Origin of the sequence: Nostoc sp., from assembly GCF_036917195.1 — a bacterium.
In the GTDB taxonomy this organism is placed as follows: domain Bacteria; phylum Cyanobacteriota; class Cyanobacteriia; order Cyanobacteriales; family Nostocaceae; genus Nostoc.
In genome coordinates this window covers 1-57,671 of sequence record NZ_JBALDG010000095.1, presented here as the reverse complement: position 1 = coordinate 57,671, position 57,671 = coordinate 1, and the positions used below count along the sequence as shown (strand labels likewise).

Here is a 57,671-nt window from a genome sequence, read left to right as displayed (position 1 = left end):
TAGTTGTTCAGTTATGTAACGAGCGCGATTGCCTGCTTGTTTCGCCTCTAAGACCTGGCCTGTTTCCCAAAGAGTAGCTACTTGCCGCAGCCAGAGATGCATAGTATCTATATTAATTGCTGCCTTAGCAATTCGATGTTGTACGTAGGGGTCGTGTCCTTTTTGCTGTTTGTTGATATATGCTAAAGCATAATCATAAGCTCCTTCAGCAGCTCCAAGAAAAGCAGCGCCATACAGAGGCGTAAACCGCGTTTGCCACTCCTGTTGGATGTACTGTCCTGGATAGCCAATCAAGTTTTCTTTAGGGATGAAAGTACTTTCAAAGCGAACTAAGTAACTGACTGTACCTCTCATCCCAATTGGCTGCCACCAACTATTATCAAAGCTAATACTGGGGTCGGATAAGTTGCAGGCTAGTAACAACACTGATGTCGGTGAGCCATTACCATGACGCGCTCCCCCAGGCCCTGCTGTGTTGACCAAGAGAATTGCCCACTGTGCTTCTGGGGCACTGGTAGCGAATACCTTTGTGCCATCAATGATATATCCCTCATCTACCACTTGAACACTTGTGCCAAGGCTGGCTTCTTGACCTGGAATCTGAGACTGGGGTTCTCCACTCCAAGCCGCCCATTTCTCGCCATGCTGGACAATACCCTCAAACCAGCGCTTTTTTTGAGACTCATTAGCCATAGCCGCTAGTAAAACTTGGGCATTTGCGTGTCCTTCCCAGCAACGGGCTAAGGATAAATCCACTTTTGCCAGTTCCTTAGTCATCATCCATAGGGTAAAGATATCGCTATCATGTCCTAACCCTAAACCACCGTATTCAGTCGGCACAACAGGCGCATTCAGACCTGCTTGAAAAAGGTCTTCAAAATCTTCTCTTGGGAAGCTACCATTGTAGTCATAACCAGCGGCGCGAGAGGCGAACTTATCGCGTGCAAGTTGGCTAATGCGCTCAATCAGAGTTTGCTTGTTGAGAGTTAGATTGAATATCATTTAATAGGTTTCATCGACTTGTTTTTGGTTACTAATCTTACATTTTGCACCAGTTGGTTTATGGCAATTTGTCTAAGTAGGTTATTTGAATGCGGTATGAATAATAATATTGACAAATAAAAACAGCATGAGTAATATGCATGAATAAGAACATATTAGATACTGTTTGCCTTTTATCGTGTGGGCTTGAGACTGATAAGTCGAAAATTAACCACCAATAAAAATGATGTTAGACTTTTGCACGCTTTATTCATTTATTCCTAGTTTCTTCCAGTGGGTGCAAGATATAATTAGATAAATCATCAATAACTCGATTAGCTGATATGTAGCTACCTGTAAGCCAATAATAATCATCAACTACATAAACTTTACCCTGCTTAACAACATTAAGCTTTGACCACAGAGGTTCTGCCATGAGTTTCTTGACAGCTATCTTTGACTGTGGAGGGTCTTTGAAGCCGTAGCGCACTAGAAATAGAATATCACCATCTATCTGGGTGAGGACTTCTGGAGAGATGTTGTAGCCAACAGGGTTGCCTGCTTTTTTTTGAGTTGCTTTAGCATCCAAATTTTGCGAAAGAGGACGGATTAAACCAGCATCCTCTAAAATTACTCCAGAGAATGCACCCTTGGTTAAGGGGTTAATCGTCTCTGGGATCAGGCGCACAACGGAAACTAAAGTTTTTTTGAGTCGGGAACTTATCTTTTGTTTCAACTCGGTTAAGCGTGCGTTATAGTTATCCATTAAACGTTTTGCTGTTTCGGTTTTCCCCAGAGCTTTTGCTGCTGGCATAAACGGTTGTTTCCAGTCTCCATTGCTTTGCACTTTCAGCAGAACGGTGGGTGCAATGTGAGACCATAAACTGTAAGTATCCCGGTTCCGCGTCGTACCTAAGATCAAGTCCGGCTTGAGAGTTATAACCTTCTCCATGTTCGGTGGTGTCAGAACCGCACCAATGTTTTCAACGCCTGGGTGCTTATCGTCTAAACCTAGCCCTTGGAGAGTTTTAGTTGGATCTGGAGCACCTATCAGATTGGCTCCCAGAGCTAGAGGTATTTCCACAAGCCACGGATCTATGACTACAACTCGTTGAGGATGAACGGGAACTAAAGTCTGACCCATTGCGTGTTTGATTACGTGGACGGGGACAGGTGATATTTGATTTGAGGGAACAACGGCTATATCGCGGGTTGATAATTGACGACCAAAGGAACTGCAAGCAGAAATCACCAATAGCGTAAGCAGCACAACAAAGCAGAACTTAGGCATATACAGTCAAGAAGATACAGGTGATGTTAGAGCGATCACGTATTGGCTGTGCAAGAGATTATGTTGCAAAAACTTACAAAAAACAAAAGGTCTGTAGAAAAATGTCTGTTTTTTTCAACTCCTGCACGCATCAATATATTGTGTATGCTCTATCTCAAGACCCTGTGCCATCATTTCTTTTTTAAAGGTAAACACAAAGGTGTTCCTACTACTGGGTCTGGTACAATTCGACAAGCTAATCCAAACACCTCCTGCACCATTTCTTCTGTCATAACGTCTGCTGGAGTTCCATAAGCCATAACAGCGCCATCACGTAAAGCTACTAGCTGATGAGCATAACGACACGCCTGATTCAGGTCATGCAACACCATGACAATTGTCCGCCCCTCAAGTTGATTCAAATCCCACAGTAACTCTAGCACCTCCACTTGATGAGCTAAATCTAAAAAAGTTGTCGGTTCATCCAACAAGAGAATCTGCGTATCTTGCGCTAAAGTCATGGCTATCCAAGCACGTTGTTTCTGTCCACCCGAAAGGGTATCTACGGCTCTATGGGCTAATTCGTTGAGGTCTGTAGTTGTTAGTGCTTTGCGGACTTGACGTTCGTCTTCAGTTGTCCAAGATTGCAGCCAACTTTTTTGATATGGATAACGACCTTGTGCTACCAAGTCTCTCACAGTCAAACCTTCTGGTGCAACTGGTCCTTGAGGAAGAATACCGAGTTGCTGTGCAACTTTGGTCGTTGACTGTCGAAAAATATCAGCACCATTGAGATATACAGTACCAGTATGGGGTTTGAGTAATCTGGCTAAACCTCGCAGTAGAGTAGATTTCCCACAACCATTGGGGCCAACTAGAGCAGTAATTTGTCCTGTGGGAATCAATAAGTTAAGACCGGATATGATGGGTTTGCCATCATAAGCCAGACCCAGATGTTGGGTTTCAAGGACTGTGTTGTCCATAAGACTTTCTGATTGCAAGGATAATTGATCTAAAGTACATAGCCGCAAAGTAGCTGCTGGCAGATCGCATTACCGCATAGCGCGTTGTTGCGTTCGCCCTACAGCCCTTCCCTAACGGGACGCCTTACGGCGAACGGGCATCCTACGGCAGGCGTTGGCAAAGCTATCGCTTTTGAATCCAACTTAATGATTCTTGGCAGGGGAATGACCAAAATCTAATCGATCAAGCTAGTCAAAATGCTGGAGCAAAGCATCTTGTAAAAATCTGGTTATCAGAAACCAAATATTCCCCTAAAGTTAACGATCGCCTTTGAGGATAGATATTTAGATCATATTAGATCATATTAGATCATATTACCAATAATATTGGGTACTTAGTCCTCCGCTTGGTAAAGATACTCTGACATTAGATTCTCCTTTGCTACTCATCTTTGCCGTCTTTGATACAGTAAATAGATAAAAAAAGGCGCTCCTAAGGCAGCAGTTAGCAAACCACATGGCAATTCTGTCGGAGAAAATAAAGTCCTACCCAAAAAATCTGCTGCTGCTACCAGTAATCCTCCGATTAAAGCAGCAACTGGCAATAAATTTTGATGTATTGACCCAACAAGTTTACGTGCTAAATGGGGAGCCATTAATCCAATAAAGCCAATTGTGCCGGCGATCGCCACACTTGACCCAGCCAGTGCTACACTTACTAACAATAATTTGCTCCTTTGCCATGTGATCCGGCTACCGAGTCCTTTGGCTACAGCATCACCCAGTTGCAGAGTATCCAGTTGCCGTGCCAGCAGTAAAGCCAAGGGAACGAAGATAACTATCCAAGGTAGCAATTGCCAGACTTGCTCCCAACTTTTACCAGCGACACTACCCGCCAACCAAACCAATGCTCTAGTAACATCATTGATTTGACCAAAAGTTAGCATCAAAGTTGTAAAAGCTCCCATAATTGCTGCTAATGCTACTCCCACTAAAACCAATCGCAGAGGTGATTTTTCTCCTGTCCCAGCTAGCAAGTAGATCAAACACGCTACAACAAAAGCACCACTAAAGGCAGCAAAGGGTAAATACATAGTCGGTACAGCCGGGAATAATACGATTAAGGTAACAGCTGCTAAAGCTGCACCTGCATTTACCCCAACAATGCTAGGGTCAGCTAAAGGATTACGTGTCAATCCTTGTAAAATTGCACCCGCAACTGCCAAGCCCACTCCTACCAACCAGGAGATTAACACTCTCGGTAAACGCAAAGTGACAACAACAAAGGGAGATTCTGCGTCTTGAGTTGGTAAACCAACAACAGCTTTCACTATGTCTACTGGCGGCACAGGATAATCTCCTAAACTAAGACTCATTCCCAAGACTGCGAGCGTAAGTAATAGCAGTAGTAACAATGCTCTAATTACAGGCTGGTTACTAACTATTGAATTTTGAATTTTAAATTTTGAATTTTGAATTGTTATCATTCTCTTTTCACCCGCCAACGCACTAAATACAACAAAAAGGGCGCTCCTAACAGTGCTGTCATTACGCCAACAGGCAATTCTTGGGGTCTAATTAACCAACGGGCTGCTAAGTCTGCCCATATTAGTAAACCTGCACCAAACACGGCTGTACAAGGCAATACCCAACGATAATCAACACCCATTACTCCCCGCGCCAGATGGGGAACTACCAGACCCACAAAGCCGATAGGCCCTGCTAGTGCTACAGCACTACCTGCTAATATGACAACGCTTGATGCTGTTGCCAACTTGATCCAACCTGTTTGCTGACCTAAGCTTGTAGCCACCGATTCTCCTAAACTGAGGACGTTGATTTGTCTACTCAAGGCAAAAGCTGTTAATAGCCCTACTATCATCCAGGGGAGTACAGTCAGGAATAGATTGAAGTCTCGTCCTGCTAGAGAACCTGCTAACCAGAAGCGGACTTCTTCAAGAGTGCGTGAGCTTAAAATTAGTCCACCTGTAGTAATTGAAGATAGCAAGGCAGTTATAACTGCACCAGCAATAGTGAGATTCAATGGTGTTGAGCCTCCATGTCCAAGTGAACCGAGGGAATAAACTGCGATCGCTGCTATTAAGGCTCCGATAAATGCTACAAGGGTAATTAGAGGTGCTGAAGATGTACCCAAACCAAAAACCACTGTCACCACTGCTAAGGCTGCACCTGCATTGATCCCTAAGATTCCTGGTGCGGCTAGGGGATTTTGGGTTAGTCCTTGCATCAATGCTCCGGCTATAGCCAAACTAGCACCAACCATACTTGCAATCAGTGTACGTGGTAGGCGCATTGAGCGGATAATTATGTGTTCAGTGGAGTCATCATAATTAGTAAATGCAGTCAGTATTTTGGCAATGGGAATGTCAGCAGCACCATAAGAAATGCTGGCAAAAATACCCAACAATACTACTAAGATACCTATGCATAAGCTCAATATGCGAATATAGTATTTTTGCGGACGAGAAATATTTGTGTTCATGGATTCGTGACAAGAGTTAGCTTCGTTTCGCTGCTTTTTCTAAACCTTAAGTATAATTACTAGTTGACAAAAGTAAGGTTATCTTAATCTCTCATCGATGACCAAAGATTTGTGCAATCAAGCCAAAAGAAATGAGGTTACGCTTTTGCACGCTTTATTTGTTTACTCCTGGTTTCTTCCAGTGGGTGTAAAAAAGAAGATACAGGTGATGTTAGATAAGGTAAACGCGTCTCAAATACTATTGACAAGCGGATTTAGAGACCTCCAGAAATGTTGAGATAAACAACCAGCAAGAATAGTAAGCATATAATTATTATCCATTGTGGCTCGATTTGATTTTTGGCGATTACTGCGTTTAAAAGATTTCTCTCGATTCAAACACCCTCTAAGGGCAATCCGTCGTAAAAGAGCAAGATTCTGTGGTGCATATCCAGTACGAATACGGTAACCATCTTTATCGAAGGTGACGTCCATTGTCCAGTGTAAACCATTCTCAATACCCCAATGGAGACGAATAGCCTATTTTCAGCTTACTACCTGCTCCTTTCCTTATCCCGAACTCAGGTTAAGTTATGTTAGAGCGATCGCTCGCGTCTTGATTGTGCAAGAGGAATCCGGGGTATATATAGCAGTCCTAAATCATTCGTGAAAAGTTAGATCCTCGACAACTTTTACGAAGTCAGGGATCTGGACAACGTTAATTTTCACAAATCAGATAGGATTCCTATATACGTCTCTAAAGAATACTTGTTAATTTGTCAAATTTTGAGAAATTAGTTGAGATTTCAGCATTGATTGTAGATGATATGGTCGCCAGAAGCTCAACATTTGTTCGCAAACTTGTTGAGGATAAAAGTAGTGAAAAAAATGATAACCTTTGGGACATTCCCACAGATTATCTTCAGATTTAAGCTCTTTTAACCAGCCTTTTAAGGCAGGTAAATTAACAATAGGATCATCTTTACTACCACATACCATTATAGGCATATTAACCCCACCTTCAGGTAACTCAATTAACTTAAAAAGAGAGTGTAAAAGAGGGGATTGTTCTAAATCTTTAGATAATATAGCCATTAACTTTTTAGTAGTATTATGAGGTTGCTCACCAAATAGATGACGAACACAGCTTGCTAAAACTTGCTCACGACTCATAGTAAAGAATTTTCTTTGCAGATAATAGTGGATATGCCAAGTATTAGCAGGTTGAGAAGCTACAGCCAATAAGACCAACGATCGCACTTTTTGAGGATAGCGACGAGCAAAAGTTAAAGCGATCGCACCACCCGCACCATGACCTGCTAAATGTATAGGATGAGAATAGTGTGCTAAGAATTCATACATCAAATCTACAGCTTCATCTATGGAACTACCTTCATCTTTATGGTGATGATATTCCCACTGATCCACATTCATATACTGCGATATGTATTGTAGTAATGGTTGATCAAAACGCTGCAATACATGACTAGAACTGATCCAAACAACATCGATATCATCAGACATAAATACTCTAAAACATCAAGATTTGGGAATAATCAATTTTTCAAGCGTGCCATTCGACTATTGTCCTGTCAAAACTCCCAACTTACCGTTCCCTCCACAATAAATGAATCTTCAGGATAAACAAGGTTGATATTTCGGGCGGTGAAGTACTGAACATCGGACAGATTCTTGAGGTTAAGCGCGAAGCGAAGGCGATCTAGTCGATAGTAGACAGCAGCATCAAGGCGTAAATAACTGGGTACACTAAACGAGTTGCTCAGATCCCCCTGCCGATCGCCGACATAGAATAAACCTAGTCCAAACCCTAACCCTTGTAAATTCCCCTTAGCAAAGGTGTAAGTTGTCCACAAACTCGCGCTATTCTCAGGAACGTTCACTAGTTGATTGCCAATAGTAGATAGGTTGCTGTCCTTTGTCACCTGTCCATCTGTATAAGCATAGGAAGCAATCACATTCCAGCCTGGTAATATCTTTCCTGTGACATTGAGTTCAATACCTCGGCTGCGTTGTTCCCCTGTTGCGATAGAGTAGTTTAGATGATTAGGGTCAGTCGTCAAAATATTGGATTGAGTCAGTTGATACAAAGCCAGGGTTGAAGACAGCTTCCCACTGAAGAAATCAGCTTTAACTCCTACTTCATATTGAGTACCACGACTAGGTTCAAATAAATTACCCTCGAACGTAGTTCCAATATTCTGGAAGAATGATTCACTGTAACTGGCATAGAGTGAAACGGGTGGGATAGGCTTATAAACAAAACCTACACGAGGACTAAATGCAAAGTCTGATTGACTTTGATTGCCATTTGCCCTTAAAAAATTGGTAACTTTATTATCGACAAAATCTCCGCGTCCACCCAGAACCAAGTTCAGGTTATTAGTAAGTGAGACTATATCTTGAACATAAAAGCCAAGCTGATCGTTTTTAGTTTTCTGATTAATTCTAGAAACAATACCACTAGGAGGTTGACCGTAGACAGGGTTGAACAAATCTAGAGGAGCAAGAAACCGCATCGTTTGATCAAATTGAACAATATCTCTGTACAAGTCAAAGTCAGCAACTAATTCATGTCCAAGGCTACCAGTTTTAAATTTACCTACCACATGATTGTCTAGAGCATACTCATCATCGGCAGCAGGCGCTCCTATATAGTCTTGCCGTGTGCGGTTTACGCTCCGTTGATCGGCTCGTAGAGAGCTAGGATTGGCAGTATCTGTTCTATATCTTAGAGACCTAATATTAAAAGCATTTACCAAAGACCAATTATCACTAAAGCGATGTTCAAAGTTATAGCCCAATAGCATGGAACGACGATTGTTTGTAGCACCTTCATCTAATGTGTTTACATTGAGTGGAATCTTTCCATTTCGATTAGGCAAGACAGTTCCGACAGCAGGTAGACCCGTTCTATGGGCCTGCTGCTGATCTCGGAACTCACCTTCAAAAGTTAGCTTCGTATTTTTACTTATTTGCCAACTGAAAACAGGTGCAATTAGATAACGCTGATTGTAAAAAAAGTCAACAAAACTTTCTGTGCTGATGTAGGAAGCATTTAAACGATAAAGCAGCGTTTTGTCATAATTAAGAGGGCCAGAGATATCTAAAGTTGGTTGATAGAAACTATAACTGCCAAAAGTCATACTAGTGGCGAAGTAAGGCTCACTCAGTGGCTGCTTGGTGACAAAGTTAATCGTGCCACCCGGATTACCTTGACCGTAAAGCACAGAAGCTGGCCCCCTTAGAACCTCTAACCTTTCAATGTTAGCGAGTTGAGATTGTCCTGATACTGCTCCTGCTGTATAGTCCTTGAGACCGTTGCGAAGGATATTGCTCGTCTGAAAACCTCTAATTGTAAAGACATCACCATTAGTTGGCGAATTAGAGGCTTGGACAACACCAACGCTTCTTAAGGCATCAATAGTATTAACAGCTCCTTGATCTTGCCAACTTTGCCGGGGAACCACCTGAATCGATTGAGGAATGTCGCGTACTGGCGTTGGTGTTTTTGTGGCTGTAGTCGCATCAGGAACGTTATAGCTTCCTTCAGGCGCTGCAATCACCTCTAACTCAATAGGTGGTTGTTCCTCTGGTGTCGGTGTTGGCTGCTGTGCCGTAGATGCAGTACTTGTCACCCCAAACACTAAGCCTTCAGTCTGACTATCAAATAACTCCACTACAGGCGCACCTGTTTCCCCAACTACTGTCACCCGCAGCGTGTTAGGATTCGCATTAGCAACTGTAACTAGTGCAATTCCTGCTACTGGCTTTGATTGTTGAAAACTCTCCCCACTCGCTAATTGCAACTGAGCATTGGGTATATTCACAATGTAGGAATTACCTTCAATTTTCGGTGAAACTGATAACTGCTGAGAATTGGTCGTAACTAAAATTATCTCTATCCCTTTATCTGTAGTGTTCACCTTCACATCTGTGACTGATACGACATTGGTTGTGGCTTGACTGATTTGAGAAACAGAGTTTTGATTTCTGGGTGTCCTTAATAAATATGCGGCACTGCTCTTGGCAAATTGTAACTCGCTGAGACTACGAATCTTTGTAATCGTTTCAATTGCTCTAGTTAAAGTTTTTTGCGATGATAACTGCTGTTCACTAGCATTATTATTTAGGATCTCTTGACCCAAAACTGGTATAGCGTAGACAGATATCGGCTTGGTGATAGACATCGCTAAACAAGAAATAGATAGTAAAACACTGTGCCAAAAAAAGCTAAATTGTTTTTGTAAATACACTCTTCAAACCCTCACACCTAATGGGAGCAATTGTTTGCTCCCCTGCTTCATCCACTTGTATTTCCGCTTTTCAAGCGTGCCATTCATTCATGACTCTAAATATTTACTATTACTTCCTCAATCTTGCTGATGTCATAACCACCAAGAATTTATAATTGCGATCGCACTAGTTGATGTTTTAAGATTAGGACTTACGCACAAGCAACGGAAAATCGAACCACAAAGGACGCAGAGGACACGGAGGAATAAGAGTTTGAGAGGTTTTTTGCGTAAGTCCTAAAGATATTGATAAACTACTGTACTGGTGTTTCTTCCAAGTATTCTTTGAGAATCATCAAGTCGTATCGCGCACTATAAAGTGAATAAATCCCAAACTAAAGGTAGCAGTTATAGATGCCGTACTGATACCCGCACCAGCAATTCCTAATGCTAAAGATAAGGCAACATCTTGATAGTTATAAACGATATGGTCATTGCAAATATTCATATCCTGCTTCATGAGGCTGTATCTCTCCATTACAAAAAGCTGTAGCAGACACATTTAACTATCTAAGTAATAGCAAGGTCTTCTAATCTGCGCCTTTTATACTGGAAGTCCTATTAATGCTTTTGCAATTTTGCCTACATATTGTCAATATACTTGCCAGATTTATGTTTTTGTGGGCGGGAACTCAAGTAATTTCAGACTTTTTGTTCATTTGTTACTGTTTTTTATTCCCCTTTTAGCAAGAATACCATACATAAAGTAAAAATAATTGCCAAAAAATAAAAAGTTTTTCCTGGTATTTTCTTCAGAATTTTGTATTTATAAATACATAAATTTTCCTAATTTTATAAATTAACGATTTAAAACCAAAATATTTTCGTGCAACGTATCCGTGCCTGGATGTTAATCATCAGATTTTTATTCGCGATCGCATCTGAAAATTGGTTACACAGGCAAGAGCATCATTGCAACCGCAGAATCAGACAGTTCTACCACAGGGTTTGAAGCAGTAGTTAGGCATTATAAAGGCAATTTACTCTTGAGTCGCCATTACATAGATTAGCAATAAAAATCGAAACACAACAAGTAGCACAGTTGGTAGAAAGGCCGAAATAGTAGAATATCAAAGATACACGTGTATTTGCAGTGAGTATAGGGAAACACAAACAGCAGACTGGTCACCAGAGATAGTACCAGGACAAGATATAGGAATTCCTGTGTAGTCAAAGGGATAAAAAAATGGTTACAGATTTTTGCCAATACGGACTTCGCTTTATTTCATGCGGCTGATACTCGTTCTCGCGCCGAATTGGAATCAATCCTGGGTTCAAGCTACGAAGGTGTACTTAGTTCTGATGACTATAGCGCCTATAATAGACTCATCCGCAAAAGGTAAATGCTTGCTGTAACTGGATTTGACGGATTTAGTTGAAAATAGCGATATTGATTTGGTATTGAATATCTGCTTCATCAATAGTAATAATTAAAATCCGCTGATCAGGTTGTTCAGTCACAAGTTGCGATCGCAACTTTGGCTTTTTGACCTGCGATTAAGTTTAATTGAGCAATTTTATGACGTTCCGATTGGTCGGTGACAAGCTCAATCCCCTGATTCAAATGATCCACGGTCTCAAATAACCGCTCTGGTGCAGGGTTTTCGAGGATATTTCGCCCGATTTGTAAGTGAACCACTTGTTTGTGGGACTCATCAATTAAAGCATAGGCAGCTTGCTGGACGCGATCATGCAGGAATTTATAATCCTGCACCAAGAGTTGTTCATCTAAGTCAGAGATCGGCACAATTAAACCCCGCTGAACGGCTGTCACTAGCTCCAGGAAAACTTCGTTGTGAATGACATTAGTGGCATGGATTCTGCCCAGAATGTCTGTGAGGTTGATCGCAAGCCGCAGAAAAGTAGGTACAAGCATGGGGCAGAAAAATTCTGGTCGCTGCTGCATCCATCGCTTTAGTGATTTGCCGCCAAAGTCTTCTAAGATAATGACGAGAGTGCGTTGATAGTCCTGCTGGCTGTATGCTTTGACAACTCCCTCCTCTTTGAGCAAACTGGTAATTTCATATTTGTGTCTGTAGCGGGTTAGTTCTTAAAGTGAGGGATAATTTTGCTTGAGAATTTTTACGACGACCGCTAGTCCATCGTCTCTGATGCCCCGATACACTAGAGAATTAGAACTTTCGTAGATATTATCTTGGATAGCAATACCAGGTAGAGCAATCATAGAGCTTTTTGGGAGAATATAATCTGGCATACCTCAAACTATATAGTACTTCTTATTATCAGTTAAAGCTGGAGTAGTAGTTGCAGTCATAGTCAAACCAGATATTCCTCTAGGTCGATTTTCACGCAACTCTTTGACAAAATTCTCTGCAATTACAGCATAATCATATTGTGGTGTGAGATTTGCTCTTAAGCTTGGCTAATTCATTAAATTTACTGTTGGCGTGTATTTGTTCAATGCTGCCAGAATCCATTTAGACATCATCTTATAAACCTATGATTGATTATAAATACCAAGTCGGTGGAAGTTTAACAGTTAATGCACCTAGTTATGTGTTAAGACAAGCAGATTACCTGCTTTATGAAGCTCTTAAGCAGGGAGAGTTTTGCTATATATTGAACTCTCGACAAATGGGTAAATCCTCTCTGCTTGCAAGTACAAAACATCGCTTGGAACAAGAAGGATTTAAATGCAGTACCATTGATATGTCGATTATTGGTACTTCCCATATCACCCCACTCCAGTGGTATAAGAGTGTAGTTGGTGATTTATGGTTAGGTTTTAATTTATTAAATAAAATCAATTTAAAAAGTTGGTGGCGTGAACAAGAAGATATATCTTTACTAGAAAGATTAAGGTGGTTTATTGAGGAATTATTACAGCTTCATTTTCCTGAAAAACGATTATTTATCTTTATTGATGAAATTGATAGTATTTTAAGTTTAGATTTCTCAATTGATGATTTTTTTGCATTGATTCGGTTTTGCTATAATCAACGAGCTATCAATCATGAATATAAACGTATTACCTTTGCTATTTTCGGAGTTGCAACTCCATTGGATTTGATTCAAGATAAAACACGTACACCATTTAATATTGGTAAATCAATAGAAATTCAGGGTTTTAAGCTACAAGAAACTATTCCTTTAACAAAAGGATTGGAAGGAAAAGTAGTTAATCCAAAACTTATTTTAAAAGAGATATTACTTTGGACTGGTGGACAACCATTTCTTACTCAAAAGCTATGTCAAATTGTGGTAAATGAACAATGTAAGAATAGAGATAAATCACTAATAAATAATTCTCAACTATTTATTAGTGATTTAGTTAGGTCACATATTATAAATAATTGGGAGTTTCAAGATGAACCGGAACACTTAAGAACTATAAGTTCGCATCTTCTAGATAACGAGCAAACGGCAGGAAGATTATTAGGAGTCTATCAGCAAATTTTAATGGGTGAAGAAGTCACAATTGATGATATTAGAGAAAAGAATGAGTTAATTTTATCGGGATTGGTTATCATATTTCAAGGAAAAACTCGAATAAAAAATAAAATATATCAAGCTATATTTAATTTAGATTGGGTTGCTAAAAAACTAGAAAATTTACGCCCATATTCTCAAAATCTTAAAAATTGGGTTGATAGTAATCAGCAAGATAGTACTCAACTATTAAGAGATATAAGATTAAAAGAAGCAGTAGCTTGGTCAGAAAATAAAAAGCTTTCTAATATAGACTATCGGTTTCTTGCTACTAGTCAACAGTTGGATAAACAAGAAATTGAAATAAATTTAAACGCTGAAAAAATTGAATTAGAAAAAGCACAGTTTACTCTGGCAGCTGCGAAGGAAGCGAATCGGATTCTGAACCAAGCCCGAAAAGCTGCTAAATTAAATGCTGTATTACACTTTGATAAACTATGTATTGTCAGCTTTGCAATTGGTATTACTAGTTTTATTATCCTGCTACGCTTCATTGGTTTATTACAGGGAATGGAATGGAATATGTTTGATAGCTTTTTGCAACAACGACCCCAAGCAGGAATTGATTCTCGTGTTGTTGTAATTACAATTGATGAACCAGATTTACAAAAAATAGGACAATACCCCATACCTGATAATATTTTGGTTAAAGCGCTGGACAAATTGAAAACTTATCAATCTAAATTAATTGGATTGGATTTATATCGAGATTTGCCAGTAGAACCGGGGTATCAAGAATTAGTAGAATTGTTCAAAACTACTCCCAATCTTATTGGTATTGATAAAGTCGTAGGCACTAAGGTTGCACCAGCAAGAGTATTAGCCCAATTAAACCAGGTGGGTTTTAGTGACCAAGTATTGGATGGAGATGGTAAGGTACGTCGTGCCTTATTGACAGTGCGATCGCCCTTGACGTTGGCGCAGCCAGATACTCGCGGACTCGCTACTGCTACGCTATCGTCAAAAAATCAATTACGGCAGAGTTTGAGTTTACAATTAGCACTACAATACTTAAAAACTCTTGGCATCACTCCTCATCCTCATCCTCAAAATCATCATCATATCCAGCTTGGTAAAGCCTTATTAATACCCTTGCAACCTTTTGACGGAGGCTATGTCCGATCTGATACTGGAGGTTATCAAATTTTACTTAACTATCAAGGTACAGAACAACATTTTCAAAGCTTCTCCATCACAGATTTGTTGCAAGAACGGATACCAAAAGAAAAAATCCAAAATCGTATTGTTTTGATTGGTGCAACAGCTGAAAGTATTAATGATTTTTTTCAAACACCTTATAACAATCGGTTATTTGGATCAGCAAAACAAATGGCAGGAGTATTTATTCATGCTAATACTGTCAGTCAAATATTAACCGCAGCACTACAAGGAAGAGGAATGCTGCGGACTTGGCCTGAGATATGGGAAAGCTTATGGATTTTGCTTTGGTCAGGGATAGGAGCATTAATTGGTTGGCGATTAAAATCACCCAGACAATTAATGTTTGTCGTCACTAGCACTGGACTGGGATTAATCGTGTTTAGTTATCTGGCATTTTTACAAAGTTGGTGGATTCCGATTATTCCTCCATTATTGGGATTAATACTTGCTTCGATCATTCTACCTATGTTTGCAACTAAGCAGCTTGAGAAAATCCAACTCCAGCAAACTCTCAAGTTACTACTTGCGGTTGCAAAAGAGCAACCTGCTGCTGGAAAAATTGCGATTGAATATTTCAAACAAGCAGAAGGCAAAGAAAATCAGCAGTTGATAGATAAGATATTACAACAGGATGATTGACTAAATGATTCGTAATTAATTACGAATTATTTTAATTGGGTATTCTTGGGTTCAGCTTTCTTAGCTTTCTCTATAGTCATAAGCATTTCATACCAGTATCCTCTCTGTGCATACCAGTTTGCTTGACCAATAGTAGTCAACTGGCTCAATTCTCTATCTACTTTGGTAGTTTTTGCAACTCGTTGTACCCAACCTTTAAATATAGGATCGTCTGGTTGCACAGTTTTTCCACAGACAACTACCAATGACCATTCGTAATTTTTACCTACGGTTAGCGGCGTTTTTTCTTTAGGTTGAGTGAAGCTAACAATTCCTCCACTAGCAGTAATAGGTAAAAAAGTTCTTTCATAATAGTTACCCGTTTCATCTTTAAAGGTCAGCACAACCTTCTGTGCTGAAGTTTTGGGTAAGGAAATGAATACGGGAGGATGATCTTGGAAGGTTAACCCAAAGTTACGCTTTGGCATCAAAGGTCTAATGGGCTGTTCATTCTCAGAACACCTTAGCCCATCACGAGAACCTGCACCAACAGTTTCACTTTTTGGTTCTGGCTCTCCAGGTGGTTCAAAAGTCTCTTGAAAAACGAATTGCTCTGGTAGGCTGGCTTTTGATGTGACTGATTCTGATTGCGCCAAACTAGGTAAGGCAAACATCAACAGTTGTAGAGATAAGCCAACAGTAAAAAATTTAAATTGATATGAGGCATTATTTACTATCATTTTATGAAATGTCTGTAGTCAGTGGTCAGTTGTTATTTGTCAGAGTTCAGGTGTTATCGTAAATAAAAGGGTTTAAGACTCCTACGTCTACATGTAGCGCGGAGTCTGAGCCACTTTGCCTTTGATCAGTTACCCTGCGGGAAGCAAGCTACAGTCGGGGTTTAAATCCCCCGAGTTGCTCCTCTTGGGGAGACCGCAAGACTGCACTCCTCTTCGTTTGAAAATGTCTTTAATGCAAGAATTTTGAATTTTGAATTGTTAAGTTTTCCTACCTCCTTCATCGTGAGTCAACGCCAATTTCCTACCAGTACAAACCCAGACCAATAATAAGGATGTTTGTATTGAGGAGAATTTAATAGAGATAGTTGTGCTTGACGCAGTGCTTCGGCTTTGCTGACGACCTTTTGGGTAAGCAGACGGTAAAATTCTGCTATCAAGTTAGCAGTTGATTTGTCTTGTACTGACCAGAGGGTTGCTAAAGTACTCCTAGCACCAGAACGCACGGCAATTCCTGCCAATCCTAAAGCTGCGCGGTTGTCGCCTTTAGCAGTTTGACAAGCGCTAAGAACTAGCAGTTCAATTGGTTGGTTTGGAGCATTTTTGCTCAATTTTGAAGATGCACCTTTTAACCATTTGTCTAAATCTTTAACATTAATCCGGCCTTCCCAAGTTAAAAGAAATGTGTCTTCGGCTTTGGAGCTAAATTCACCGTGGGTGGCAAGATGAATTACAGAAAAGGGAACTTCTTCTATTTGTTTTTGGACGTTGGCGCGAGTAAATTTTTCATTTAGTAGTATCTTTGCATGGACATAGTTTGTAATTTGTTTAATTTCTTGCTTGACACCAGGTAACTCAGCAAAACCTTGACGTGCTTCTGCTAAACCCGCAGTTAAGGCTTTAAACTGTTGGGGAGGAAGATATCGAGACTCTAATAGTTGTAAACCAGGAGTCAATGCTATGCTGTACTTCTGGATGATAAACTGTTGGCGATCGTGCAAAACTGCCATTGGTACACTGCGTAAAAAACCATCCAAGACAAACACTAAGGTTTTAATCTTCTGAAGTTCTATCTCTTTTTCGGCAGGACGCAACAACCAATCATATAATTTTTGGGCAGAAGGTAGTACTTCGTCAGGTAAAAAAGCAGGGTTTAAAGACTGACGCAGTTCATCAAAAACCTCTGATTCCTCTTTTGAGGAAAGGTTTGTTCCATAATGTTGCAAAGGTTGTCCAGGAAGAGAAACAACTACCTCCAAGCGACGTTCTAGCAAAATTGGGTAAATGACTGCGGCTTTTAAATCAATTTTATCGATGGGTTGAGGTTTATAAGTTAAGCAGGCTTCGCGGAAGAAGTTTTCTAACTCTGCTAATTGCAGTGCTTCAATTGTTTTACGGGATTTATCTAAGCGTTGTAGCTTGATAGTTTGGGGCAAGTTATCTACATTTTGCAAAAGTAATTGTACTAACTGCCGATACACTGGTTCAACTTCGTCGCGGAAAGAAAACTGCACGTCAGGATTCGTTTGTAGTAAATCTTGACGCAGAGATGTTAAGGAATTAACAGCTTGTTCATAAGCAGTGATTGCTTGCTCAATATTCCCCCTAGTTTTCTCGATTCGTCCTTGCTGCCAAAACCAATTGACAGCAATATCTTCTGCTTGCACTCCCTGTGCTAAAGTTAGTGCTGTTTGGGTGAGATTTAAGGCCTCTGAGAATTGCTGAGTTTGTTCGTAGAGATGTCCTAATTCTCCCAAAGCATAACTTTGCGCCTTTGCATCTGTTAATTCTCTGGCCTGTTTGACTGCTTTTGCCAAAAGTTGAGCAATGTCTTTTGTGTTTGATAATGACAGTTTCATCCAACTTGTAGCTAAATTAACTTGTGCATAAATTCCCCAACGACTAGCAGCAAGATTAGCAAGACGCACTTGAATTTGGGGTAATAATGCTAGTGCAGCTTGATTTTGCTCGGTTTTTATTAAAAGGCTGAGCTGGTTGAGAAGTGCTTCTAGTTGAGTACGAGCGCCACCACTATTACTTGCTTGTTGATAAAATTCTAAGGCGGCTTTAAAATCTTCCCTAGCTCTAGCAGTATTTCCTAATCTCAATAAGGTTTCGGCGATATCTGCGGTAGAATTTACAAGCTTGGCGATCGCTAAACTTTGCGATAATACTTGTTGCGATCGCTCTAAATTTCCCACGACTTGCAGAGTTACCCCCAAACTTTGTAATCCCCTGGCTTTTAGGAGATTATCAGGTAAAGTAGAAAGGTCTTGATTGATTTGTTCTAGTTGCCTTTGGGCGCGAGGATACTCTCCCAGCGTTTGCAATGCTTGGGCTTGGTTAATCTGCGATAGCACAATCCCTGTTACATCCTTGAGGGAACGATAGATTTCCTCAGCCTGCTGCCAAGTTTCTAAGGCTAATTCCGGTTGTCCAGTGTTAAATTGTAAACTTCCTTTGGTGTTAAGGACTTGGGCGTAAAGGAAGGAATCATCCACTGTTTTTAGGATATTCTCTGCTTGGGTGATTAGCGATCGCGCTGCTTCCCACTTGCCCAAATCTTGATAAACAATGGCTAAATAGTTGTAATTTAATGCTTGATAGTGCTGCTGTTTGCTTTGCTGAAATATCTGAGCTGCTTGTTCCCAAATTTGTGCAGCTTCTACTAACTTTCCGGCATCATAATGTTGTTTTCCTTGTTCGAGTAGGGTGACTGGTGATTGAGTTGGGTAAATAGAATCCTGAGCGGTGGCTGGTAAAAAAGTTGTTATTAAGAAAAAGATTAGTAGGGCTAAAATTAGGTGACGATAAATACGCATAAATAGTCATAATAATTTGCAATTTATAATTGCTAGGTTGTAGTTTTAGCGTTGATTAATTATATTAAGTCTGTCTAATAAGTATAGTTGGCTAATATTTACAAATAAAGGCAGAGGGCAGCTAGGTAAGAAGTACTAATAACAACTTCAGTAGACATCGCCTCAAGATTGAAGGCTAGAGCGCGCACAACGCTACTGAGCCGTACTTAAGAGCATGTTATTAACATCATAAAATTAGACGCCATGAAAGAGATGTACTTGGATTTCTATTTCAGTATATCATTTTTAGTGCATATAATTTGTTTTTAGTCAATTAATAATGTTAATAACATAGTTATTTGAAGAATTTTTATACAAATAATTTATGATTAGTCAATTAATAATATTAATAATCTAGTTTTCTCATTTCTCAAAGCTCATTATATTTTTGTTAAAAATTATTCCGTGTTCGGACTTAATACTGTAATTTAGAACCAGTGTTTCCCTTAATGTCTAAAAATTTGCTTCATCTGTTAGTAAGATAGAATTTAATAATTCAAAAACTTTTATATAGGGATAGTCACCCAAACTATCCCTATATAAAAGCCAGTTTCCCCATTGCTGCTGAGTATTACCACAAAAACATAGAATTGAATTATCAAAAAATCAGAGGAGAATAAATATTCAAAAAACTATTGTGGTCAAACGTTTAATCTATTTCTCGAACTAATTTGATAATTAATAAGGAGAACATCCTCATGGCTAATCAAATTGTCGTTAAATTTGGTGATATCTTTTATCTCAAACACGAGAATAGCTGCTCAATTGTCTATGGCGATCGCATTCGCATCATCAATGTTTCCTAGAGGAATCAAAGACTAGTTGATCCAAAGTATCAGGGTTATATAACTACCAAACTCTGGTAGGTTAGAGGCAAAGAGAAAAGAAAAAGAAACACTCCAAAATTGGTATTTCCAGCCATTGCTATGGACTACCCTGGAGTGTCTGGCTGGCTTTGAGTTGATTACCCCATAAATAGAAATATTGTAAACAAGTAGTTGTTAAAAGCACTTTGGTATGTGTGATTTATCAATTAAAAAAAAGTTGACAGCCCACGATCGCTCTCCTGAATAATGAATCTTTTAGCTCTTGAGCCACTATGGGCAAAAACGTCCGGTAGTCCACAAATTTGCATTGCTGTACTCGACGGACTGACTGATTTGAAGCATCCCTGTTTCCTGGGAGCAGACTTGACCGTGCTACCGACGCTAGTTACTGGGGAAGCAAATCCTGATGGCGGGATGTCTTTACATGGCACTCATGTTGCCAGCATCATTTTTGGTCAATCGGGTAGCCCTGTAAGGGGAATTGCCCCTGAATGTAAGGGATTGATCGTTCCAGTATTCACAGATGCAGGACGGCAGTTGTCTCAACTCGATTTAGCCAGAGCGATCGAGCAAGCCGTCAACGCTGGGGCGCACATTATCAACCTTAGCGGTGGGCAACTCACCGATGAAGGTGAGGCAGAAGGGTGGCTCAAACGAGCGGTGCAACAAGCTTTAGAAAAGAATGTGCTGATTATTGCGGCAGCAGGCAATGATGGCTGTGCTTGTTTGCACGTTCCGGCAGCATTGCCCAATGTATTAGCGGTTGGGGCAATGGACGACGAAGGTAAGCCGATCGCCTTTAGTAACTGGGGCGAAACTTACCAAGCTCAAGGCATTTTGGCACCAGGCGAAAATATCTTAGGGGCAAAACCTGGAGGCGGAACAACTCGGTTGAGTGGAACTAGTTTTGCTACACCGATCACCACGGGAGTAGCAGCACTGCTATTAAGTTTACAAATTCAACGGGGCGAAACACCCGATCCGCAAAAAGTCAGGGCGGCAATCTTAAATAGTGCTTTGCCCTGTACGCCTGCTGATACAACCGATGCAAGTCGTTGTTTGGTTGGCAAACTCAATATCTCTGGAACTCTTGAATATCTGTTTGGAGGAACTGTGTCAGATACTTTGTCAGCGGTTGCTGCTTCTGGCTGCGGCTGTGGAGGGACGCAACAAAGCCAGGTCGAATCATCCGATCGCCCTGTTGATGACGATTTAATCGATGTTGCATCCCTTATGCAGACGGTTACAGCCGTGGAACCTGCCACAGCCCTTGCCGTTGCAGTTGTAAACCAGTCTCAATCGGCTGCAAGTTCAATCGCTCCCTCAAGCCCCGTCTCCTCAATCCCCCCATCCACTCACTCAAGGACTCAACAAGTACCCACTATGACTCAATCTACCTCGAACTTTGTCACTGCTAGTCAAGCTCCCAGCGAAATTGCTGAGAGTCAACTTGTGTATGCTTTGGGGACGCTTGGCTATGACTTTGGCTCTGAAGCAAGGCGAGATTCTTTTAAACAATTGATGCCTGCCTACAACATTAATGGGATCGTGGTTCCAGCGAACCCTTATGATGCAAGGCAGATGGTGGATTACTTGGCGGTAAGTCCTTCAGAATCGCGATCGCTAATTTGGACATTAAACATCGAGTTGACGCCAATTTATGCGATCGAACCCCAAGGAGCGTTTGCGCGAGACACCTACGCCGTTTTGCAAGAGCTATTAGCAGGGCAAATTCAGGCGGAAAGCAGCGAAGAATATGTAGAGCGGGTGAGTATTCCGGGAATTTTGACTGGGCGCACCGTCAAGCTATTTTCTGGGCAGACTGTACCTCTGCTAGCACCGCAAAACCCACGAGGAATGTATGGCTGGAAGATAAATACACTTGTATCCGCTGCCATCCAGACAGTGCAAACTACCGTCGGAGATGCCCAAGAAGACCCGATTCGGCGCACCTTGAGTAGTTTCCTCAACCGGATTTACTACGATTTACGAAATCTCGGCACCACGTCTCAAGATCGGGCGCTCAACTTTGCAGCGACGAATGCGTTCCAGGCGGCTTCCACATTTGCCGAAGCGGTAGCAACCGGCATGGAACTCGACAGCATTACGGTAGAGAAAAGTCCCTTCTGTCGGGTGGATAGCGATTGTTGGGATGTGAAGTTAAAATTCTTCGACCCGGAAAACAGTCGCCGTGCCAAAAAGGTGTTCCGGTTCACGATTGATGTCAGCGATTTGATTCCAGTGACGCTGGGCGACGTGAGAACTTGGTCTACGCCATATTAGAGAGCAAACAGCAAACAGTCTTCTTTGACTTTAGAAGCGGTCAGACCTACCGACTGAGCAACAGCTCGACAACGGGACACCAACCACAAAACGGAGAATCAACTCATGGACAAGAAAAACCTGATGCCACAAGCCGCCCAGCCCGTCAACCGGATTGGAACCGGACAAGTAGATCCAGAACTGGCAGAACTGTCGGAAGAAGCTTTGCAACTGCATGGTGATGAGGCTTCTAGTGCATCCGTACTAGCCTCGTTTCAGACGGAAACTCCTGGTACTGTTCTTGGTTACAGAGTGTGTTTGAGGGTCTGTTCTTATGATGGTGATGAGGAGTAGGGCTTATATTTTACCTGTGCTTTTATAAAGGAGAAGACGTGGAGTAAGTTACCCTCAAAACTACTTCTTTCCCCGTCTATGAGCCTGGTTCGAGCGGATTGAATCACCAAGCTTTTAGCCGCACGACGATCGCGAGACAGGGAGACGGAAAGATGGGGAAATGATTAAGGACTCACTTGGTTTTTCTGCTTCTGGTGATGGTGCGATCGCTCCCTACTGTGACACTTTTTTATCGTCCCGCTTACCTCGTCACCCTGTCTTTCCGTCTTTGCACAATCTTCTTTTCCACACAAAGCGGTTAGACCCACCGACTGAGCCTGCGGCTCGACAACGGGACATCAACCAACGATAAAAATGGAGAAAATTCTCATGGACAAGCAAAACCTAATGCCTACTGCCGCACAACCCGTCAACCGGATCGCCACTGGACAACTGCCAAGGGAACTGGCAGAACTATCAGAAGAAGCCCTCTCCCAACAGGGGGGTGCTGGTAGTGTAAGTATTGCATCCGTACTACCAAGTGGAACTGATTTGATTTGTGCTTGTGCTTGTTCTTACGGAGACGATGACGGAGACGACGCAGAATAGTTTCCCACTCTACTCCGGAGTCAATTTCTTCTCAAATCTCCCAATATCCCGTTTAGGAGCCTGGTTCGCCCGGATGAATTGGTTTACTATTGCCCTCACCTCGGCGCTTTGCGATACCTGGCTCCGTTGAATCACCCCTCCCCAACCCTCCCCGATGTATTGGGGAGGGGCAAGATTTCAAGTTTCCCCCCTTTATAAGGGGGGATTAAGGGGGGTCTATTCGACTTATACAATCTATATCCACGCAACATTTTGAATTGTCCAAGCTTAAACACACCCCAATTCACTTAAAAAAACCCAATTATGAAACTTCCTAAACAATCTCCCCCCATCAAACGTACCGATTTAATCCAGCCACATGAAGCCGTTGATGTGGTTCACGGCAGCGTCGAAGAGTTGGTTAATATTCGGATAAAATTGCTGCACGGCGCAAACTTCAACGATCCGGCAGCCTTTGAGAACCGCAGCTATAACCAACTAAAAACTTCTGGCTATGGTTGTTTTCACTCTTTCGCTGGCATGGCGTTTCTCTAATTTCTCTTGACACCATTTCACAAAATTCTCGATCCAAATTACTTTTCTTGGGAAAAACATTATGGCTGATAATACCGTTAAATTTGGTGACACCTTTTATCTCAAGCACTCAACAGATCAATATATAGTTGCTGTTGGTCGTGGGACATACAACTGGCCACAGTTAGGAGACACGACGGGAAAAGTGACGCTTCAACTTGTAGGTAACGAAGGTCAGGTGGTGGAATCGCAAAGTCGCATCAAAATCAAAACGACAGAAACTTTAAAAGATAATAATGATATTTTGGGGGCTTTTGCCGATAGCCACGATTGCTACTATTCGGCAGATGGCTGGAGTGAAGATAAACAGAGCTGGGTAATTACCAAAGTTTCTGGTGAGGGTTCAATAAGCTATGGCGATCGGGTTTACCTCACCAACTGTTCCTACACTAATCAAAATCTATGTGCTGATACCAATTATCCTGGCTTCATCACCACAGCAGAGAACATTAAAGATTGGTGGATTTTAGAAAGCAATGCCCCTGTAATTACACAAGTTGGCCCAGTAGGCAGTTCAACCTCCGGTACCGATTTTTCAACTCTACCCGAAAATACAACCGCAACTAAGATTAAAAGTATTAACGTGAGTACGAATTGGGCAGTGGACAAGATTCAAGTCGAGTACGAAAACTCTACAACGAATCCTCCTGAAGCAGTAGGCGAGGCAGCCAATCTCAGCACATTTGCTTTAGCCGCAGGAGACTATCTCACTTCTGTTTCCGGAACCTGGGGATCGCAAAGTTCTGGCTTTCCTAAAGAAGATATTATCACCATTCAATTTCATACCCATCAAGGCGCTCAATCTGATGTGTATGGCGGAAAAAATTCTCAAAAGCAGGTAGAAGAATTTACACTGGCTGCGCCTGAAGGTTCTGAAATTATTGGTTTCTTTGGCACTTATGGTAGCGCTCGAAATGTTCTGGCGCGATTGGGAATTTACACTCGACCGATCCAATCTTAACCTCGCCGACTTCCTCAACTTTCTCTGCTCAAAAAACTCATCTCCACCAACTAGTTTGGAGAAAAACTATGGCTGAAAATACTGTTAAATTTGGTGACTCCTTTTATCTCAAGCACGCAACAAATCAATACATAGTTGCTGTTAATCGCGGGACATACAACTGGCCACAATTAGGAAACACAGGAAAAGTAACGCTTCAACTTGTAGGTAACTCCGAAGGTGAGGTGGTGAGAGCGCAAAATCGCATCAAAATCAAAACGACAGAATCAACAACGGGTAATAATGACATTTTAGGGGCTTTTTCTAATAACCACAATTGCTACTATTGGCAAGATGGCTACGATGAAAATAAACAGAGTTGGATAATTACCAAAGTTTCTGGTAAGGGAGGTGCAATTCGCTATGATGATCGGGTTTACCTCACCAACTCTTCCTATACTAATCAAAAACTGTGTGCTGATACTAGCTCTGTTGGCTACATCACAACTTCGGAAAATACTAAAGATTGGTGGATTTTAGAAAGCGCTGTATCTGTGTCTTCCCCGGCTCAAGAAAGCTCATCTCCACCGACTGCAACCGAAATACCGAGCCAACCTGCAAGCGCCCCCCCCAATGTCGCACCCAGTCCGGCTGCATCAACCCAACCATCGAATGCCGCGATCGCTCCAAGCGTAATCAGTAGCACTTACCAACAAAGTTGTAGTGACATCTCTATTCAGGGAAATGTCTTATCAGCCACTTGCACAAAAAGTGATGGTTCACTCAACAACACCTCAATCGTTTTAAAAGGAATTGAAAATATTGATGGAGAATTAAAACTAACTGACCCGAACAAACCGAGTAGTTATCAAGAAACTTGCACTGAAATCTTTATTCAGGGAAATGTTCTATCAGCCACTTGCAAGAAGGCGGATGGTTCACCGAACAAAACCTCAATCGTCTTGGATGGAATTGAAAATATTGATGGAAATTTAACATATACAGGTACAACCGAACAACTTGGAGAACTAGGTGAAACTGCAACCGCCTCGCCAAATATTTCACCCAGTCCCTCCCCAGTGTCACCTGAACAGTTTAGACCAATCGAACAATCTGGAACCTTACCAGAACCAGCTTCCGCACCACCGAATGTTGCTCCCAGTCCAACTCAATCCTCTGTAGAATCGAATCCACCTGTAACGCCAGCCCCTATAATCGCTCCACCTATTCCCCCGGTTAGATTGCAGGGTAGCCAGAACGTGTTGGTACTTGATGACAAACATCAGGGGATCTCTGCTGGTGGCGGAGCGCTAAGACCGCAAGGAAACTTCACAATCGAAGTTTGGGTGTATCCTGCCACAAATGCCGGCAAGCAGGTGATTTTTGCCGATGGAGAAACCCTGTTTTATCTCGAAGGTGGCGAACTGAAGTTTCAGACTCCCCTCTCTAGTGAAGCGATCGCTTCCGTGGGTGCTGGCATCACATCTGGAAGCTGGTATCATGTTGCAGTGGTACGGGCGGGGAGTCGTCCTGGAGATACGAAGCTATACATTAACGGGGTACACAACGACAATCAAAAGGCAATTTCCCCAGTTTTGTCATTTGGCAATACCTATTTAGGTGGACAACCAAATGTGGCAGATTCCCGCTTTCAGGGCAAACTGCTGGAAGTGCGGGTGTGGCGGTATGCGCGATCGCAAGCAGAGATTGAAGCCAATCAGATGTACCCCCTGACAGGGAGAGAACTGGGCTTGGTGCGCTATTGGTCTTTGAATCAAACAGTAGGGTCAACCCTGGAAGATAAAACAACCAATCGAGCAGTGGGAACACTTAGCGGTAATCCCGTCTGGGAGGAAGCAGAAATTCCTCTGAAGCTGAAGCTCGATCCCCAAGAACGGCTGACGCGCTCAACTGGATTGGAAGATTACGGCTACTGGTTTAAGGAGATGGCAAAACAACAAAAAACAGAGGCAGATCCTCCCTTCCGGCGGGGGCGGATTTGGAGATAAGATTAAGCGATCGCCCCTCTCAATATACCTACACCAAGGGCGATCGCACTTACAGCTTTCTATAACAATGCCCTCAAATCTCTCTACACCCTTATACCCAGCAGTTTTCCAGGCTATTGCATGTTGAGTGCCCGCTCCCGATTCCAAGCTGGAAATAGACGATTGCAGAAAATGAAAATATTAGCTAAAAAATCACCTTTCATTGCTGCCCATGAGCAAGCATTTGAGATTGAAAATATTTATGCTCTTGATATCTTCAAATCATTTGTAGAAACAGTAGAAAATATTGCAGACGGTTGTTCGCTAGAAGCTTCCTGCAAAGTTGAAGTAGATCGAATTTATCCAGCTAGATTTTTTGTGGAGTTTAATCTCAAAACTACAGAACAGCTACAAATCGTAATTGATTTCTTCAATCAAATCAATACAAGAATTGGTGTCAAAGTTAATTACTCTTTGATTGACAAATTCTTCGGTGGCGACTTTGATTTTAGCAGACTTAAGGAATTCCTGGTCGGTGTGGATCTTCGTAGAGAATTAACTGAGTCTTCAGTAGACCTTGCCCTAACTATCGAAAATTACCCAGAAAAGCAAGAACTAGCAATTGCCCTGAATGGAAAAGATTTAGAAGCAGATGTACAAATGCTGCTTGTTAATAACTTATTGCATATTGGATTTGATTGTGGATTTAATGGTAGGAGCAATATTGAGCTTTATCCATACATAAAAAAGCAAGATTGGCAACAAGTTGATATACAGCAGCAATTAAGACAAGTTCTGTCACCAGCAGTTCTGCAACATTTCCCCATTTGTAAGAGAGTTAGTGTAGGACTTTCTCAAGCCAATTCAGAAAGGAAAATTTATTACTATTTAGAAAATATTAATGACTTCTTGAGTTACTTTCCTGTAAACGATATTGCCCGGAGAGTTCACGCCTACTACCAGCAGCAACCTGTCGAAGAAATGGCAGTTGCCTTATTAGAAAGTGAATTGGAAGCTGAAACAATTCAAAAGATAAATTTGTACTACATAATCTAATCTACAAACAAGGTAATATGCTTCTACAGATATGAAAATTCCTCAGATTAAACCTCACTTTCGGGTTGAGATTGTTGAACCCAAAAACGTCTATTTACTTAGCGAATATGCCACCCACGCACTAACGGGTGGCCTCTATTGCCAGATTCTTCCGCTTCTGAATGGTCAGCACACACTAGAAGAGATTATCCAGAAGCTAGATGGGCAGGTCGCACCAGACCACATCCACTACGTCCTCGATCGCTTGCATGAAAAAGGCTACCTCACCGATGCCGCTCACAGCCTCAATCCTCAAGCTGCCGCATTTTGGAGCTTGCTAGGTGTAAAGCCACAAGTAGTGAGCGATCGCCTACCCCACACCCAAGTTTTTGTCACAGCCGTCGGTGGCGTGGATGCACAACCTTTAATTGAAGCGTTGCAGGCAATTCAGATTCCCGTGCAGCCAGGGCAGCCAGATGAGCTAACATCCAAGGTGAATTCCTTGTGGGTAGTTCTCACTGATGACTATCAACAGCCACAACTGAGCCAGATTAATAAAACAGCCCTGCAAACTCAGCAACCCTGGCTGCTGGTTAAGCCGATTGGCGGGATACTGTGGTTCGGTTCTATCTTTACTCCGGGAGAAACAGGCTGTTGGGAATGTCTCGCGCATCGACTCAACGGCAACCGGGAAGTGGAAGCATCGGTTTTACGGCAAAAGGAGCAGGGGATGGGGTGTTTACCAACTGCTTTTGCTATGTTGCCTTCGACAGTCCAAGCGGCGATCGCACTTACGACCACCGAAGTTGCTAAATGGCTAGTAAAGCAGGTTGTCCCAGAATCGAAAATTCCGACGTTAGCCGGGAAACTGATTACGCTCGATCAGACGAACTTTACCCTAAAAACGCACACGCTGACTCAGCGTCCTCAATGTCCCGCCTGTGGTAACCCCAATTTAGTGAGTCAACAGGTTAACAGTGCGATCGCTCTTACTAGCCGCAAAAAGCTCTTTACCGAGGATGGCGGACATCGCGTCTTTACCCCAGAACAAATCTTGCAACGCTACGAGCATTTAATCAGCCCAATTACCGGAGTCGTTAGCGCCCTTGTGCGCGTGTCCGACCCCAATAACCCCCTGATCCATACCTACAGCGCTACCCATGCCTTGGGTTCCTCCTCAAACCTCAATCGGTTGCGAAAATCTCTCCGGCACAAAAGTGGCGGTAAGGGCAAAACCGATCACCAATCCCAAGCAAGCGGTTTTTGTGAGGCAATAGAACGCTATTCTGGCATCTACCAAGGGGATGAACCGCAAATTAATTCTCAGTTTCCTAAGTTGGGCAACGCCATTCATCCGGCTGAGTGTTTGCTGTATAGTGATACTCAATATCAAAATCGGGAGGAGTTAAATCAAAAGGTGATCGTCGATCACGATTGGATTCCGCAACTTTTTGATGAGACTCAAGCTGTTGACTGGACTCCTGTTTGGTCAATGACCGAGCAAACGCATAAATACCTCCCCACTGCCTTTTGCTACTACAATTACCGATTGCCCAAAACCCATCGCTTTTGTTGTGCCGATTCCAACGGCAGCGCCGCCGGAGGAACGCTAGAAGATGCCATTCTGCAAGGATTTTTAGAACTGGTGGAGCGCGATAGCGTCGCCATCTGGTGGTATAATCGTCTATCGCGCCCAGCTGTAGACCTAGCCAGCTTCAACGATTCCTATCTATTAGAGTTACAAGATTGGTATCGTAGCCAGCAACGACAATTATGGGTACTCGATTTAACCACCGACTTAAACATTCCCGCCTTTGTCGCCCTCTCTCGTAATATAGGTGAAAGTGAAGAACGAATTATTGCCGGATACGGAGCGCATTTCGACCCAAAAATTGCGATTTCACGAGCCGTCACTGAGGTGAATCAAATTGGTTTTGCTGTAGACCAGCTAGATTATTCCACTACGCTAGACTCAGCCCTGAGCCACTGGTTTACCCAGGCAACCTTAGCTAATCAGCCTTATCTGGCTCCCTGTAGACAAACACTGCCTAAACAATACACTGATTACCCGCAGCAGTGGAGCGATGATATTGGGCAAGATGTATTAACTTGTGTCGAAGTCGCTAGACGTGCTGGGTTGGAGATGCTGGTGCTGAACCAAACCCGCCCTGATATTGGCTTACCCGTCGTCAAAGTCATTGTACCCGGTTTACGTCACTTCTGGTCACGATTTGGGGCGGGACGGTTGTACAATGTACCCACAAAGCTGGGGTGGCGCTCTGCTCCCTTAACCGAAGACCAGATGAACCCGATGCCAATGGTGTTTTGAAATGTCTGATTCCTTCACCCTGTCTTTCCGGCCCGACATCTCCCTGACCCTAGAAGGCGATCGGCTAACGCTACAATCCACGTCCGAAAGTCTCACCTTGGAGCATCCCAAGCCCGGTTTGCAATCAGCACTAGAACACCTGTTGCATTCTGCCCTGACGATCGCCCAGCTAACTGCCTTGGTTGTAGAAGCTGATGGAGTCGAATCTGGCTTAAGCTTTGAGGCAGAATTGCAAAAGCTGATTTACCTCGGCTGGATAAGTCATTCAGTTTTACCCTTAGCAACTGCCATCCCGATCGCTGAAAATTATCAATTAATTTCTCCTGTTTTTGATTGGCAACAGCAGCCTGTAACTCTGTCTCGCTTTGCCTTCTTGCATCAAGAGAACCAACACTTTGTTTTAGAATCTCCCCTCTCCAAAGCAAAAATTATTCTCCTAGATTGGCGAGCTAGCGCCTTGATTGCGAAACTGGCTCAATTCGATTCGCCATTTAGATTAGAAAATTTGCTGGAAACGCTGATTGATGCAGAGATAGGGCAATCGTTCTTGGAGTTGCTGATTGCAACCCAGATGATCCTGCTAGAACCAGAAACTAAAGCGTTAGCTCAATGGCAATTTCATAATCTTCTGTTTCATCGCCAAACTCGCTCAGAGCGATTAGACGATCTGCGGAAATCGAAACTTCCTCGCTTTGAGGATCATCAGCGATCAGGAGTTGTAAAATCACCGATGAGCGAGCAAGTGATTCCCTTAGAGAAACCAGATTTGGCAATTTTAGCGCAAACAGATTGTTCGTTGACGCAGGCGATCGAGGCCAGGCAATCGATTCGAGAATATGATCACCAGCCAATAACCCTTAATCAGTTGGGAGAGTTTCTCTATCGTTGTGCCAGGGTGAAAGAGGTTTACAACCTTGAGGACGATCCTATGAACATGGGAGAATTCACTAAACGTCCCTATCCCTGCGGGGGTGGCTTATATGAACTGGAGATTTATCCAGTCATCAATCGCTGTCAGGGATTAAATTCTGGATTATACCACTATCAACCATTGTCTCACACGTTGCACCTGATTGTAGACAAGCACGAGGTTGAAGTTTTAATTTACGATGCTTGGAAAGCAACTGGACAACAGGATATCCCCCAAGTGCTTTTCATTGTCACAGCCCGATTTGGGCGATTGTTCTGGAAGTATTATGCCATTGGTTACGGTTTGATTTTGAAACACATCGGGGTGCTGTATCAAACTTTCTATCTGGTTGCAACTGCGATGAAGTTAGCTCCCAGTGCGATTGGTGGGGGGAATTCGGAACAGTTCGGCCTCATCGCCAACCTCAACGAGTACGAAGAGGCTTCTGTGGGAGAGTTTAGTCTCGGTTCGCTCAAGCAAACAAACGAGAATCCCTCCTAGAAGTTTCAGCGATTGAGCCATTTTATGACATTTTATTTAATCGATTACTTCTATGCCTGACCTTAATACTATTCCTGGTTTTGCTGCCTTGCAAGCTCTTACCCTCGGTGATTCTCGGATCAAAATTGCCGTCCTTGATGGTCCTGCGGATCTGGATCGCGCTTGCTTTCGCGGTGCTAATATAAGTCGTATTAAGCCCTACTGGCAAAGTGACATAGAGGCGATCGATCCAATCCACATCCAACAGGAACTCAAAATTAAGGCGTTGCAGGATCGGAAGAAAGCCCTCAAGAAAGCCAACAAAGAGCAGTCAAGTCAAAATACAGATCCGGCAATATCATCCGATGACAACGTTGAGTCGATCGCTCAACCCATGACTCAGGTTACAGCGTTGAATAATGGGCAATGGCACGGCAAAGCTACTACTGTTTTCAATGCATTGTTAGAAAGCACAGATACACCACTACTGGAACAATTTCGCCAGTTAAGTGCCTCCAAGCCGGAAAAAATACTAAAACCAGAAATTCCCTCAAATACTAACTATACCGCCGCAATTGAAGCATTAGAGGCAGAGATTAAAGCGCTAGAAGACACAATTCCCGAACCAGTGCGAGAGCGTCTGACTGGCGTCTTCCATGCGACCGGCATTTTTGGCACGATGTTTGGACAACCCGGTTCCCCCGTTGAGGGAGTGGCTCCCTACTGTACCGCGATTAATATCCCCTTATTTGAAACCGCAACTGCCGATGAAGCACTCTCTCCGCTCAACCTAGCTCACGCATTTAACCTGGCATTTAAACTGGGCGTAAATATTATCCACTGTGCTGCCTGTCATCCTACCCAAACCGGATTTGCCCACGAAATGATCCAGAAAGCGGTGAAACAATGTCAGGACAATAACATTCTGATTGTCGCACCCAGTGGTAATAATAAAGGCGAATGCTTTTGTGCCCCTGCGATTCTACCCAACGTTTTAGCAGTAGGCATGATGAAAGACGATGGGCAACCTGCAAACTACAGTAATTGGGGTGGGCAGTATCAGCAACAGGGCATTCTGGCACCCGGCGAAAACATTGTGGCGGCACAACCTGGCACCAATGAACCCGCTCGTCAAGAAGGCACCAGTTTATCTGCTCCTTTAATGACAGGTATCTCTGCTCTCTTGATGAGCCTGCAATTGCAACGCGGCGAACAACCCAATGCTGAAGCCGTGCGGACAGCTTTGCTCAACAGTGCTATTCCCTGCGATCCCAACGAAGTTGAAGAACCGGAACGCTGTTTAGCCGGTAAATTAAATATTCCGGGGGCTTATCAGTTACTGACGGGGCAAACCTTATCTAGCGTTCAAGCGATCGCTGCTGTCCATCCACAAATCATTTTGCCAGCCACCAGCAACTTTTTACCAAGTAGTTCCGAATCTGCGCTGACAGACTTTTCTCAACCCGAGAGCGAGATTCACAGTTCTACACCCATTCAACTCATTACCGCCTCAGCCACACTTGCAGATATTCCCCTTGCTCCCCCTGCCTCCCCTGCTTTTCTTACTCCCTCCACCATCACCCCCAGCGCCGTCTCCAACAAAGTCTACGCCCTCGGCTCCCTCGGCTACGATTTCGGCACCGAAGCGCGCCGCGACACCTTTAAACAACGGATGCCTGCGGTCAGCATCAATGGGGTATTAGTTCCTTCTAATCCCTACGATGCCCGCCAGATGGTTAATTACCTGGAGTTAAGCCCTGCCGAAGGTAAATCTCTTATCTGGACGTTGAATCAGGAACTCACCCCCATTTACGCGCTAGAACCCCAAAAGGCTTTTGCCAGTGAAATCTATGCCGTCTTTGCGATGATGTTGGCTGGACAAATTCAGCCTGAATCTAGCGATGATTATATCGAGCGAGTCAGCATTCCCGGCAGTCTTACTGATCGCACAGTCGAACTGTTTTCCGGTCAAGTTGTTCCTGTGCTTACACTGCCAAACGTTCGAGGGATGTACGGCTGGCAAGTCAACTCCCTTGTGGAAGCAGCCGTTGCAACCGTCAGCAGTGAAACAAGCGTTCCTAACAACGCGAGAATGCAGCGTTCTCTCAAGAGTTTCTTGCATCGCATTTACTACGACCTTCGCAACTTAGGACAGCTAGACCGCGATCGCGCCCTCAATTTTGCTGCCACCAATGCCTTTCAAGCCGCCTCTACCTTTGAGTTAGCAATTGTTAGCGGCATGGGACTAGAGAGCATCGAAGTTGAAAAAAGCCCCTTCTGTCGCTTGAATAGCAATTGCTGGGATGTGAAGCTGAGGTTTTTCGACTCAGAGAACAGCAGTCGCGCCAAAAAGGTCTATCGATTCACTATTGACGTTGCCAATATTATGCCAGTCACGCTGGGCCAAGTGCGATCATGGTCAGTGCCACGTTAGCTCGACAAAATCCTTTTTTTCTGATGCGATACCCTTTGGCCTTAGTGATACAGAAAAGTCCTGGAGAGTTGATATATGGTGAATATCACTGTAATACAAGAGTGACAGAGTGGGGGACGACATGGGATGCTCAGGTTTCTACACAAAAAGTCATCCGATATGTCAATCCCTCACCTTTATCGTCAACTGCAAACTCGAACTAAGTCAATGGATTTGTCCGCAAGACCAACGCCATCTGCAAGACAAACAGTATAATCTATGATTAAAGTCCGATTAGATACTAACTAGACATTCAGTACAAGAAAAGATTATGCCAAAACCCTACAGTTACGACTTCTGCTCATATTTCTGTTAAACATAAAGATAATTTAGCACCTCTAATTGGTCGTGCGATCGCCAATACACAAGTTTACATATTAGATCAATATTTACAACTTCCCCTTCACCTAAAACAGTGCAAAAAGGGGCTTGATTTCTCCTCCTTACATTTTATTGCATTGATTGTTCTCAACTCAGCTTCCCTGAGTCATTTTCTGTTTCTTAGTCTAAAGTCCAGAAAGATATCTAATTGAGTTCAAGAGTGATAATCATCGGGTGATGACATCTCATGTACTGGGTTCTCGACGAGCAGTGGCATCAGTTTATGACCGTAAACTATCGACAGAAGCAGTAGTAAAATACTAGATTACACCTTCTCTTTTGCTGACGTTGCGATACCGCGCTTAACTAGACTCGCTTCAAGTTCCTTAATAAATCTTAAGTCTTCCTCCAATAAAGGCTGGCTTTCGCTAGAAGAAAAGTCCTTAGTTACAGAAGGATTTTTCTCAAGGAAAGCAAACGCTTGCCGAAATTGACACGGATTTGCCAAAATTAGCGAGTCAAAGTGACAGGGAATAATCTGCTGAAAATCCCAACTTGCAACTGTATCAGCCCAGTTGAGAACTTGTCTTGGTGCTTGAGGAAAAATCAGGATTTGCAAAATCGGTGCGACAAATGGTCGCCCCTGACCTCGTAAAGCATCGAATGCCTGCTTCCAAGTTTCTTGCCAACGAAAAGGAAATAAACCAAAGTATGTTTTTAGGGTTCGCTGTGGTGCTTTGAGAGCATCACGAAACATCTGTCCGATTGCAGTAATTTCTAGCGCATTTGGACGGAAGTAAAGCGCAAACAATGAAATGCGTTGCCATCCCTTGCGACGGTTGTCTTCATTGTCCTCGATCGCCTCCAAAGCATTGTCCCTTGCATGAAACAGTAAGGGATAAGGATCTAATTGTCCAATTTCTGGTGGGTCAACTGGAACAGAAAGTATAGAATCAGTTACAAGTAAAGTGCGCGATCGCTTGTGAAATACTGCAACTTCTGCAAAAGATCCTCGTCCCAAATTGATGTCCAATATTGCATAGTCAAACTCTAGAGCGAAAGGAGCAAGGCTTGAGTCGTGTGGGAGTTCTTGAGTTCGTTTTTGGGGAAAGCCTAGCCAACTAAGCGGTAGGTTAAAGGGGAAACTCCACTGGTGCGGGGCAATAAAGACTTGTGCTTGAGGAAAGCGGCGAGAAAAGGGGCCAACAAAGACTTTATGCTCCAGACCAGAACTGGTTGGCAGGATGATGTACTTAACTTCACCATGCTTTGCTACCAACTCATTAACTAAGCGGACACACTCAGTTGTTGGAGCAACGGGTGCATAGACCAGAAGACCTCCGGCAGCAAGTTTGACGATGGTCATACGAATCGGCACGATGGCATAGAGAATGCCGTGAAGCTGATCGAATGTCCAAATAGTGTCAAAAACTATTTCCTTGCGAAGTGTGCGCCGCCTGCCGTAGGGGTAGAGTGGGACAGCAGGCCAGAATGGCCATGACCAATCTTTTGAGTGGCTCAGAGGATACATCCCTTGCTCTTGTTGTTCTACCTTCGACTTAGATCCAAGTGAGTTCATCGTCGTTCCATTGTCCTGCCTGATAATCACTTATTACTAACTTTGACTACTTTCATTATTTTTTCAATTGTTCTAAATAAACGGCAACCTGCATAATAATTCTGTTATACCTTTGTTAAGAATAGTTACAACTTCTTAACACAAGGAAATATTTTTTATGGTAGTCTCACTTGAGAAGAATGTACCACATCAGGTAGTTATCATTGGTGGTGGCTTTGGTGGACTGTATGCAGCAAAGGGTCTGAATGCAGCGAATGTAAATGTTACTCTCATTGATAAACGTAACTTTCACCTATTTCAGCCGCTTTTATATCAAGTTGCCACAGGTACGCTATCACCTTCTGATATTTCTGCACCATTACGATCTGTATTTAAGAAAAGCAAGAATACAAAGGTGTTGTTGGGAGAAGTAAATAATATTGATCCAAAAGCGCAACAAGTTTTTTTGGGTGATGAAGTAGTACCTTATGATACATTAATTGTCGCCACAGGTGCTAACCATTCCTATTTTGGTAAGGAAAACTGGGAAAAATTTGCTCCTGGTTTGAAAAGTGTGGAAGATGGGATAGAAATGCGTCGCCGGATATTTGGCGCATTTGAAGCAGCAGAAAAAGAAACTAATCCAGAAATTCGCCGTGCTTTCTTGACTTTTGTAATTGTGGGGGGTGGCCCGACTGGTGTAGAATTAGCAGGTGCGATCGCCGAGTTGGCACACAAAACTCTCAAAGAAGATTTCCGCAGCATAAACACTTCAGAAACGAAAATTTTACTATTACAAGGGGGCCCTCGCATCCTCCCACACATTGCGCCAGAGTTATCGAAATCAGCAGCAGTAGCTTTGCAAAAGTTGGGTGTCGAACTCCACACTCACACCAGGGTGACAAATATTGAAAGTGATATCGTTACTTTCAAGAAAGGCAATGAATTTACAGAAATTACCTCAAAAACTATATTGTGGGCAGCAGGTGTCCAAGGTTCCCCAATGGGGAAAGTCTTAGCAGAAAGTACAGGTGTAGAGTGCGATTATTCTGGGCGTGTAATTGTAGAACCTGACTTGTCTATCGAGGGTTATGACAACATTTTCGTAATTGGAGATTTAGCTAACTTCTCCCACCAAGATAGTAAAGTCTTACCTGGTGTTGCACCTGTAGCTAAACAACAAGGAGAGTATGTAGGTAAACTAATTCAACGACGGCTTAAAGGTCATACTTTGCCACAATTTCATTACAACGATGTGGGTAGTTTGGCGATGATTGGGCAAAATTTAGCTGTTGTAGATTTGGGCTTCATCAAACTCACAGGTTTCCTTGCTTGGGCATTTTGGCTATTAGTTCACATCTACTTCTTAATCGAGTTTGACACTAAATTCCTAGTAGTATTTCAGTGGGCGTGGAATTACATCACTCGTAATCGTCGCTCTAGATTGATTACAGGTCGAGAACCTATTGTAGAAGCAAAAACTGTTAACAATAGCGTGCAACAGCCTTCTGTGAGACCTCTGTAACTTCAGTTATCACAGCATTAGTCAACGATGGTACAAAGGGTTATTAGAGTAATGAATACCGTGTTGGTGAGAAATCTTGGGCGAAGATTAGCTGTTCCAAGAAAAAGTCCATCCCAATGTACCTACTGAATCGAGTTTAGGAGATGGAGTCAGAGAAAACGGCAGTTAAGAAGATATTACAGGTGTTGAGAGTGTTGAAATCATAATTTTGATGCTTTGCTGACACCGGACTACATCAGTCCTCACCAGCTATGGCAAGGTTAGGTTAGTCAAGGAGACAGGAGACATACCATTTATACTTCTTAAATTCTCTTTGTTCAAATAACACTAACTTTATCAGTTTCTGTATAATGTTAGCGCAGTGAATGACTTTAGCTGCATCCTAAAAATCTGGAATGGTGAATGCACTGTTGGGTTGTAGTTCCTATTCGATTTAATTGATTACACCCCAGATACAGATATTTCTGCCCCTTCTGAGAACCCTCAGCAAGAGTAACGCATTAAGTCAGCGCTGAAAGTCTTCAGCAATTGATGCTGAAAATCAAGCCTGTTTAACGGCTACATAGCAAAAGTGATCGCCCCCCGTCACAGCAATGTGCTCGCAGGAAATAAACCAATAATGATTGGACAGAACCAAAATTCAGTATTCCAGAGCAATGCGAATATTGGAGTGACTTAATGCCATTAATGACTTAGGAGTTGTGGTTAGCTGGTGATATTGTTGCTAGATCATCCTCTTCCTTGGCTAATAAACACAACTTATTTGAAGATGCGATATGCGATCGCTCTTAGAAGAATACCAGCTCTGTGCATCTGTTACCTTGTGGAGACTGGACTATTTTGATTTTCGTGCTGACTTGGGCGGTGTCCGGTGTGCGCCAAAATATTTCTCACTACGGTAGCGTAGCCATACCCGCAACTCTTGCGGAATCTGCTCTTTTTGTTCCTTACTTAAAGTGTTGTAAAAAGCTAAGGCGCGATTGCGCTCACCTCGACAGGCAGCGTTATTGTGAGCATCCCAATAGCTACGGGCTACTCGAATGCGCCGACAAACTTCTTTAATTAATGCTTCTCCCGTAAGTGGAGCGTCCTGCTTGACCATACTTAAGTGTTATAAGTGTTATAATTTACTTTACATCCTAGTGGCGATCGCCGTATTGCTCAAATTTATTTAGAAACTCTGTTTAATCATAGCTACTTCCATTACTTTATTGAAGTAAGCTTGGGGAAAAATATGATTAAAAACATTGATTTTCACTGCGGAGTATGATTATTGATATTAGGTCTCATAAATTCCAATCAGCCGTGCTTGCTCGATGACATGATCGGCAAGCGCATCAAGGAGTTGCTCTCGGTTCAAGCCTGGTTTTAGGTCGAGTTTCTCGTTCAAGGCGTACAGCCAGAAATAGTAGTGATGAGGCCCATGCCCTACAGGTGGAGCGGGGCCAGTATATCCTGGCTTATTGCCACTATTTATACCTTCAATGAATTTGCTGCCGTCTGCTTCGGCAAGCTGACTAACGGTTGGTTCAATGCCGTAAATTGTCCAGTGAGTGAACCCGCGAGTCAGTGGCGCGTCTGGGTCATGGCAAATCAATACCAGTTGCTGAGTTTCTTCAGGCACTCCGCTCCACTCTAGTGGGGGTGAAATATTTTCGCCTTCACTGGTGTAGCGTTTAGGAATCCGTTCGAGGGTATTAAATGCAGGGCTGACAATCCGTAGATTTTTGATATTCAAGGGCATTGGCAATCTCCTTTCAATCCAATAAACTGAGTTAACTTGCTTAAGCAGCGGTATTTCAGTCTTGATATTCATGGTGATTTCATTAGTTGTCCAAAACAACATCCAATGGACATAAGTCAAGGGTGAATTTCACAAGGCACAAGGAACCCACAGACAACACCTGTAAATTAACATTCCATCATATCTTTGGAGTTTTCATCTCAAATGGTTGCCCAATCTTTGTATACTCAACTGGTCCACCTAAACGCATAATCGGCTGCATTCCCACAGTATCAACTAACCCTAAATCTTGGCGGTATAAGTCTTCACGCACATGAAATCGTAACACTCGACCCAATACCATCACATTATTGGTTCCTTCCACTGTCACTATTTGTGTAACTTTACACTCCATTGCCACAGGTGAGCTTTCAATCCGCAAGGGTCGGACATCTGTAGCCGGAATAGCTTTTAAGTTTGCTTTATCAAACTCGTTAACTCCATAGGGAAATTCCGTTCCTGTTTTAACCATAGCATGAGACAATGTTTCATCTACCAGATGACAGACAAATTCATCAACTTCAAGAATATTGCGTAACGTGTCTTTTTTTTTTGGCTCACGTCTATGATATGCAATTGAGAACATAATGGTTGGTGGAAAACCTGCTACTGCATTGAAAAACGAATACGGGGCGAGATTGGGAATTCCAGAGGCACTAATTGTAGACACCCATGCAATTGGGCGAGGAGCAACGATGCTTGTCAATAGATGATAAGGAGCAGGGTCTTTCATTTCCTGCGGCACAAATGATAACATAAAATTCTCTAATCTTGCGGGTGGTTGAGAGTATTCAGTAAATACCAAAAAATAAATTATTCAGGAGCTTACTGGAAAATCCATTAACTTAAGTTCAATACTTTTTGTCCATTTTTGGTATGGCTCTTTGGTCATAACAACTTAGACTTTGTGTGAAAGCAAAATTCAGCCTGTAGACAGATATTTGAAATGAGTGCAATAGACCTCCTATGAAAAAAATCCGAAGGGCTTTTCACAGGGTGTGGAAGTTTGCAACCATTAGAACTTTCCAAGACAAAGACGCAGAGAAAAAGTTTCAAATAAAGACTTTAGCAAAAAGTTTAAACAACTTTGCCAAAATTAGAAGTTACAAAAAATCAGTAATGTATGCTAACTTTTATAATATAGGACTTACGCACAGGTAACGGAAAACGAACCACAGAGGACGCAGAGATCACGGAGTAATGAGAGTTTGAGAGGGTTTTTGCGTAAGTCCTATAATAAATAAATAACTCAAGTTGACAACTATCCTGCGAGGTATGATTTCAGTGATATTTTAACTTATCTTGGGTAGTAGAACACCGTGATACCTGCGGCGGTAAACAACGCAGTCAGTCTCATGCATATGCTGTAATCATTAATGGGCGGCAATCGACTCGTATTTGACACTAGTAGCAATGCAGAATGGCACAGTCATCACATTGTTTTCATTGGAACTGCTTGCTCAAGTTGATAAACTGCTATAAATAGAAAAATAAGCAATCAAATGAACGAATTACAAGCAATTTTAGAAGGCTTCGAGTCAAGTCAAAAAAGTGGTGAAATCACTTTTCTTGCCACTGTAGTTAAAACTCAAGGTTCAACCTATCGCCGACCGGGTGCTAAAATGTTGATGACAAATGCAGGTCGGATGATCGGAACAATTAGCGCTGGTTGCTTAGAGAATGACGTATTTGAGCATACTCAACAACGAATGTTAGACGGCAAACCAATTGTTGTTACTTACGATAATACTGCCTCTGAAGATATTCTTTGGGGCTTTGGTCTAGGGTGCAATGGAACAGTGCAAGTTCTCATCGAACGTCTTGAGACAGAAAGCACACTGAATGCGATCGCTTTTACACAGGAGTGTTTTCATAAAAAACATTTGGGTATTATTGCTACAGTCTTTGCTTTTGAAGGCGGCGTAGATGTGAAACTTGGGTCGCGCTTACTGCTGTATCCAAACGGTAAAATTCTCACTGACATTAAAGATTCAAATTTAATTCAATCTCTGAGTGCAGACACTCAAGCAGCCTTTGCTAATCAAAAGTCAAGCGTAAACAACTATCAGTTACCTTTAGGCAATGTAGAAGTTTTTATTGAAGTCATTCAACCACCCACATCTTTAGTAATATTTGGTGCAGGTTATGACGCTGTACCCGTAGCACAGTTTGCTCAAGCATTAGGTTGGCAGGTTACTGTAGTTGATTGTCGAGCTAATGAGGCAACTAGAGCGCGATTTCCTATGGCTTGTGATGTAATTCTTAGTCGGCGAGAAATCGTCCAAAAACAGGTATTTATAGATGCCTACACCGTTGCTGTAGTGATGACGCATAATTATCTTGATGACCTGGAAATTTTGAAAATGTTGCTGCCATCTCCTGCACGCTACATAGGGGTTTTAGGACCAAAGGCGCGGACTGAAAGATTGATTGAAGATTTACGTTTGCAAAAAATAGTTTATACTACTGAACAATTAAAAAGATTGCATGGGCCTATTGGAATTGACATCGGTGCAGATACACCGGAAGGAATAGCGATCGCCATTATTGCTGAGATTCAAGCAGTGCTGACAAATCGCAGTGGTAATTTTTTAAGAAATCGCAATCAACCGATTCACCAATGCTATGAAAGCAACTTAAAGTTGCTAGTTACTAAATAGTTTTTATCTGTTATGGTATTTAACGCTGAACAAATAGGCAATGAAAAATCAACCATAGCCATTATGATTCTTGCTGCTGGTGCATCTACTCGTATGGGTACACCTAAACAGCTATTGCTTTACCAAGGACGTAGTTTTTTGCAATACATTACAGAAATGGCGATTGCTTCAGTTTGTCAACCTGTAGTAGTAGTACTTGGAGCAAATGCAGAACAGATTCATCCCCAAATTAAGCAACTTCCCGTTAAAGTAGTTAAGAACTTGGATTGGGCTTGTGGAATGAGTACTTCAATCAAAAGCGGTATTGAATTGTTAAATAATCTTCCTCAAAAAATAGAAGCAGTAGTTATTACACTTTGCGACCAGCCATTTGTTTCTCACCAAATTATTAATCAGCTTGTTGATGCATATTATTCAGAAAAAAAACCGATCATTGCTTGTGAATATGCGGGTATATTAGGTGTCCCATCTCTATTTAGTCAGATATTTTTTTCAGAACTTGCTGCTTTAAAAGAAACTTCAGGAGCAAAAAAAGTTATTAATAATAACCTTAATGAAGTCTTTTCCATTCCGTTTCCACTAGGTAATATTGATATTGATACACCGAAAGATTATAAACAATTGTTATCTATTACCAATTTGGCTTCTGAAGTTCAGATGGAACAAAACGAGTATCTGTGAAAATGGGAGTAAATAGAATGGCACGCAGCTATCAACGAAGCAAAAGGACTTGTTTTAAACTTGAGGATTTTTCATAGCAAGTGATGAATCGCATATTACTTCGGAGATTTGTTCGTTTCTTACTTCCACGCCACTTTTATCCAGTGATACCCTTTCTCCAGACAAGGGAACTGCCCAAGCACCATGACCATCAGTCTCTTTCTCTAGTAGGATTGAAAGTAGCGAGTAAGAATAACCAATATTAATAAGTTTGTTACCAATTATAGTATTCGATTGATAAATATACCCACGTTCAGCTAAAGTTTTGGCGTCACGACGCGGATGCGGTGTAGGTTAGAATCGTCCACCTGGAAGCAGGTTTCGACTGATGCGTTTGTTGCGGTGTGGTCGAAGGAAGTAGACCAATTGCCCAAGTTTACCACCGACCACATTCACTTGGTAACAGGAATACTTTTACTAATTTGGAAGGTACTACCACAGCAGAATAGTCGAGTATTTCGACTGCAATTAAGTAATGGAGAGAAAGTACTGGATCGTGTAATTAGTGCGGAGAATATTCGTAGATTTACTACAAAAAGGAGGAAGGAGAAGCAGCCGTCGGCTGCTTCTCCTTCCTCCTAATAATGATTATCATTATTTTTCAGGCGTTTGTATTTGTCAGTTTCAACAGTACGTAGGGTGATTACCTTGTCCCACTGGCAGCGTTTGAGTCTTGCTGATGATTGCTGTCCCCAAGGGCTTTGCTTCTGCTATGCATAATTCAAACATCCATCAACTTACGTCAATAGATATCTTTAGGATTTATCTGGTGTAGGGCTGCTTACAAATGAAAATGTAAACTGGTGCTAACCTCGCCTGCTGTATTAGTAGCTAAATTTATAATCGTCTCTTGCCCGTATACATTACTGTAAGTGTTAGTGCCACCTATGATGTTAGTTGTTATAGGCTTAAGTGCTCCTAAAAATTTAGTCTCATTGAATATTCCATCTGTGAAAATTTCACCACTAGATAGATGGTAAATTTCATGTAGATTTCCAATGATGTCACCATTTTTTAATTCTCGAACAAATATATTATTAATATCCTTCGTACCCACAAAAACGTTATTGGAATCAAATAGGTTGGCTGTATAACTCTGAATGTCTCCAACGTTAGGACTTGCTGGGGTTCCACTTCCAGTAAACTCCAAAGTTGAGACAATTGGTACTTCCTTAAATTGTAAGGTAGTAGCTCCTGTTAATCTATCACAAGTGGCTGTCGTTCCAGTCAATACATCAGTCATTATTTTAATCTCCGTTATAGAATGGGTTGGTTAACAAATTGAAAACCAACATTTCGCGCTTCGGCTGTGACAGGGGATTTTAAAAAATTATAGCAAAACAGAACAAAGTTTTGTAATTTTTTGTAAAGAAGGATACTTATTTTTTTTCTGACTTTTCACGGCATGTTGAAAAGGGTATTTTTAGGGTTTTCCAATCCCTGATTTTTCCACAGGTTTATTGTCAATAATCTAAAGATATTCATCTGATCGAAGTTCTTCTAGCAGCCGCCGCTCAACTCCCCCAGGCGCTGGTCTAACTTAGCGTCTAGTATTTTGTCTATTTTTGTAATAATTAACTCTAGAGAGGGCACGGCAGCGGGCGGGGGAGTTGGTGGTTTCCCCAACGCGGACTTAATTGCGTCGATAAGAAATTCGCTCAAACTAATTACAGATATAGGACTCATATTTTATTTTTGAAATATACGTAGGGGAGCCAGTGCCTTGCAGAGGTTCCCGACGCTCGATAGCGCAGCGTTAGCGATGTAGGAGCGTCTGACTCGCTCTAAGATCAAATACAAATTTATTATTTTAGGCGATCACACACGACTAAGCGGTGGTAGCGCCTAGAGCTACTGCGACTCCGACTCAATCAAAGTATTATATTTAACTCATTCAATAAATGCTTGTCCAAGAGTAATTGCAAAATAAATGTTTCGAGTTTAAGTAAAAACCCTCCATATGTGACCGCATGAATTAATTTCGGAAAAACACAAGTGATATTGCTAAAAATATAGCCTGCGCCCCAGAAATTTTGATTTGCCAAGCTGCTTGATGCTTGACTCCGGTTTACATAAATATTTTTACATACCTACTTAAAAAAGATCAGTCGTGCAATTCGGTCACTTGACAAATAATTTGTCAAGCAACATCAAGGTTGATTTTTTCATCCCAAGGCGCAGGTTTCCTAACTTGCTCCCACACAGGACTATACAAGGCTTTATACAATTCTCGTGCTAGTTCCACCAGCCCCATATAACCAGCGTAGGCATGATGGCGTTCATGGTTAACATCCAAAAAAGGAATTTGTGCTTTGAGTGCTGTATATTTATTGCCAGTCCCAGTAATCAACATATCAGCTTTTGTATCCTTTAAAACTTGTAGTAATACTTCCGAAGTTGCTTCAGGCAAAATAATGCCATCTTGACCAAGATATTGTTTAATTTTGGCTTTTTCCTCTTCTGTAGTCTTTGCATTAGTGGTAGCAATCACTTCCATTCCCAAATCTTTGGCAGCTAAAATAATCGACCAAATTTTTACACCACCAGTAGAAAGAATAATCCGTTTCCCTTTCAACTGGGCACGGTAGGGAGCTAGGGCAATATCTAAGGCTGCGTTTTCTTCTTTTATCAACCATTCTGTACGTTCTTGAAGATATTTATCTCCTAATGTTATTGCAATATTTCGCAAGCAATGGTTTAAGTTTTCTACACCGAAGAAAGATTCTTCAATATAAGGAATTTCATAAAGTTCTTTCATTGTTTGCGCCATTGGCAGCACTACATTTGAGCAAATAACTACATTCAACTTGGCACGATGAGCATAGCAAACTTCTTTATAACGAGCATCACCTGTAATTTTGGAGAGAACACGTATACCTAATCTCTTAAACAGTGGTAAAACATTCCACAAATCACCAGCAAGGTTGTACTCACCAATAATATTGATATCGAAAGGAGTAGTAAATTCTGGTTCTGCCGTTCCGATTACATATTTCAATAAAGTCTCATTGCCAATGCGATTACCTAAATTTTTACTACCAAGGAATCCAGGCGAATTTACATAAACAACCGGAATATCAATTTTTTGTGCAGCCAGTTTACAGATACTATCAATATCATCACCAATCAAAGCGGTAATACAAGTAGCGTAGACAAAAACAGCCGCAGGATTATAGCGTTGAGCAACGTCGAGAATAGCTTTGTACAGTTTCTTTTCACCACCAAAAATGACATTATTCTCACCAAAGTCAGTAGTAAAAGCAGTTTGGTATAATTGAGAACCTGATGAGAGGCTACCATGAGTTGCCCAAGGGTTATGAGTACAAGCAACAGCACCATGTACTAAATGAACAACATCAGTGATAGCTCCAACAGAAACCATCGCTCCATCTAAAGGGCAATTTCCTTGGCTTGCACCTGGTTGTGGTGATTTTGTGCAAGTTAGTTTTTTATTGTCACCCAATTTTTTGGGGTTATGTTTGCAAGCTATTTCGTTGAGTGGTTTGTTAATTATTACTTGAGTATTTTTCATGCCTTTCCTCGTACTGAAGATTAATGCAAAAGGGTCAAGATTTAGGAGCTAGAAGGCGCGGTATTGCTTGGCAAATTATTTTTTAGCTTTATTTATTAGCCTAAAATATGCTCTAGGTAAGCAATAGCTAAAATTTTTAATCCGAGTAGTGCTGCTTTCGATAAGTACAATTTTTGTTATTAACAACACGAATACAAAGATGAATGGAAATCGTTTTTTAGCTCTCTATTGACACTAATTTGGCAAATGGTCATTTAATTTGTCAGGCGATACAAGAAATATTCTTCGAGGCTTTGTATTCTTACAATAAAAATTCTTTGAGTTTCTTGATTTTAAAATCTTAACAATAATTGTATTTAATAATAGTAAAATTGATAACAATAGGATGAATTAACATTGAATATTATGAATATAGCAAATTAAAAATAGACTGTTTTGTCTAAACTTTTTCTAAAATAAACAAAACATTTATTAATTAAAATAGACAGACTATTCTAACTATATATAAGTTGATTATAGATGTTTTTTTTGGATAACTCATCGATAATTGCTCAACTCAAGACAACAGAAAAAGCACAGTTATGGGCTTTTTAGACTCTTTAGCTAATAACTGTAAAGTTTACATACAAGTAAATTACAGTATCTTCTTCAAGCTTCATTTTTTTAGTATACGACTCCAATTTAATTTTGTAAAATATCCTGAGACTCTGGACTTTAGACTAAGCAACAAGAAAAGACCCAGCAGGGCTGAGTTGAATGAAACAAGCTTTAAACAGGAAAATCTTGGATATTAAGCAGATTTTGGAGGTTCTTTGCGAGGCTTAGTTGTACTTTTTTTGACTATCGGATAGCGAATTCTACGTTGATGCTTGTACACAGCTTGACGAAATTCTTCTAGTTTGGCACGTTTCATATTAGCAGGCGAGAGTTGGTGGTTCAACTCTGGTGCTTCTGCTAATAGGGGGTCTGTGTTCAATCACACCCCCTATTTTTTTCTTTAAGTTCTACCATCTAGTCTAAACTCCAGTGAGACTGAAAAGCCCGTTTTCTCAGAGTTTTATCTAAAATCTTGTTCAGAAATTAAACAGAAGTCCTATATATTTTAAAATATTATCAATAAGTTGCTCAACATCTTTAGTTTAAATTGTGGTATCAGCAAATTATTGCCCTCAGTTGTTGCAAGTTGATCGAGTTGCAATGCCAGCAGTTCTAGCGCCTTACTTTGCCAAAAAGTAGTGTTCAATTTCTTTAATGTCTGGCAGGTAAAATAATTATATCCGCCCTTTCCTTCATAGTTGGCTGCGACTCCTTCCACATTGGCGCAACTAACTGCTGAACAATCTGAAAAGCAGAATCTTGAAGTAAAGGTCTGTAAGTTAAAATAATCGCTCGCATCTGATACCTAAATGTCAGTAAACCAAAAAGTTTTTCCCCAGAGGGTCATTGTCGAAGATTTTGTAGCCTACTACTGGCTGATTGGTGAAAATTCGTCGTGTTTAGATCCCCGACTTTTTTAAAAAGTCGGGGATCTAATTTTTCATGAATGATTTAGGACTGCTGTATCAAATTGATATTAAGAAGCCTAGACTTTTTGTACAGCAAGCCTTATGAGCTTTTTTAGTACAAATGCAAGGAGGAACTTCATCTTAGTCCGGCCGATAGTAAAACTCCCGACAAAGAAAATTGGGTTGGCTGCCATCCTTGAACTTGTGAAACGCAGCAATAACCCACAAATCTTTGTTCATGTTCGCTGCCAAGAAGGATTCCACTGAATCGTGATCATATCTTGCACAGAAAGCCTTCTCATTGATATTATCTACAAACGGTGTTACTTCAGTCTCACCCCAATCTTTGAGGGACTGGGCACCATAAGCGTGCATAATAATTTGCTGATTATCCTTGGTTAAAGTAAATTTCTCGATCCATGTAGTCTCTGTGTTGGAGTTTATCCAGGTTCCTAAATAAGGCGTGAAATCAATCACGGTGTCCTTGGGCTGGTTACCGTAAATTTCGTTTCGTTCCATCTTGAAATCTTCCTCTTATGACTAACGATGAAAAAACTCACGGGCAAAATGATCAGTTCGACCACTACCATCTATATAGCGGGTATAGGACTGAATGACCAAGATTCCCAATTTTTGATTTGCCACCAGATGTGTCTCAATCCCGTCTAGCTTGTAAAAAGCGTGGAATCCTCCTGCTGTAAGTGAAGTTCCTACAGCGTAAGGTACTGCCTCAACCTCACCCCAGTCAATTGGTGAGGGTTTGTTGGCTCCATAACCCTGAAACACAAGGCGACCGTCTTTTTCTGTCAGAACCACCCGCACCAAATAATTAGTATCCGATTTAGTATTGATCCAGTTACCGACTAAAGGTGAGAGGTCTATCGGCTCCTTGATGGTAGGACGCTGGTCAGCCTGCATATAGTGTGCGTATTGAGTTGTTTGTGTCACGAGCTAACTCTCTAAATGAATAAATTGGAGCATTTTAATAATAAATATAAACTACTTTTTCGCCTATATCTAACTAAGATAATATTTTATTAATAAATTAAGTTAATCGTGATTGGATAAAATAGCAAGTGGCAGAGAAAAATTTTGTTTTCTAAGTACAATATTTTATAATTTCGCCGCTGTTTATCATCAAGATTCTCCCTGCCCTAATCACTGACTGAGAGCTATTTGACAATTGTCCAGATACAGGTTAGTTAAATAATTAGAGAAAATTAATTACATAATTTTTTCCAAATTATTGGAGATTTTTTCAACAGATGCGATAAAAGTTTCCTAACTATAGTAAGAATCTATATTAATTAATTAATACTTAATAAACCACTATAAAATCTCAATATAATTCAACTCTGCTGAATAGGAGGGCAGGCCAAAGATGGTAACATTACTAAAGTTCTTGACTGAGCTGATGCCGATCCAATTTTAAAAACTCAGCAGTCCACTCCAGAGGTATGTCAAGGAACTTGTTTCCTATTGTGATGCAACTGTCCAGAAATGGTGTTTCCACTCCAACTAGACGAGCTAAAACTTGTAAGGGAAAACAGCCATAAGGCAGATCCTCTATCAAATAGCGGTGATGAGGGTTACACAGCGTCGTGCTGGAGTAGGCTCCAACCTGCTGCATATGTTCATAAAGGGATGATCCGGTGGTTCCATATGCGATTTGATAGTGGGAAATGATATCAATTAAGTTGAGCACTCCTAGTGCTTCACCCACTACTATGCGATCGCGATCCAAATGGTCAATGAGTCCAACAGTACGGGAACCAAGGTTCAGATAGGGGTTGTAATCCTCACCAGATTCCCATTTTGCTAATGAAACCAGAAGCAGAGGAAGGTGGATAATGTCATTAACTTTATTCAAATTAATTTCTAAAACCGAAGCAGCAGCCCATAAATTACTAAACACAGTTTGGTAAACGCTCACAATCCGATTTGTCATGGTTCGGTTCTGAGCTGCTACAAAGAACTTGTTAGTAAGCATGCTAATCCTGATTTTATCCTCCGTATTGCCGCGACTGACGAAGGGAGTATTATTGACATCAGCTACAGCAGGCAACTGTTCCTTAGCTATTCCCAATCTTTGAAGTACGTTACAAAAAACTCGACCTGCAAAGCGACTAGCACAGAAAACCAGAATGTTCATTTGAGGATTGATATGTTCAACTAGAATCCTGGCATAGGGTTCGATGTCTTGACCACGACAACAGATCACCACATTGATTGGTAGTCTACCAGCATTTAGTTCCGCCAACTCATAAATATTATTGGAACAAGCTGCAACTGGATAACTTCCCGGAGAAACTGATCCAATTGAGTGAATGGTTCTTGTTTGGGCAAGAATGGAAGAACGGCGAGAGAAAAGGTAAACAGTATATCCTTGATTACTCAGATAGACAGCTGTCGCTAAACCAATATGTCCTTTCCCTACAACCAAATAGCTAGTATGTAGCATCTGCCTATTAGTTTATCCGAAAACCATAAACAAGGATATCTTAAATTCACCATTCGGATAAGAATTTTGTTTAGGCCTTGCTGAATCAAAGTGGGAATTATGCGCTCACCTCAAGGCTGCAAGCGTTGTACGTCTGCATCGGCACATAACCATATTTAGATAATAACTACAAATTCTTATTCTGACGAAACACATCAGCAATCAATTTTCCAGATGTGATCTCTAATAAAAATCTGATGATTAACATCTAGGCACAGAATAGATTGCACAAAAATATTTCGGTTTTAAATCGTTAATTTACAAAATTAGGAAAACTTCTGTATTTATAAATACAAAAATTTGAAGAATATCAAGGAAAAACTTTTTATCTTTAGCAATTATTTTTGCCATACGTATGGTATTCTTGCTAAAAGGGGGATAAAAAACAGTAACGAACGAACAAAAAGTCTGAAATTACTTAACTTCCCGTCCACAACGACATAGATCTGGCAAGTATATTGACAATATGTAAACAAAATTGCAAAAGCATTAATAAAACCTCCAGTATAAAAGGCGCAGATTAGAAGACCTTGCTATTACTTAGATAGTTAAATGTGTCTGCTACAGCTTTTTGTAATGGAGAAATACAGCCTCATGAAGCAGGATATGAATATTTCCAATAACCTGAAGGCAATTAGGAATCGTCTGGGCATGAGTCAGCAAGAACTAGCTAATATAGCTGGCGTAACTCGTCAGACTATTGGTGCTGTGGAAACGGGACAATGTGCTCCTTCTGTTACTATTTCCTTACGTTTAGCTAAGGCACTTGGTTGCCAAGTTGAGGACTTATTCTGGCTAGGAGAGGAGGATTTACCCAAAATTGAGGCGATTCTTGCCGATTCGGCCTCTAACCTACGGCAATCACAAGTTATTCTAGCGCGGATTGGGGATCGATGGATAGCTTATCCTCTATTAGGCAGAGATGCTTTTCACATGGAAATGATTCCATCTGATGGTGAGACAGTTGCAGTGAGTGGCGTTAACGCAAGCGATAGCGATAGCGCAGCGTTAGCGAGTAATCAAGCGTCCGTAGGAGCTTCACCCATAAGGGTGGATGGGTTCCCCAGTATTAAGCAAACTGCGATTAGCGTCAGCGGTAGCGATAGCGCAGCGTTAACGTACCCTATCGAGGAAGCAAGCTACGCGCAGGATCTCGTAGACAGAAGCGAGCGTCAAAACGAGCTTTACCTGAACAGTGAAGCACAGAGCCAGACAGGTACAAATAAAGTCCTGGTTCGGCTTCTGGATAATATGGACAAAGTGTACAAGACAGTTGTGATTGCTGGTTGTACACCCGTGCTTTCGGTGTTAGCAAGAGCAACTGAACGCTGGCATCCGCAACTGCGAGTCCATTATCGTTTCGCCCATAGCAAGCCTGCATTACGTAGTCTATGCCGAGGTGAAGTTCACATTGCAGGGATGCACTTATATGATCCCCAAACAAAGGAACATAATATTCCCTTTGTGCGGGAAGCTTTAGCTGGTAGAAGTGCTGTTTTAATCACCCTTGGAGTTTGGCAAGAGGGATTGTTAGTCCCACCAGGAAATCCAATGGGAGTTAAAACAGTTTCCGACTTAGTAGAATTTGGAGCAACTGTTGTTACCCATGAAGTGGGTTCTGGTAATCGGATGCTTTTAGAACGGAAACTCCTTGAAGAACGAGTGCCATTCGAGGCGATAAAAAGATTTGACCAAATCGCTCACAACCATCAAGATGTTGCCTTATCTGTAGCCTCAGGAATCGTTGATGCAGGTATCAGTACGGCATCTATAGCTGCTACCTTTGGTTTGGGATTTATTCCCCTTCATAGTGCGCGATACGACTTAGTAATTCTCAAGGAATACTTGCAAGAATCACCAGTACAGCAGTTTCTCAATATCTTGGGAAATCGGCTAGTGCGATCGCAATTACAAATTCTCGGCGGTTATGACATCAGCAAGACTGGGGAAGTTGTAGCAAATCTTTAGAGTCACGAATTATCACTTCACTATGAACAACCATGCCAAACGCATCTAAATTACTTTTGATCGCAACCAAGGTTAAAAACCAACAAAAAATCAGCATTTCTTAATGCATTTGCCCCGATCAGATCGTCAAGGGTTGCTCAACTGCATATTTCACCATTATTTTCCAATTTTTCATTTTTATGGGCAGACAACAGTTGTGACTACAGCGAGCGTTATGGAAGTAGGGAAAGGAAATTACGATGTGGCGATGGCGATTGCATACATTTTACTCCTGATTACATACACCGTTATTGTGTTGCTGACTATCCTACAGCATGACATAAATTATATATTCCTGGAGGTTTCATGATTCGGAGAATTTTCATTGCATGTTTGGCTTGTTGCTTGGTAATTCTGAGTGCTGAAGCGAGTGATATACTGATCAAGCAAAACCCAGCTATTGCCCAGTCCCCAGCAAATAAAAATGTAATCGTGGCAATGACAACGAGCATTGAGGACAGTGGGCTGCTAGATGATTTGGTTCCAGCGATTGAAAAGAAAACAGGATACACCTTAAAAAAGGTTGCAGTCGGCACCGGACAGGCTTTAGCTTTAGCTGAAAAGGGTGAAGTTGACGCACTGTTCGTCAATTCACCAAAAGCCGAACGCAAAGTTTTGGCAGGTGGTGCGGTAACTAATCGGCACTTAGTAATGCACAATGACTTTGTGATTGTCGGCCCAGATACTGATAAGGCAAAAATTCGAGGGAAAAAGAATGCTGTAGAAGCATTCTCCCTGATTGCCAAAAATCAAGCCTTGTTTGTATCGCGGGGTGATGACTCAGGTACTAATAAGCTAGAGAAAGATTTATGGCAACAGGCAAAAGTCACACCCTTTGGCAGTTGGTATCAGCAAACAGGTTCAGGAATGGCGCAAACTTTGCAAGTCGCTAATCAAAAACTGGGATATACCTTAGCAGATCGAGCAACCTATATATTTCAAAAGAAAAACCTGTCTTTGCCAATACTGGTGCAAGGAGATAAGAAACTGTTAAATCTCTACCATGTCATGGAAGTAAATTCTCAGAAATTTCCCAGGGTGAATAGTGCAGGAGCTAAAGCGTTTATTAATTATGTCTTATCCCCTGAAGGACAAACACTGATTGCAGCCCACGGCAAAAAAGAGTTCAAACAACCGCTATTTTATGTTGATGCCAGTAAAACGGAGAAAGATTACGGCTTTTAGAAAAAATTGAGTATAAGATCATCAAGGGTTGCTATACTGCATATTCACCATTATTTTCCAGTTTTTTAAGAGATTTGTATTTGTGAATACAATCATCGAAGGAGCTTTCAAAGCTCTTGAGCTATTAACCAGTGGCGATAGTGACGTTTTCCAAGTAATGACGATGACATTGTTTGTATCTGGAACAGCTACAGCTATTAGTGTTTTGCTGGGACTACCATTAGGATTATGGCTAGCATTAGTGGATTTCGTCGGCAAGCAGACTCTGACTAGTTTGATTAACTTCGGCATGGGACTGCCACCTGTAGTAGTCGGTTTATTCGTCAGTCTGTTTCTGTGGCGGTCTGGCCCGTTAGGAAATCTTGATTTGATGTACACGTCCACAGCTATGATCCTAGCTGAAGTCATCATTGCTTTTCCAATTGTAGCTGGCTTCAGTTTTGCGGCAATTATCAGTATTAATCCAAAACTACGCTGGCAACTGCTATCAATGGGGGCGACACAGTGGCAAGTCAACTGGTTGCTAATCAAGGAAGCACGGTTAGGGTTGATGGCTGCAATCATGGCTGGTTTTGGTCGTGTCATCTCGGAAGTTGGTGCATCCATGATGGTGGGCGGCAACATCAAGGGGCAGACAAGAGTTCTGACTACAGCGATCGTTATGGAAGTAGGGAAAGGAAATTATGATGTTGCAATGGCGATCGCATACATTCTACTTTTGATCACATACACCGTTATCGTGTTGCTGACTATCCTACAGCATGACAAGAAAATTCTATGAGTACTAACGAGTATGTCCTGAATATGCGACAGGTTAGCGTCGATAGCAAAACACGTAAAAATATCCTGTCAATTGAAAATTTTGCAGTCCGTCCAGGAGAACTAGTCGCTGTGCTTGGCCCCAATGGCGCTGGCAAAAGCACTTTGTTAAGAACAATCAATCTGTTGCAACCTTACTGTGGTGAGATGCAATTATTTGGACAGGATATCCGTAGTGCCAATAAAACATTGTTGCGTCGTCGTTCGGCTCTGGTATTTCAGGAAACATTACTACTGGATGACACTGTTTTTAATAATGTTGCCAAGGTATTAAAGTTTCGCAAAACACCAACACATAAGATTAAGCAAACAGTATATACTGCACTTGCAACTTTTGGCTGTGAACACCTGGCAAACCGCTCAGCTCGTTCTCTGTCCGGTGGTGAAGCAAAGCGGGTTTGTATTGCCTGCGGTTTAGTTGCTGATTCAGAATTGCTGCTTTTGGATGAGCCTTCTGCCTCTTTAGATGTGGGAATACGTGCCGAGATGATCGAGAAAATTAGACAATGGGCCCAAGCTAGGGGAGCAGCAGTCATATTAGTCAGTCATAATTTTACAGATATACTGCATTTTGCTGATAGAGCGATCGCTTTATTTGACGGTTGTATTGTCCAGGATGATAGCTTGGAAACTATTATCCGCCGACCAGCTAACAAGCAGCTTGCAAGATTAGTAGGGATAGATAATATGATTCCGTGTCGAGTAGAACGGAGTAGCCGTGGAAGTTTTATCAAACTTGCAAACGGGATAGAGTTTTTATATCCTGGGGAAATCACAAAGCTAATTACTGCATGTTGTTTATCTGGCGATATTTTCAATCTTTACGATACAAGTTCTTTAATATTGCATAAACCTTGGTCAGTAATTATTGAAGGGCTAGTAGAACGGGTTTTAAATGGTATCGGGATTTGTAGTATTTGGGTTAAAGTGGGAGAACAAACTTTAATCGCCAGAGTGCCTCGGAATCATATATCTGGCAATGTATATCCCCATGAAATGATTAAGCTGGCATTCAATGCGGCAGATGCACATTTTGTTTAGAAAAAATGGCGTTGCTGAATTGAGATATAAAATTTAATTGTAGCGTTGGATATAAAAGCTGTTGTATTTACTTTCGATTCTCGGCTTTGCATAATTAAGGGATGAACTGTCCTCATTGTGCATCAACCCATATTCGTAAGAACGGGCATCAACGTGGTAAATAAAATTACATCTGTGTATCATGCAACGTGCTTTCCGCACGAGACACTGCGCGTTCACGTAGCGTTGCGAAGGAAAGGCAGTTCCCGTCGATTGCAATAATGATTGGCTCAAAGGAATTGTAGCGAAGTGGTAGGTTAAGCGAGCGATCGCTTAAAGATGGGTTACTTTATTGCGTGATAAATAATTTATTTTGTAAAAGTTGCAAAATAATCTAAGATTTTGTGCATAGCAGTGTTTATATTACTAAAATTATCATCTTGTCCCAGCATTTCTTCGGGTTTCTGAATATATTTACCTACAACTAATTCCGAAGCGCAATTTTCAATAATTAGCCGAACGCTGTCTTGAGTTGATTCTAGGTGAAATTGTAAACCTAATACTCTATCTCCATAAATGAAAGCTTGGTTTGCACATACTTCACTATAGGCTAATCGTACAGCACCCGAAGGTAAGTCAAAAGTATCACCATGCCAATGAAACACAGAAAAAGACGCAGGGAATGAAGCAAAAACAGGATAATTTTGTGCTTCTGTTGTCACTTCAATCGGATACCAACCTATTTCTTTTTCCTGACCTTTGTAAACTTTGGAACCTAAAACATCAGCAATTAATTGTGAACCAAGACAAATGCCAATAACTATTTTATTCTTCTTGATTGCTTCTTCAATAAAATGTTTTTCACAAGTCAACCAAGGATACTTATCATTCTCGTAAATATTCATTGGCCCACCCATTACTATCACCCAATCTAAGTGATCAACAGATGGTAAAGTGTCACCATTATAAAACTTAGTTGCAGAGAGAATATAATCTTTTGTTATTGCCCACTGTTCAATGCTAGCAAGTCCTTCAAATGGCACATGTTGTAAGTAATGAATTCTCATCCCTGACTGCTCCGAACTTAGTTGCAGTGTGATTTTTTAGATTAAATCATATAATAGACTTCATCTAATGCCGGATTTTGGTGCAGTCTGGATTAGGGTTGCTGCTACTTTTTTTGCCTGTGAAGCAGTTGACCAACTTCCTTCCATCATCGCAACCACGATTGCACCTTGCATGAGTAGAAGCAGTTGTCGGGCTAACTGTTCCGGTGATAAAACTTCACTAGATTGAGCAAGGCTCTTGATGTAACGGTAGATCGATTGTTGATGCTCTAATGCCACTCGATGTCCAGGGTGGTCACGATTGGCTAATTCTACAGAAGCATTAATAAATGCACAACCTCGGAAATCTGGCCCCTCAAACCATTCCCGCAGGGCATCAAATATTGCCAACAGTTGTTGGGACGGGTTAGAAGCTCGTTTCTCTATTGTGGTTTTTAGCCATTCGCACCATTCTTCATCCTGTTGTCGCAACCAAGCTTCAATCAATGCATCTTTTGACTTAAAATGATTGTAGAGCGACATTTTAGCAACGCCAGATTCTGCAATGATTCTATCAATGCCAACGTTGCGAATTCCCTCTCGATAAAACAAGCCTGATGCTGTACTTAGGATGCGCTCGTGAACAGATTTACGGGTTGTTTTCGATTTAATCATTTAGATCACATCCTTAAATAATGTGTAATTTTTAAATCCTTCATCAATAGAACTGACAAAAATTTTTCTAATTTCAGAATTGTTTTAAACTTCAATTTTAACTAGCTTTTTGAAGTGATGGTATAAAGATAAAAAAAATTGTGAATTAGAAAACACTCTTAACCATTGTTGGATTCCTTGTAAAGACCAGGGTGTTTCATCTAGTACACTGTGGCAGAAGTTTGCCTATCTTTAACAAGGGGCTTAAGCCTCTTGTTAAGCCCCAAGTCTTATTAATTGTGAGATGGGAAATGGATTTACGCACTTGCTGTACTAGATAGATGTTAAGTTAAGTTTGTTTTATCTAGTTACTTAAATTACAAACACTGTTACTGATTGCTTATTCTATTCTTTGATTCTTTCTAAGGACTTGAGAAAGAAACTATCTGTAAATAAGAGAAGGTTTAACCAAATAGTAATTGATGAACTGCAAGCAGACCAAAGTCCCCCCGAACTCCGGAACTGCTAGCGATCAAGTACTTCCACAATCCTCCAGAGACTTATGGAGCAAGACCATCAGTTCATCAAACTATTGGTTAACTCATGGGATTTGGTTTCTTCACTACAGCGCCCAAGTGCTTGGAGATCCTTTGTGCTTTAGCGATTTAGATTCCCTATAAATCAAGAATATCATACATTCGGCCAATTTACTTGCGCTGACCAATTAATTTACAAACAGTATTCGTGGTTACAATTACTCATCAGCTAGAGAGTTTTCAAGCAAACAATTATGTTCTTCCTATTGTTTTAAGTTGAGCAAATATCGCTAAATTATCTAACTGAGACATCTAGATTCATGACAGTAATTAAATTATTTATCTTCTCATATATAGTTAGACTAGTCTGTCTATTTACATAGCCAAATTTCTTATATGTTTAAGAAGATATATTGTCATAAAATTAGACAGAACTGTCTAATTAAAACTGATTTATTTTTTGATTTTCAACATTTATTATCCGAACTGTTACGAGATTTACTATTATTAACTAAAAAGGTTGATAGGATTTTGAAATCAAGGAAGTCAAACAAGTTTCTTGATCAAACCAAAGATATAGAAGAATTTCTCTTCTTATCAGCTTATTGCACAAGGAGCAATCAGCCATGCCAATGAAGTTGTTTAAGTGCGACGAATCGATTCCAGAACGGGAAAAGCACATATATATAAAAGAAAAAGGAGAAGA

At 41.4% G+C, this 57,671-nt stretch carries 43 protein-coding genes and 2 pseudogenes (1 of these 45 running past the window's edge); 20 read left to right on the top strand and 25 right to left on the bottom strand.

Annotated elements, in window-relative coordinates; genetic code table 11:
- From V7K40_RS32260 to V7K40_RS32220, 9 genes and pseudogenes are all read right to left on the bottom strand, one after another.
- Positions 1–1,002, bottom strand: partial view of an acyl-CoA dehydrogenase family protein gene (locus V7K40_RS32260; protein ID WP_334966954.1) — the 5' portion only. It extends 219 nt beyond the left edge of the window; the window shows 1,002 of its 1,221 coding nt (coding positions 1–1,002); it begins with the start codon at positions 1,000–1,002; its stop codon lies off the left edge, out of view.
- 250 nt (positions 1,003–1,252) lie between these two features.
- Positions 1,253–2,272, bottom strand: coding sequence for an iron-siderophore ABC transporter substrate-binding protein (locus V7K40_RS32255; RefSeq protein ID WP_334966953.1), 1,020 nt, complete (start codon positions 2,270–2,272; stop codon positions 1,253–1,255).
- A gap of 170 nt (positions 2,273–2,442) precedes the next feature.
- A complete protein-coding gene (locus V7K40_RS32250) occupies positions 2,443–3,234 on the bottom strand; it encodes an ABC transporter ATP-binding protein (RefSeq protein WP_334966952.1) in 792 nt (263 codons plus the stop codon).
- 425 nt (positions 3,235–3,659) lie between these two features.
- Complete coding sequence (locus V7K40_RS32245; protein ID WP_334966951.1) at positions 3,660–4,700, bottom strand: iron ABC transporter permease; 1,041 nt, start codon at positions 4,698–4,700, stop codon at positions 3,660–3,662.
- A complete protein-coding gene (locus V7K40_RS32240) occupies positions 4,697–5,716 on the bottom strand; it encodes an iron ABC transporter permease (RefSeq protein ID WP_334966950.1) in 1,020 nt (339 codons plus the stop codon). Before V7K40_RS32240 ends, V7K40_RS32245 begins: the two co-directional genes overlap by 4 nt.
- 231 nt (positions 5,717–5,947) lie before the next feature.
- A pseudogene (locus V7K40_RS32235) lies at positions 5,948–6,235 on the bottom strand (hypothetical protein); the annotation flags it as partial.
- Between the two features lie 231 nt (positions 6,236–6,466).
- Positions 6,467–7,219 (bottom strand): alpha/beta fold hydrolase, encoded by a 753-nt coding sequence (locus V7K40_RS32230; protein WP_334966949.1) that lies wholly within the window; start codon positions 7,217–7,219, stop codon positions 6,467–6,469.
- A 68-nt stretch (positions 7,220–7,287) separates the two neighbouring features.
- The gene (locus tag V7K40_RS32225) at positions 7,288–9,903 is read right to left on the bottom strand and encodes a TonB-dependent siderophore receptor (protein WP_334966948.1); all 2,616 of its coding nucleotides are present in this window, start codon (positions 9,901–9,903) and stop codon (positions 7,288–7,290) included.
- A 400-nt stretch (positions 9,904–10,303) separates the two neighbouring features.
- Positions 10,304–10,456 carry a hypothetical protein gene (locus V7K40_RS32220; RefSeq protein WP_334966947.1) on the bottom strand — a complete coding sequence of 51 codons (153 nt, stop codon included), beginning with the start codon at positions 10,454–10,456 and terminating at the stop codon, positions 10,304–10,306.
- 558 nt (positions 10,457–11,014) lie between these two features.
- Between V7K40_RS32220 and V7K40_RS32215 the strand changes: the two are divergent.
- Positions 11,015–11,358, top strand: a pseudogene (locus V7K40_RS32215) (transposase); the annotation flags it as partial.
- Between the two features lie 103 nt (positions 11,359–11,461).
- Here V7K40_RS32215 and V7K40_RS32210 read toward each other — a convergent pair.
- Complete coding sequence (locus V7K40_RS32210) at positions 11,462–12,019, bottom strand: hypothetical protein (protein WP_334966946.1); 558 nt, start codon at positions 12,017–12,019, stop codon at positions 11,462–11,464.
- Positions 12,020–12,058: 39 nt separating this feature from the next.
- Complete coding sequence (locus V7K40_RS32205) at positions 12,059–12,193, bottom strand: hypothetical protein (protein WP_334966945.1); 135 nt, start codon at positions 12,191–12,193, stop codon at positions 12,059–12,061.
- Positions 12,194–12,468: 275 nt separating this feature from the next.
- Here V7K40_RS32205 and V7K40_RS32200 point away from each other — a divergent pair, with 275 nt between their 5' ends.
- The gene (locus V7K40_RS32200) at positions 12,469–15,258 is read left to right on the top strand and encodes a CHASE2 domain-containing protein (RefSeq protein ID WP_334966944.1); all 2,790 of its coding nucleotides are present in this window, start codon (positions 12,469–12,471) and stop codon (positions 15,256–15,258) included.
- Positions 15,259–15,284: 26 nt separating this feature from the next.
- Here the strand turns inward: V7K40_RS32200 and V7K40_RS32195 are convergent, their stop codons facing one another.
- Both V7K40_RS32195 and V7K40_RS32190 read right to left on the bottom strand, forming a co-directional pair.
- Entirely contained in the window at positions 15,285–15,977 is a 693-nt protein-coding gene (locus V7K40_RS32195; protein WP_334966943.1) for a DUF928 domain-containing protein, read from the bottom strand.
- 287 nt (positions 15,978–16,264) lie between these two features.
- Positions 16,265–18,796, bottom strand: coding sequence for a CHAT domain-containing protein (locus tag V7K40_RS32190; RefSeq protein WP_334966942.1), 2,532 nt, complete (start codon positions 18,794–18,796; stop codon positions 16,265–16,267).
- 1,112 nt (positions 18,797–19,908) lie between these two features.
- Between V7K40_RS32190 and V7K40_RS32185 the strand changes: the two genes are divergently transcribed.
- The 11 genes from V7K40_RS32185 (at position 19,909) to V7K40_RS32135 (ending at position 33,555) form a co-directional block, all read left to right on the top strand.
- The gene (locus V7K40_RS32185) at positions 19,909–21,945 is read left to right on the top strand and encodes a PatA/PatG family cyanobactin maturation protease (protein ID WP_334966941.1); all 2,037 of its coding nucleotides are present in this window, start codon (positions 19,909–19,911) and stop codon (positions 21,943–21,945) included.
- A gap of 105 nt (positions 21,946–22,050) precedes the next feature.
- The gene (locus V7K40_RS32180) at positions 22,051–22,278 is read left to right on the top strand and encodes a DUF5837 family cyanobactin class RiPP (RefSeq protein WP_334966940.1); all 228 of its coding nucleotides are present in this window, start codon (positions 22,051–22,053) and stop codon (positions 22,276–22,278) included.
- A 160-nt stretch (positions 22,279–22,438) separates the two neighbouring features.
- Positions 22,439–22,630: a hypothetical protein gene (locus V7K40_RS32175; RefSeq protein WP_334966939.1), complete on the top strand. Its 192-nt coding sequence runs from the start codon at positions 22,439–22,441 to the stop codon at positions 22,628–22,630.
- A gap of 17 nt (positions 22,631–22,647) precedes the next feature.
- Positions 22,648–22,866 (top strand): DUF5837 family cyanobactin class RiPP, encoded by a 219-nt coding sequence (locus V7K40_RS32170; protein WP_334966938.1) that lies wholly within the window; start codon positions 22,648–22,650, stop codon positions 22,864–22,866.
- 303 nt (positions 22,867–23,169) lie between these two features.
- On the top strand, positions 23,170–23,400 hold the full coding sequence (locus tag V7K40_RS32165) for a cyanobactin biosynthesis system PatB/AcyB/McaB family protein (RefSeq protein ID WP_334966937.1): 231 nt from the start codon (positions 23,170–23,172) through the stop codon (positions 23,398–23,400).
- 61 nt (positions 23,401–23,461) lie between these two features.
- Positions 23,462–24,400 carry a jacalin-like lectin gene (locus V7K40_RS32160; protein ID WP_334966936.1) on the top strand — a complete coding sequence of 313 codons (939 nt, stop codon included), beginning with the start codon at positions 23,462–23,464 and terminating at the stop codon, positions 24,398–24,400.
- Positions 24,401–24,468: 68 nt separating this feature from the next.
- Positions 24,469–26,388 (top strand): LamG-like jellyroll fold domain-containing protein, encoded by a 1,920-nt coding sequence (locus V7K40_RS32155; RefSeq protein ID WP_334966935.1) that lies wholly within the window; start codon positions 24,469–24,471, stop codon positions 26,386–26,388.
- Positions 26,389–26,559: 171 nt separating this feature from the next.
- The gene (locus tag V7K40_RS32150) at positions 26,560–27,423 is read left to right on the top strand and encodes a LynF/TruF/PatF family peptide O-prenyltransferase (protein WP_334966934.1); all 864 of its coding nucleotides are present in this window, start codon (positions 26,560–26,562) and stop codon (positions 27,421–27,423) included.
- A gap of 31 nt (positions 27,424–27,454) precedes the next feature.
- Positions 27,455–29,731 (top strand): TOMM precursor leader peptide-binding protein, encoded by a 2,277-nt coding sequence (locus tag V7K40_RS32145; RefSeq protein ID WP_334966933.1) that lies wholly within the window; start codon positions 27,455–27,457, stop codon positions 29,729–29,731.
- A gap of 1 nt (position 29,732) precedes the next feature.
- Positions 29,733–31,142: a SagB family peptide dehydrogenase gene (locus V7K40_RS32140; RefSeq protein ID WP_334966932.1), complete on the top strand. Its 1,410-nt coding sequence runs from the start codon at positions 29,733–29,735 to the stop codon at positions 31,140–31,142.
- A 52-nt stretch (positions 31,143–31,194) separates the two neighbouring features.
- On the top strand, positions 31,195–33,555 hold the full coding sequence (locus V7K40_RS32135) for a PatA/PatG family cyanobactin maturation protease (RefSeq protein ID WP_334966931.1): 2,361 nt from the start codon (positions 31,195–31,197) through the stop codon (positions 33,553–33,555).
- 685 nt (positions 33,556–34,240) lie between these two features.
- Here V7K40_RS32135 and V7K40_RS32130 read toward each other — a convergent pair.
- Positions 34,241–35,446: a DUF4336 domain-containing protein gene (locus V7K40_RS32130; protein WP_334966959.1), complete on the bottom strand. Its 1,206-nt coding sequence runs from the start codon at positions 35,444–35,446 to the stop codon at positions 34,241–34,243.
- A 205-nt stretch (positions 35,447–35,651) separates the two neighbouring features.
- Here V7K40_RS32130 and V7K40_RS32125 point away from each other — a divergent pair, with 205 nt between their 5' ends.
- Positions 35,652–36,998 carry an NAD(P)/FAD-dependent oxidoreductase gene (locus tag V7K40_RS32125; protein ID WP_334966930.1) on the top strand — a complete coding sequence of 449 codons (1,347 nt, stop codon included), beginning with the start codon at positions 35,652–35,654 and terminating at the stop codon, positions 36,996–36,998.
- 835 nt (positions 36,999–37,833) lie between these two features.
- Here the strand turns inward: V7K40_RS32125 and V7K40_RS32120 are convergent.
- From V7K40_RS32120 to V7K40_RS32110, 3 genes are all read right to left on the bottom strand, one after another.
- Entirely contained in the window at positions 37,834–38,100 is a 267-nt protein-coding gene (locus V7K40_RS32120) for a Precorrin-3B methylase (RefSeq protein WP_334966929.1), read from the bottom strand.
- A gap of 177 nt (positions 38,101–38,277) precedes the next feature.
- Positions 38,278–38,814 (bottom strand): YbhB/YbcL family Raf kinase inhibitor-like protein, encoded by a 537-nt coding sequence (locus V7K40_RS32115; protein ID WP_334966928.1) that lies wholly within the window; start codon positions 38,812–38,814, stop codon positions 38,278–38,280.
- A gap of 106 nt (positions 38,815–38,920) precedes the next feature.
- The gene (locus V7K40_RS32110; RefSeq protein WP_334966927.1) at positions 38,921–39,538 is read right to left on the bottom strand and encodes a flavin reductase family protein; all 618 of its coding nucleotides are present in this window, start codon (positions 39,536–39,538) and stop codon (positions 38,921–38,923) included.
- A 745-nt stretch (positions 39,539–40,283) separates the two neighbouring features.
- On the opposite strand from V7K40_RS32110, the gene V7K40_RS32105 reads away from it, so the two are divergent.
- Positions 40,284–41,441 carry an XdhC family protein gene (locus tag V7K40_RS32105; RefSeq protein WP_334966926.1) on the top strand — a complete coding sequence of 386 codons (1,158 nt, stop codon included), beginning with the start codon at positions 40,284–40,286 and terminating at the stop codon, positions 41,439–41,441.
- Between the two features lie 12 nt (positions 41,442–41,453).
- Positions 41,454–42,122 carry a nucleotidyltransferase family protein gene (locus V7K40_RS32100; RefSeq protein WP_334966925.1) on the top strand — a complete coding sequence of 223 codons (669 nt, stop codon included), beginning with the start codon at positions 41,454–41,456 and terminating at the stop codon, positions 42,120–42,122.
- An 820-nt stretch (positions 42,123–42,942) separates the two neighbouring features.
- On the opposite strand, the gene V7K40_RS32095 is transcribed toward V7K40_RS32100, so the two are convergent.
- From V7K40_RS32095 to V7K40_RS32070, 6 genes are all read right to left on the bottom strand, one after another.
- Positions 42,943–43,404, bottom strand: coding sequence for a hypothetical protein (locus tag V7K40_RS32095; protein WP_334966924.1), 462 nt, complete (start codon positions 43,402–43,404; stop codon positions 42,943–42,945).
- Between the two features lie 897 nt (positions 43,405–44,301).
- The gene (gene nifE / locus V7K40_RS32090; RefSeq protein ID WP_334966923.1) at positions 44,302–45,693 is read right to left on the bottom strand and encodes a nitrogenase iron-molybdenum cofactor biosynthesis protein NifE; all 1,392 of its coding nucleotides are present in this window, start codon (positions 45,691–45,693) and stop codon (positions 44,302–44,304) included.
- A gap of 790 nt (positions 45,694–46,483) precedes the next feature.
- Positions 46,484–46,669 (bottom strand): hypothetical protein, encoded by a 186-nt coding sequence (locus tag V7K40_RS32085; RefSeq protein ID WP_334966922.1) that lies wholly within the window; start codon positions 46,667–46,669, stop codon positions 46,484–46,486.
- Positions 46,670–47,339: 670 nt separating this feature from the next.
- Positions 47,340–47,717, bottom strand: a complete 378-nt coding sequence (locus V7K40_RS32080; RefSeq protein WP_334966921.1) for a hypothetical protein — start codon at positions 47,715–47,717, stop codon at positions 47,340–47,342.
- Positions 47,718–47,738: 21 nt separating this feature from the next.
- Entirely contained in the window at positions 47,739–48,146 is a 408-nt protein-coding gene (locus V7K40_RS32075) for a hypothetical protein (RefSeq protein ID WP_334966920.1), read from the bottom strand.
- A 445-nt stretch (positions 48,147–48,591) separates the two neighbouring features.
- Positions 48,592–49,659, bottom strand: a complete 1,068-nt coding sequence (locus V7K40_RS32070; protein ID WP_334966919.1) for an NAD/NADP octopine/nopaline dehydrogenase family protein — start codon at positions 49,657–49,659, stop codon at positions 48,592–48,594.
- A gap of 645 nt (positions 49,660–50,304) precedes the next feature.
- Between V7K40_RS32070 and V7K40_RS32065 the strand changes: the two genes are divergently transcribed.
- From V7K40_RS32065 to V7K40_RS32050, 4 genes are all read left to right on the top strand, one after another.
- A complete protein-coding gene (locus tag V7K40_RS32065; RefSeq protein WP_336884633.1) occupies positions 50,305–51,666 on the top strand; it encodes a substrate-binding domain-containing protein in 1,362 nt (453 codons plus the stop codon).
- Positions 51,667–52,011: 345 nt separating this feature from the next.
- Positions 52,012–52,890 carry a substrate-binding domain-containing protein gene (locus V7K40_RS32060; RefSeq protein ID WP_334966917.1) on the top strand — a complete coding sequence of 293 codons (879 nt, stop codon included), beginning with the start codon at positions 52,012–52,014 and terminating at the stop codon, positions 52,888–52,890.
- Between the two features lie 82 nt (positions 52,891–52,972).
- A complete protein-coding gene (locus V7K40_RS32055) occupies positions 52,973–53,671 on the top strand; it encodes an ABC transporter permease (protein ID WP_334966916.1) in 699 nt (232 codons plus the stop codon).
- Positions 53,668–54,750, top strand: coding sequence for an energy-coupling factor ABC transporter ATP-binding protein (locus tag V7K40_RS32050; RefSeq protein WP_334966915.1), 1,083 nt, complete (start codon positions 53,668–53,670; stop codon positions 54,748–54,750). Before V7K40_RS32055 ends, V7K40_RS32050 begins: the two co-directional genes overlap by 4 nt.
- A 347-nt stretch (positions 54,751–55,097) precedes the next feature.
- Here V7K40_RS32050 and V7K40_RS32045 read toward each other — a convergent pair whose 3' ends face one another.
- Together V7K40_RS32045 and V7K40_RS32040 are read right to left on the bottom strand one after the other, a co-directional pair.
- The gene (locus V7K40_RS32045) at positions 55,098–55,796 is read right to left on the bottom strand and encodes a type 1 glutamine amidotransferase (RefSeq protein WP_334966914.1); all 699 of its coding nucleotides are present in this window, start codon (positions 55,794–55,796) and stop codon (positions 55,098–55,100) included.
- A 60-nt stretch (positions 55,797–55,856) separates the two neighbouring features.
- Positions 55,857–56,450 (bottom strand): TetR/AcrR family transcriptional regulator, encoded by a 594-nt coding sequence (locus V7K40_RS32040; protein ID WP_334966913.1) that lies wholly within the window; start codon positions 56,448–56,450, stop codon positions 55,857–55,859.
- Between the last annotated feature and the right edge of the window lie 1,221 nt (positions 56,451–57,671).

Bases quoted from the DNA above. Each gene is read 5' to 3' on its own strand.
- V7K40_RS32155 (WP_334966935.1), top strand. From the start codon at position 24,469: ATGGCTGAAAATACTGTTAAATTTGGTGACTCCTTTTATCTCAAGCAC.
- V7K40_RS32255 (WP_334966953.1), bottom strand. From the start codon at position 2,272: ATGCCTAAGTTCTGCTTTGTTGTGCTGCTTACGCTATTGGTGATTTCT.
- V7K40_RS32185 (WP_334966941.1), top strand. From the start codon at position 19,909: ATGAATCTTTTAGCTCTTGAGCCACTATGGGCAAAAACGTCCGGTAGT.
- V7K40_RS32160 (WP_334966936.1), top strand. From the start codon at position 23,462: ATGGCTGATAATACCGTTAAATTTGGTGACACCTTTTATCTCAAGCAC.
- V7K40_RS32115 (WP_334966928.1), bottom strand. From the start codon at position 38,814: ATGAATATCAAGACTGAAATACCGCTGCTTAAGCAAGTTAACTCAGTT.
- V7K40_RS32200 (WP_334966944.1), top strand. From the start codon at position 12,469: ATGATTGATTATAAATACCAAGTCGGTGGAAGTTTAACAGTTAATGCA.
- V7K40_RS32150 (WP_334966934.1), top strand. From the start codon at position 26,560: ATGAAAATATTAGCTAAAAAATCACCTTTCATTGCTGCCCATGAGCAA.
- V7K40_RS32220 (WP_334966947.1), bottom strand. From the start codon at position 10,456: ATGAATATTTGCAATGACCATATCGTTTATAACTATCAAGATGTTGCC.
- V7K40_RS32205 (WP_334966945.1), bottom strand. From the start codon at position 12,193: ATGATTGCTCTACCTGGTATTGCTATCCAAGATAATATCTACGAAAGT.
- V7K40_RS32245 (WP_334966951.1), bottom strand. From the start codon at position 4,700: ATGATAACAATTCAAAATTCAAAATTTAAAATTCAAAATTCAATAGTT.
- V7K40_RS32105 (WP_334966926.1), top strand. From the start codon at position 40,284: ATGAACGAATTACAAGCAATTTTAGAAGGCTTCGAGTCAAGTCAAAAA.
- V7K40_RS32100 (WP_334966925.1), top strand. From the start codon at position 41,454: ATGGTATTTAACGCTGAACAAATAGGCAATGAAAAATCAACCATAGCC.
- V7K40_RS32065 (WP_336884633.1), top strand. From the start codon at position 50,305: ATGAATATTTCCAATAACCTGAAGGCAATTAGGAATCGTCTGGGCATG.
- V7K40_RS32145 (WP_334966933.1), top strand. From the start codon at position 27,455: ATGAAAATTCCTCAGATTAAACCTCACTTTCGGGTTGAGATTGTTGAA.
- V7K40_RS32135 (WP_334966931.1), top strand. From the start codon at position 31,195: ATGCCTGACCTTAATACTATTCCTGGTTTTGCTGCCTTGCAAGCTCTT.
- V7K40_RS32070 (WP_334966919.1), bottom strand. From the start codon at position 49,659: ATGCTACATACTAGCTATTTGGTTGTAGGGAAAGGACATATTGGTTTA.
- V7K40_RS32250 (WP_334966952.1), bottom strand. From the start codon at position 3,234: ATGGACAACACAGTCCTTGAAACCCAACATCTGGGTCTGGCTTATGAT.
- V7K40_RS32165 (WP_334966937.1), top strand. From the start codon at position 23,170: ATGAAACTTCCTAAACAATCTCCCCCCATCAAACGTACCGATTTAATC.
- V7K40_RS32170 (WP_334966938.1), top strand. From the start codon at position 22,648: ATGGACAAGCAAAACCTAATGCCTACTGCCGCACAACCCGTCAACCGG.
- V7K40_RS32195 (WP_334966943.1), bottom strand. From the start codon at position 15,977: ATGATAGTAAATAATGCCTCATATCAATTTAAATTTTTTACTGTTGGC.
- V7K40_RS32140 (WP_334966932.1), top strand. From the start codon at position 29,733: ATGTCTGATTCCTTCACCCTGTCTTTCCGGCCCGACATCTCCCTGACC.
- V7K40_RS32095 (WP_334966924.1), bottom strand. From the start codon at position 43,404: ATGACTGATGTATTGACTGGAACGACAGCCACTTGTGATAGATTAACA.
- V7K40_RS32225 (WP_334966948.1), bottom strand. From the start codon at position 9,903: ATGTCTATCACCAAGCCGATATCTGTCTACGCTATACCAGTTTTGGGT.
- V7K40_RS32060 (WP_334966917.1), top strand. From the start codon at position 52,012: ATGATTCGGAGAATTTTCATTGCATGTTTGGCTTGTTGCTTGGTAATT.
- V7K40_RS32175 (WP_334966939.1), top strand. From the start codon at position 22,439: ATGATTAAGGACTCACTTGGTTTTTCTGCTTCTGGTGATGGTGCGATC.
- V7K40_RS32045 (WP_334966914.1), bottom strand. From the start codon at position 55,796: ATGAGAATTCATTACTTACAACATGTGCCATTTGAAGGACTTGCTAGC.
- V7K40_RS32130 (WP_334966959.1), bottom strand. From the start codon at position 35,446: ATGTATCCTCTGAGCCACTCAAAAGATTGGTCATGGCCATTCTGGCCT.
- V7K40_RS32230 (WP_334966949.1), bottom strand. From the start codon at position 7,219: ATGTCTGATGATATCGATGTTGTTTGGATCAGTTCTAGTCATGTATTG.
- V7K40_RS32120 (WP_334966929.1), bottom strand. From the start codon at position 38,100: ATGGTCAAGCAGGACGCTCCACTTACGGGAGAAGCATTAATTAAAGAA.
- V7K40_RS32050 (WP_334966915.1), top strand. From the start codon at position 53,668: ATGAGTACTAACGAGTATGTCCTGAATATGCGACAGGTTAGCGTCGAT.
- V7K40_RS32040 (WP_334966913.1), bottom strand. From the start codon at position 56,450: ATGATTAAATCGAAAACAACCCGTAAATCTGTTCACGAGCGCATCCTA.
- V7K40_RS32110 (WP_334966927.1), bottom strand. From the start codon at position 39,538: ATGTTATCATTTGTGCCGCAGGAAATGAAAGACCCTGCTCCTTATCAT.
- nifE (WP_334966923.1), bottom strand. From the start codon at position 45,693: ATGAAAAATACTCAAGTAATAATTAACAAACCACTCAACGAAATAGCT.
- V7K40_RS32080 (WP_334966921.1), bottom strand. From the start codon at position 47,717: ATGGAACGAAACGAAATTTACGGTAACCAGCCCAAGGACACCGTGATT.
- V7K40_RS32125 (WP_334966930.1), top strand. From the start codon at position 35,652: ATGGTAGTCTCACTTGAGAAGAATGTACCACATCAGGTAGTTATCATT.
- V7K40_RS32240 (WP_334966950.1), bottom strand. From the start codon at position 5,716: ATGAACACAAATATTTCTCGTCCGCAAAAATACTATATTCGCATATTG.
- V7K40_RS32180 (WP_334966940.1), top strand. From the start codon at position 22,051: ATGGACAAGAAAAACCTGATGCCACAAGCCGCCCAGCCCGTCAACCGG.
- V7K40_RS32190 (WP_334966942.1), bottom strand. From the start codon at position 18,796: ATGCGTATTTATCGTCACCTAATTTTAGCCCTACTAATCTTTTTCTTA.